Origin of the sequence: Natrialba sp. INN-245 (genome assembly GCF_009807105.1) — an archaeon.
In the GTDB taxonomy this organism is placed as follows: Archaea; Halobacteriota; Halobacteria; order Halobacteriales; family Natrialbaceae; genus Natrarchaeobius; species Natrarchaeobius swarupiae.
Window position 1 is genome coordinate 409211 of record NZ_WUBV01000063.1, and the last position, 57671, is coordinate 466881.

General features: G+C 63.4%; 41 protein-coding genes, 2 tRNA genes and 1 pseudogene (2 of these 44 running past the window's edge). 25 read left to right on the forward strand and 19 right to left on the reverse strand.

Annotated features, from left to right (window positions below; translation table 11 throughout):
* The 3 genes from ileS to alaS all read right to left on the reverse strand — a co-directional run.
* Nucleotides 1-2642: the 5' portion of an isoleucine--tRNA ligase gene (gene ileS, locus GRS80_RS18575; protein WP_160048834.1), read on the reverse strand. 610 nt of this gene lie to the left of the window's left edge; only the first 2642 of its 3252 coding nucleotides appear in the window; its start codon is at nt 2640-2642; its stop codon lies off the left edge, out of view.
* A 121-nt stretch (nt 2643-2763) separates the two neighbouring features.
* Nucleotides 2764-3012 carry a hypothetical protein gene (locus GRS80_RS18580; RefSeq protein WP_160048835.1) on the reverse strand — a complete coding sequence of 83 codons (249 nt, stop codon included), beginning with the start codon at nt 3010-3012 and terminating at the stop codon, nt 2764-2766.
* Between the two features lie 109 nt (nt 3013-3121).
* The gene (gene alaS / locus GRS80_RS18585) at nt 3122-5896 is read right to left on the reverse strand and encodes an alanine--tRNA ligase (protein ID WP_160048836.1); all 2775 of its coding nucleotides are present in this window, start codon (nt 5894-5896) and stop codon (nt 3122-3124) included.
* A 266-nt stretch (nt 5897-6162) separates the two neighbouring features.
* On the opposite strand from alaS, the gene GRS80_RS18590 reads away from it, so the two are divergent.
* Nucleotides 6163-8166, forward strand: a complete 2004-nt coding sequence (locus tag GRS80_RS18590) for a GAF domain-containing protein (protein WP_235019784.1) — start codon at nt 6163-6165, stop codon at nt 8164-8166.
* 186 nt (nt 8167-8352) lie between these two features.
* Nucleotides 8353-9156, forward strand: a complete 804-nt coding sequence (locus GRS80_RS18595) for a hypothetical protein (RefSeq protein ID WP_160048837.1) — start codon at nt 8353-8355, stop codon at nt 9154-9156.
* A 13-nt stretch (nt 9157-9169) separates the two neighbouring features.
* Here GRS80_RS18595 and GRS80_RS18600 read toward each other — a convergent pair whose 3' ends face one another.
* Nucleotides 9170-9481 carry an ASCH domain-containing protein gene (locus GRS80_RS18600; protein WP_160048838.1) on the reverse strand — a complete coding sequence of 104 codons (312 nt, stop codon included), beginning with the start codon at nt 9479-9481 and terminating at the stop codon, nt 9170-9172.
* A gap of 173 nt (nt 9482-9654) precedes the next feature.
* Here GRS80_RS18600 and rpl18a point away from each other — a divergent pair, with 173 nt between their 5' ends.
* The 6 genes from rpl18a to GRS80_RS18630 all read left to right on the forward strand — a co-directional run bounded on the left by rpl18a (nt 9655) and on the right by GRS80_RS18630 (nt 15829).
* A complete protein-coding gene (gene rpl18a / locus GRS80_RS18605; protein WP_149079651.1) occupies nt 9655-9831 on the forward strand; it encodes a 50S ribosomal protein L18Ae in 177 nt (58 codons plus the stop codon).
* Nucleotides 9828-10277, forward strand: a complete 450-nt coding sequence (pfdA, locus tag GRS80_RS18610; protein ID WP_160048839.1) for a prefoldin subunit alpha — start codon at nt 9828-9830, stop codon at nt 10275-10277. Before rpl18a ends, pfdA begins: the two co-directional genes overlap by 4 nt.
* 10 nt (nt 10278-10287) lie before the next feature.
* Nucleotides 10288-11616, forward strand: coding sequence for a signal recognition particle-docking protein FtsY (gene ftsY / locus GRS80_RS18615; protein WP_160048840.1), 1329 nt, complete (start codon nt 10288-10290; stop codon nt 11614-11616).
* Nucleotides 11617-12143: 527 nt separating this feature from the next.
* A complete protein-coding gene (locus tag GRS80_RS18620) occupies nt 12144-13829 on the forward strand; it encodes a ferredoxin--nitrite reductase (RefSeq protein ID WP_343161653.1) in 1686 nt (561 codons plus the stop codon).
* Entirely contained in the window at nt 13819-15660 is a 1842-nt protein-coding gene (locus tag GRS80_RS18625; protein WP_160048841.1) for a Coenzyme F420 hydrogenase/dehydrogenase, beta subunit C-terminal domain, read from the forward strand. The genes GRS80_RS18620 and GRS80_RS18625 overlap by 11 nt, the downstream gene beginning before the upstream one ends.
* Nucleotides 15661-15754: 94 nt before the next feature.
* Nucleotides 15755-15829 (forward strand) — tRNA-Arg (locus GRS80_RS18630).
* A gap of 357 nt (nt 15830-16186) precedes the next feature.
* On the opposite strand, the gene GRS80_RS18635 is transcribed toward GRS80_RS18630, so the two are convergent.
* A complete protein-coding gene (locus GRS80_RS18635; RefSeq protein ID WP_160048842.1) occupies nt 16187-16759 on the reverse strand; it encodes a hypothetical protein in 573 nt (190 codons plus the stop codon).
* Between the two features lie 467 nt (nt 16760-17226).
* Between GRS80_RS18635 and GRS80_RS18640 the strand changes: the two genes are divergently transcribed.
* Complete coding sequence (locus tag GRS80_RS18640; protein WP_160048843.1) at nt 17227-18066, forward strand: hypothetical protein; 840 nt, start codon at nt 17227-17229, stop codon at nt 18064-18066.
* Between the two features lie 406 nt (nt 18067-18472).
* On the opposite strand, the gene GRS80_RS18645 is transcribed toward GRS80_RS18640, so the two are convergent.
* Nucleotides 18473-19003 carry a hypothetical protein gene (locus GRS80_RS18645; protein ID WP_160048844.1) on the reverse strand — a complete coding sequence of 177 codons (531 nt, stop codon included), beginning with the start codon at nt 19001-19003 and terminating at the stop codon, nt 18473-18475.
* Between the two features lie 390 nt (nt 19004-19393).
* Between GRS80_RS18645 and GRS80_RS18650 the strand changes: the two genes are divergently transcribed.
* The 6 genes from GRS80_RS18650 to GRS80_RS18675 all read left to right on the forward strand — a co-directional run bounded on the left by GRS80_RS18650 (nt 19394) and on the right by GRS80_RS18675 (nt 25662).
* Nucleotides 19394-20206: a SipW-dependent-type signal peptide-containing protein gene (locus tag GRS80_RS18650; protein WP_160048845.1), complete on the forward strand. Its 813-nt coding sequence runs from the start codon at nt 19394-19396 to the stop codon at nt 20204-20206.
* Nucleotides 20207-20368: 162 nt separating this feature from the next.
* Entirely contained in the window at nt 20369-21907 is a 1539-nt protein-coding gene (locus tag GRS80_RS20530; protein WP_200840423.1) for a SipW-dependent-type signal peptide-containing protein, read from the forward strand.
* A gap of 254 nt (nt 21908-22161) precedes the next feature.
* A complete protein-coding gene (locus tag GRS80_RS18660; RefSeq protein ID WP_160048846.1) occupies nt 22162-22929 on the forward strand; it encodes a hypothetical protein in 768 nt (255 codons plus the stop codon).
* Nucleotides 22926-23927 (forward strand): SipW-dependent-type signal peptide-containing protein, encoded by a 1002-nt coding sequence (locus GRS80_RS18665; RefSeq protein WP_160048847.1) that lies wholly within the window; start codon nt 22926-22928, stop codon nt 23925-23927. The genes GRS80_RS18660 and GRS80_RS18665 overlap by 4 nt, the downstream gene beginning before the upstream one ends.
* Nucleotides 23928-23929: 2 nt before the next feature.
* Nucleotides 23930-24835, forward strand: a complete 906-nt coding sequence (locus GRS80_RS18670) for a signal peptidase I (protein WP_160048848.1) — start codon at nt 23930-23932, stop codon at nt 24833-24835.
* Complete coding sequence (locus GRS80_RS18675; RefSeq protein ID WP_160048849.1) at nt 24832-25662, forward strand: hypothetical protein; 831 nt, start codon at nt 24832-24834, stop codon at nt 25660-25662. Before GRS80_RS18670 ends, GRS80_RS18675 begins: the two co-directional genes overlap by 4 nt.
* A gap of 177 nt (nt 25663-25839) precedes the next feature.
* Here GRS80_RS18675 and GRS80_RS18680 read toward each other — a convergent pair whose 3' ends face one another.
* The 3 genes from GRS80_RS18680 to rimI form a co-directional block, all read right to left on the reverse strand.
* On the reverse strand, nt 25840-26127 hold the full coding sequence (locus tag GRS80_RS18680; protein WP_235019785.1) for a HalOD1 output domain-containing protein: 288 nt from the start codon (nt 26125-26127) through the stop codon (nt 25840-25842).
* 207 nt (nt 26128-26334) lie between these two features.
* On the reverse strand, nt 26335-27324 hold the full coding sequence (locus tag GRS80_RS18685; protein WP_160048851.1) for an aldo/keto reductase: 990 nt from the start codon (nt 27322-27324) through the stop codon (nt 26335-26337).
* Between the two features lie 182 nt (nt 27325-27506).
* Nucleotides 27507-27977, reverse strand: a complete 471-nt coding sequence (gene rimI, locus GRS80_RS18690) for a ribosomal protein S18-alanine N-acetyltransferase (protein ID WP_343161674.1) — start codon at nt 27975-27977, stop codon at nt 27507-27509.
* Nucleotides 27978-28649: 672 nt separating this feature from the next.
* Between rimI and GRS80_RS20535 the strand changes: the two genes are divergently transcribed.
* The 3 genes from GRS80_RS20535 (at nt 28650) to GRS80_RS18700 (ending at nt 29682) form a co-directional block, all read left to right on the forward strand.
* Entirely contained in the window at nt 28650-28802 is a 153-nt protein-coding gene (locus tag GRS80_RS20535) for a hypothetical protein (protein ID WP_200840424.1), read from the forward strand.
* Between the two features lie 35 nt (nt 28803-28837).
* The gene (locus GRS80_RS18695) at nt 28838-29527 is read left to right on the forward strand and encodes a hypothetical protein (protein WP_160048852.1); all 690 of its coding nucleotides are present in this window, start codon (nt 28838-28840) and stop codon (nt 29525-29527) included.
* A gap of 81 nt (nt 29528-29608) precedes the next feature.
* Nucleotides 29609-29682 (forward strand) — tRNA-Lys (locus GRS80_RS18700).
* A 556-nt stretch (nt 29683-30238) separates the two neighbouring features.
* Here GRS80_RS18700 and GRS80_RS18705 read toward each other — a convergent pair.
* The 3 genes from GRS80_RS18705 to GRS80_RS18715 all read right to left on the reverse strand — a co-directional run bounded on the left by GRS80_RS18705 (nt 30239) and on the right by GRS80_RS18715 (nt 44703).
* Complete coding sequence (locus GRS80_RS18705) at nt 30239-32245, reverse strand: histidine kinase N-terminal 7TM domain-containing protein (protein WP_160048853.1); 2007 nt, start codon at nt 32243-32245, stop codon at nt 30239-30241.
* Between the two features lie 273 nt (nt 32246-32518).
* On the reverse strand, nt 32519-32902 hold the full coding sequence (locus GRS80_RS18710) for a response regulator (protein ID WP_160048854.1): 384 nt from the start codon (nt 32900-32902) through the stop codon (nt 32519-32521).
* Between the two features lie 65 nt (nt 32903-32967).
* On the reverse strand, nt 32968-44703 hold the full coding sequence (locus GRS80_RS18715) for a PQQ-binding-like beta-propeller repeat protein (RefSeq protein ID WP_160048855.1): 11736 nt from the start codon (nt 44701-44703) through the stop codon (nt 32968-32970).
* A 362-nt stretch (nt 44704-45065) separates the two neighbouring features.
* On the opposite strand from GRS80_RS18715, the gene GRS80_RS18720 reads away from it, so the two are divergent.
* The 3 genes and pseudogenes from GRS80_RS18720 to GRS80_RS18730 all read left to right on the forward strand — a co-directional run bounded on the left by GRS80_RS18720 (nt 45066) and on the right by GRS80_RS18730 (nt 46983).
* Nucleotides 45066-45431 carry a cupin domain-containing protein gene (locus GRS80_RS18720; RefSeq protein WP_160048856.1) on the forward strand — a complete coding sequence of 122 codons (366 nt, stop codon included), beginning with the start codon at nt 45066-45068 and terminating at the stop codon, nt 45429-45431.
* Between the two features lie 179 nt (nt 45432-45610).
* Nucleotides 45611-45882: pseudogene (locus tag GRS80_RS18725) on the forward strand (hypothetical protein).
* A 357-nt stretch (nt 45883-46239) separates the two neighbouring features.
* Nucleotides 46240-46983: a DNA polymerase sliding clamp gene (locus tag GRS80_RS18730; protein WP_160048857.1), complete on the forward strand. Its 744-nt coding sequence runs from the start codon at nt 46240-46242 to the stop codon at nt 46981-46983.
* A 46-nt stretch (nt 46984-47029) separates the two neighbouring features.
* On the opposite strand, the gene GRS80_RS18735 is transcribed toward GRS80_RS18730, so the two are convergent.
* Nucleotides 47030-48376: a metallophosphoesterase gene (locus GRS80_RS18735; RefSeq protein WP_160048858.1), complete on the reverse strand. Its 1347-nt coding sequence runs from the start codon at nt 48374-48376 to the stop codon at nt 47030-47032.
* A 286-nt stretch (nt 48377-48662) separates the two neighbouring features.
* Between GRS80_RS18735 and GRS80_RS18745 the strand changes: the two genes are divergently transcribed.
* Nucleotides 48663-48974 carry a HalOD1 output domain-containing protein gene (locus GRS80_RS18745; protein ID WP_160048860.1) on the forward strand — a complete coding sequence of 104 codons (312 nt, stop codon included), beginning with the start codon at nt 48663-48665 and terminating at the stop codon, nt 48972-48974.
* 218 nt (nt 48975-49192) lie between these two features.
* Here GRS80_RS18745 and GRS80_RS18750 read toward each other — a convergent pair whose 3' ends face one another.
* Entirely contained in the window at nt 49193-50062 is an 870-nt protein-coding gene (locus GRS80_RS18750; protein ID WP_160048861.1) for an alpha/beta fold hydrolase, read from the reverse strand.
* A gap of 217 nt (nt 50063-50279) precedes the next feature.
* On the opposite strand from GRS80_RS18750, the gene priL reads away from it, so the two are divergent.
* Nucleotides 50280-51365 carry a DNA primase regulatory subunit PriL gene (gene priL, locus GRS80_RS18755; protein ID WP_160048862.1) on the forward strand — a complete coding sequence of 362 codons (1086 nt, stop codon included), beginning with the start codon at nt 50280-50282 and terminating at the stop codon, nt 51363-51365.
* A 25-nt stretch (nt 51366-51390) separates the two neighbouring features.
* Here priL and GRS80_RS18760 read toward each other — a convergent pair whose 3' ends face one another.
* The 3 genes from GRS80_RS18760 to htpX all read right to left on the reverse strand — a co-directional run bounded on the left by GRS80_RS18760 (nt 51391) and on the right by htpX (nt 53064).
* Nucleotides 51391-51786 (reverse strand): hypothetical protein, encoded by a 396-nt coding sequence (locus GRS80_RS18760; protein ID WP_160048863.1) that lies wholly within the window; start codon nt 51784-51786, stop codon nt 51391-51393.
* A gap of 42 nt (nt 51787-51828) precedes the next feature.
* A complete protein-coding gene (locus tag GRS80_RS18765) occupies nt 51829-52089 on the reverse strand; it encodes a hypothetical protein (protein ID WP_160048864.1) in 261 nt (86 codons plus the stop codon).
* Between the two features lie 90 nt (nt 52090-52179).
* The gene (gene htpX, locus GRS80_RS18770) at nt 52180-53064 is read right to left on the reverse strand and encodes a zinc metalloprotease HtpX (RefSeq protein WP_160048865.1); all 885 of its coding nucleotides are present in this window, start codon (nt 53062-53064) and stop codon (nt 52180-52182) included.
* A 613-nt stretch (nt 53065-53677) separates the two neighbouring features.
* On the opposite strand from htpX, the gene GRS80_RS18775 reads away from it, so the two are divergent.
* Both GRS80_RS18775 and GRS80_RS18780 read left to right on the forward strand, forming a co-directional pair.
* Complete coding sequence (locus tag GRS80_RS18775) at nt 53678-54910, forward strand: 60S ribosomal export protein NMD3 (protein WP_160048866.1); 1233 nt, start codon at nt 53678-53680, stop codon at nt 54908-54910.
* The gene (locus GRS80_RS18780; RefSeq protein WP_160048867.1) at nt 54903-56045 is read left to right on the forward strand and encodes a class I SAM-dependent methyltransferase family protein; all 1143 of its coding nucleotides are present in this window, start codon (nt 54903-54905) and stop codon (nt 56043-56045) included. Before GRS80_RS18775 ends, GRS80_RS18780 begins: the two co-directional genes overlap by 8 nt.
* Nucleotides 56046-56699: 654 nt before the next feature.
* On the opposite strand, the gene GRS80_RS18785 is transcribed toward GRS80_RS18780, so the two are convergent.
* Both GRS80_RS18785 and GRS80_RS18790 read right to left on the reverse strand, forming a co-directional pair.
* Entirely contained in the window at nt 56700-57491 is a 792-nt protein-coding gene (locus GRS80_RS18785) for a nucleotidyl transferase AbiEii/AbiGii toxin family protein (RefSeq protein WP_160048868.1), read from the reverse strand.
* Nucleotides 57488-57671, reverse strand: the final stretch of a protein-coding gene (locus GRS80_RS18790) for a type IV toxin-antitoxin system AbiEi family antitoxin domain-containing protein (RefSeq protein ID WP_160048869.1). It continues 650 nt past the right edge of the window; 184 of the gene's 834 nt are visible here — the last part of the coding sequence; its start codon lies off the right edge, out of view; it ends in the stop codon at nt 57488-57490. The genes GRS80_RS18785 and GRS80_RS18790 overlap by 4 nt, the downstream gene beginning before the upstream one ends.

Here is a 57671-nt window from a genome sequence, read left to right on the forward strand (position 1 = left end):
TCCGCAAGCAGATCGGTGTGGCGCTCGACGGCCTCGACAACGCGGTCGTCGTCGGCAGCGACGACGATCCGTGAGACGGGCCACCGGAGCTTCCGGCCAGCCTGCTGGCGGGCGTTCGCACCCGCCTCCTCGATCGCGCGCAGGTGCTCGACGTCCACCTCGAGCCGGTCGTCCTCCCAGTACTCCTCGACGTCGGGCCAGTCTTCCATGTGGACGGTGTCGTGGCTGCCGTCGTCGGTGAGCGTTCCGTAGATCTCCTCGCTGACGAACGGCGCGTACGGCGCGAGCAAGACGACCGACTCCCGGAGAACGCGGTAGATCGTCGCGTAGGCGGCCCGTTTCGAGGCGCTGTCCTCTTCGTCCCACATGCGCTCGCGGACCGCCTGGATATAAAATCGCGAGACGTCCTCGACGACGAACTCGAGTAGCGCCTCGAGCGCGCGGTCCTGGCGGAACTCCTCGAGTTCGGCGGTCATCTCGGCTTTCGTCGACTGGAGCCGGGCGAGGACCCACTCGTCTAAGGGCTCGAGATCGGAATCGACCTCCTCGAGGGTCGTCCGCTCCGGATCGAACTCGTCCAACCGCATGTACGGCAGCGGGAACCGGAAGACGTTCCACAGCGTCCGGAGGTGGTTCTCCATCGTCTGCATGCCATCCCACGAGAAGCGCATGTCGTCGCCCTGGGGGTTGTTCGACAGCAAGAACAGTCGCATGACGTCCCGGCCGTGACGGTCGATCGCTTCGTGTGGATCGATCAGAATGTCCCTGGACTTGCTCATCGCGCGGCCGTCGGGCATGAGCGCGTGGCCGTGCATCAACACCTGCTCGTAGGGGCTCTCATCCAGCGCCGCGGTGCCCATCCCGAGCTGGGACCAGAACCAGCCACGGGTCTGGTCGTGGGCCTCAAGGATGAGGTCGGCGGGCCAGAGTTCGTCGAACTTCCCGTCGTCTTCGGGGAAGTTCAGGGTGCCCCACGACGCCACGGAGGAGTCGAGCCAGACGTCGAAAACGTCCGGAACGCGGGTGTAGGTGGTGCCGTCCTCGGTGATCGTGAGACCATCGACGGTGTCCTTGTGGAGGTCGACCGCCTCGGGATCGATATCCTGATCCACCCGCTCTGCGAGCTCCTCGCGGTCACCGATGACGATCCGATCTTCGTCCGCGCGCCCGCTGGCGCGCTCTGAATTGGCGGCAGGAGCCGCCCCATCGTCGTCACGGTCCTCGGGCGTCCAGACGGGGAGCGGAATCCCCCAGTAGCGCTGACGGGAGACGTTCCAGTCCGGCGCGTCCTCGACGAAGTCCCGGAAGCGGTTGTCGCGGGCCCAGTCGGGGTGCCACTCGCTGTCCTCGATATTGTCGAGCAGTTCGTCTTTGACGTCCGTGATCGTGATGAACCACTGATCGGTGACGACCTGAATGATACCCGTGTCACACCGCCAGCAGTGGCCGTAGCTGTGCTGGGTCGCCCCCGAGGCGAGCATCGCACCCTCGCTCTCGAGGTCGGCGATGATCCCCTCGTTTGCGTCTTTGACGAACTGGCCGGCGTACGTTCCGCCCTCCTCGGTGTAGGTGCCGTCTTCCCCGACGGGACAGAACGGCTCGAAGCCAAGCTCGCGGCCGCGCTCGAAGTCCTCCTCACCGTGGCCGGGTGCGGAGTGGACCAGTCCAGTACCGTCGCCGTGGGTGTCGACGTAGTCGGCGGCGTAGACCTCGAGGGTCCCATCGCCGTCGACGTGGTCGGGGACGTGTTCGGCGAGTGGATGTTCGTAGGACCAGCCGATCAGCTCCTCGCCGGTCAGCTCTTCGACTACCTCGAAGCGCTCGTAACGGCCCTCCTTCAGGACCTCCTCGTGTTTGGCCTCGGCGACGTAGAGTAGTTCCTCCTCGCCGTCTTTTTCCGCGCGGACGCCGACGTACTCGCCCTCAGGGTCGACCGCGACGAAGGTGTTCGCCGGGATCGTCCACGGCGTGGTCGTCCAGATGACGACCGATCCATCGCGGTCGGCGAGGTCGAACGTGACGTAGATCGAGGGGTCCTCGACGTCGTCGTACTCGACTTCGTTGTTCGCCAGCCCGGTCTCACACCGGGGACACCACGAGATCGATCGCTTCCCTTTTTCGACGAGACCGCGCTCGGCGGCCTTCGAAAAGCCCCACCAAGCGGCCTCCATGTACTCCGGCGAGACCGTCTTGTAGGGATCGTTCCAGTCCATCCAGACGCCGAAGTCCTGGAAGTCCGCCTGCAGGCCCTCGAGTTGCTCGTCGGCGTACTCCTTGCACTCCTGGATGAAATTCTCCTCGCCGAACTCCTCGATGTCCTTCTTGTTCTCGAAGCCAAGCCGTTCTTCGACGCGGGTCTCGATCGGGAGCCCGTGCATGTCGTAACCCGGCCGGTCGGTGACGTCGTATCCCTGCATCCGAAGAAACCGGAGGTAGACGTCCTTGAGGGACTTGTTCCATGTCGTCCCCATGTGCGCGGAGCCGGAGGTGTACGGCGGGCCGTCGACGAAGAAGTAGGTTTCACCGTCCGATCGGTGCTCGACCGTCTGCTCGTAAGCGTCGACGTCGTCCCAGTAGTCGAAGATCCGCCCCTCGAGTTCGTGCGGATCGTACTGGTCGTCGACCTCGGCGAACCTGTCCATACGTGAGGTGATTCGCTCCGAGAGTAAAGGGGAATCGGTCCTGTGCTAGACCGTTACGTCCGGTGCGAACTCGAGAGCGGTGGTGCTCGCGGTACAGCAGCCGATCGCCGATGCGAATCGGTTACTGGCGCCCGCTCGAGATGAGCACTCGAGCGAGGACTTTCTTGTACGCCAGGCCGTAGACGCCGGCGTAGAGCATGACTGCACCGATGGCGGCGAGCCAGAGGGCACTCATGAGTTCTCCGCTTCCGAGGTGCTGGACGCTTGCGTACTCCGCGGCGATTCCGCCAGCGGTCAGGACGCCTGCGAGAATCGTATAGACGAGCAACGGGAACAGTTCTGCGAGTAGTTCGGGCGCGGCCGATGCCATTACTGTCGAGAAGCCACCCGAACAACGTAAACTTGTCCCTCCAACGATCGATTCGAACTGCGCCATCTCCCTCGCTCGAGATCCAACCGCGGTTCGTATCCCCGTCCGATCAGGCGTCCTGGACCTGGCGCAACACGTCGGGTGCGTCCTCGAGTGCGTCGTCTAAGGCGTCGACGTCGGGGCCACCACCCTGTGCAAAATCTGGCGGCCCGCCACCGCCGCCGCCGACTTTGGCGGCGAGTTCGCCGACGACTTCGCCGGCGTTGACCCCAATACCGTCGGGCACGGAGACGACGAACTGCGCGCCGCTCGCCCCGCTACCGAGGACAGCGATGGTACCTTCCTCGCTGATCGCGTTTGCGGTCGCACGCAGTTCGTCCATGTCGGCGTCGATCCGGTCGACGACCGCCGACGCGTCGCCGACGTCGACCTCCTCGGCGTCGCCACCGCCGCCGGCGCGGGCCGCGGCGAGTTGTTCTTTCAGCTCCTCGATGCGCTTGCCGCGGTCTTTCCACTCCTCGAAGAACCGTTCCGCGGTCGCGGGAACGTCCTCCGGCGAGACGTCGAGGATCTCGGCTGCCTCGTAGAGGGCGTCCTCGTTCTCCTGGGTACCCTCGAGGGCGGCTTCGCCGGCGGCGAACGTGATGCGCTCGACGCCGTCCTGGACGCGCTCCGTGTTCAGAACCTTGATCGCGCCGATGTCGCCGGTCCGGGCGACGTGGGTGCCGCCACAGGCCTGGACGTCCTCGGCGACGTGGATGAGCCGAATCTGTTCGCCCGGCGGGATCCCGCCCTGGTAGAGCCCGAAGCCGTGTTCGGCCTCGGCTTCGTGGCGGTCCGGCCACTCCTGGGTGACCGACGTGTTCTCCATGACGATCTCGTTGGCGACGCGTTCGATCGTTTTGATCGTCTCCCGGTCGATCCGGTCGTAGTGGCGGAGGTCGATCCGCGAAGAGTCGACGCCCTTCTGTGCGCCGGCCTGGCGGACGTGGTCGCCGAGCACCTCGCGGGCGGCGTGGATGACGATGTGGGTCGCCGTGTGGTGGCGCATCAGCTGTCTGCGACGGGCGGTGTCGACCCGTCCGTTGACGAAGTCGCCTTTGCCCGGATCCTCGTCGGTTCGGTGGAGGACGACGCCGTCTTCGATCTGGACGTCCCTCACCTCGACGGAGGTGTCGTCGGTCGAGAGCGTCCCCGTGTCCGCAGGCTGACCACCGCCTTCGGGATAGAACATCGTCTGATCGAGGACGACATCGTACCCCTCCTCGCGCTCGAAGACGTCCAGAACGACCGCTTCGAACTGCGTTCGCTGCTGGTCGTCATAGTAGAGTTTCTCCGTCTTGGGGAGGTCCTCGAACCGTTCGTCGGCCTCGTCGGCCGTCTCCTCACCGGTGTCGGGGGTGTCGTGGCGCTGGGCGACGAGGCTGTAGAAATCGTCGGGAACGGCGACGTCTGCGCCTGCTTCGGCAGCGATCTCCTCGACCATATCGGGCTGGATGCCGTGGGAGTCGTAGAGTTCGATGAGTTCGTCGGTCGGAATCGGCTCGTCTCTCTCGGCGTACTCCTCGGCCAGCTGTTCGACGCGACGGCCGCCCCGTTCCAAGGTCTCGCGGTACTTTTCGACCTCGGTACGGACGATGTCGCGGATCGTATCGCGGTTCTCGTAGCCCAGCCGTTCGGCCTGCATGTCGACGAGTTCGTCCAGCGGCGCGTCGACGCCGACGTTGTCACAGAGTCGTTTCGTTCGACGAAGAACCATCCGGGCGAGATAGCCCGTCCCGACGTTCGAGGGGACGATACCGTCACCGAGCATGTACGCGAGGGTGCGACAGTGGTCGGCGATGGCGTAAACGTCCTCTAAGGGCTCGACGAGGTCGCGCAGTTCGTCGACGGAGACGCCCAGCTGATCGGCGATGTCGCCGCGGGCAGCCTCGACATCGTCGACGTCGTCGATGTCCAGATTGCCAGAGAGGCGGGCGGCGCGGCCGACGAGTTCCGACTCCTCGTCGGTGTGGGAGATTCCCGCGTTGTCCCGCAGGAACGCGATCATCTCGGGGTAGATCGCCTCGTACACCGTCGGCGTCCCCTGGCTCATCCAGGTCCAGCGCTCTAACCCGTAGCCCGTGTCGACGATGTACGTGTCCATGAACGAGTAGGTGTTCCCGTCTTTGAGTTCGTACTCGCCGTCGGGGTCCTGCTCCATGCACATGAAGACCAGCGTCGCGAGCTCGAGCCCGCGGTAGATAACCTCGATCGCGGGGCCGGCGTTGCCGCCGCCGACCCACGGGTCCTCGATGTAGGTGACGCCGGTGATGTCCGCGCCAAGCGACTCGAGCAGTTCGTCACAGAGTTCGACGGTTCGGCTCTTCCAGTAGACTTCGCCCTCGTAGGCGTAGGCGTCGCCGACCTCCTCCTGGGCGTTGAACGCGTGGTGGGCCATCATCTCGAAGGCCATCGTGTGCCGTCCCGTCTTACCGACGTTGTCGATGTCCTGCATCCGGATGCAGGGCTGAGAGACCGTCAGCGGGTTCGCCGGTGGCGGCGTCTCGCCGCTGGTCACGAGCGGCTGGAAATCGTAGATCGACGCCTGCGTGAGCAAGACGTCGTCGCGCCAGCGGTTGGCCGCAACGGGGTAGGGCTCGATGCGCTCGTGGTCGTGGTCCTCGAAAAAGGAGAGAAACTCCTCACGCATCTCCTCGAGACTGTACTCCTCGTCGAATCCCGGGTTGTCGATGAAGTCGTACTCTTCACACGGGGGCTCGCCGCAGGTCACCCGGTCCTCGTCGCGCGTCCAGAAGTGATTCCCACACTCGGGACACTCCTTTCGCACGAAACCTTCCTCCTCGAAGTACTCGAGTCGGTATTCGTCCGCCAGTTCGCTCATTGTACGTCTATTGACCAGCCAGCGCCTAAAACAGTTCCGTAACGTTCAGCCGTCGAGGATCGGCCGACGGCGTGCGGGTCGGGCGTCGGCCCGATGTGACCGATCCGGAGGGTGTCGTCGCTCGACCACATATAAGACATTCGTCGAAATTAAAGTCGTCAAGGGACGAATTTTCCCGGCAATCGGTCGGCCTCACGACTCGAAACGCCCAGCAGAATTTTATCGTGGTCATCCGGACAGTACGTACAGACGAACGAGTGGATCCGATGACATCGATGGTACACCCGACACCGCGGTCGCGGCCGCTTTTGATCCTCTACGTAGCCGCGACAGAAGCAGACGCCCGCGACGGAGCGGATGCGATCGAGTCGATTCGCGAAGGGCCGGAGCGGACGGTCCACCCGACGGCGTCGGTCGATCGCATCCGTGAGTGGACGCCGGAAGTCGACTGCGTCGTCTACGCGGGCTCGGTCGATCCGGACGACACCCGACTCTCCGAAGCTGTCGACGCCAGCGGGTCTACGCCGTTCATCCTCTACGCCGACGGACAGACGGCGTCCCGCTCGAGCGCCGGCGTCGATGGCTACGTTCGCCGGGGGACGGCGGACGCACCTGTGCACCTGGTCGACGAGATCAGCTGGCACTGTCACGGCGACGGCCGGTCGAGAAACTCCCAGCTTCGCGACCGAGGGAGAGAGACGGGAACGGCTATCCTCGAGACGACGGCGGCCATCGCGACGTGTCGGGAACGCGACCGGCTGTTCGATCGGCTCGTCGACGGCACGGTCGACGTGCTCGGCTTCGAGTACTGCTGGGTCGCGACGATCAACTTCGGTGAACTCGTATCGCGTGCAGTCTCGTCGGCCGTCCCCGACGACCAACTCGGGTCGACGCCGCTCGACGATCCGCTCAGTGCGGCGTTCCGAGCACGCCAGTCCATCCGAATCGCAGACGTCGACGAGCTCGAGGCGGTCGACCCCCCGTTCGAGCACGCCCGATCGCTGTGTTGCGTTCCGGTCGGCGACGTCGGCGTACTCTACGTCGCCTCGGAGCTTCCCGACGCCTTCGACGCGACGGATCTCGAGTTGCTCGAGGGGCTGTGTGAAACCGCCGAGTCGATCCTCGAGCGCAACTGGACCGAGACGGGGATCAGCAACGACCGAGATCGGTTACAACGCGAACGCGACCGGATCGTCGAGCAGTACAACCGACTCGTCAACGACCGAAACCGACTCGAGGCCGACCGGAACGACCTCGTCTCGGTGGTCGCGAGCCTCTCCGAGCCGACGATCCGGTACGAACTCGAGGACGAACGGCCGGTCGTCGCCGACGTCAACGATCCACACGAGGCAGTCTTCGGTGACGACGCCGAGGCGATCACGGGCGTTCCCGTCGCCGAGTACGCGGTCCCGAACGGCCTCATAGAGGAGCGAACCTCGTTGCTCGAAGCGATCCGTGCGAACGAACAGCACAGACTCCCGTGTCGACGTGAGACCGTCGACGGCGTTCGCGAGTTCGTCCTGACAGTCGTCCCCCTCGAGACGGGTGACGAAGACGGGACGGGCGACGGACTGTTGGTCTACGAGGACGTCACCGAATCGCGTCGTCGAAGACGGGAGTTAGCGGCCGTCTCGGATCGACTCGAGACGATCGCCGAACTGGTCGAAGACGAGACGCGGACGCCGCTGAACGCCGCTCGAGGGTACCTCGAACTCGCGGAGAAGACCGGCAGCCGCGAACACTTCGAGATGGTCGAGAACGCCCACGAGCAACTCTCTGAGTTCTTCGAGGCGCTGACCGACGTCGCCGGGACCGACCTCGAGAGGGAGCCGGTCGGGATCCGGGAGATGGCACACCGCGCATGGATCGGCGCCGACACCGCGGACGCCAGACTCGTCACCGAAGACGACCTCCTCGTTGCGGCCGACCGCGAGCAGATGCGAGAGCTGTTCGAGCACGTCCTGCAGGCGGCGATCGAGATCGAACACGCGAACACGCCGTCGTGGGTGAGCGCGGACGCCGCCGGCCCCGTCACGGTCACCGTCGGCGCGACGGACGACGGCTTCTACGTCGCCGGACACCGGCCTAGCTCCGACGAGCACGGTCGAACCGACCCCAATGCCGAGTTGCTGGTCGACGCCGACGACACGGGCACCCAGCTCGAGGTCGTCGAACGCGTCGCCGACGCCCACGACTGGGACCTCGGCGTCGCCGAAGACGAGGACGGGACGGCGTTCGCGTTCCGCGGCGTCGACACGATCGAGACGTGATCCCGCGGCTGATACGGACTCATACGGATTACTGTAACGATGTACCGGCGCAACCGCCGGACGGGTCGCGGTTGTGACGGTAATGACTGACAGTAAACCGTATCACTCCGTTGAAAGCCAGTAACTCAAAACCGGCTTTGAGTCTACGTGAGGGCTTTTTCAGTCGGTAACGTATCGCCGAACGCAATGGCAGTGATCCCCGCGTTCCGAGACGGTTGGACAGTCCTCCGGGAGAACCCCGTGATACTACTTGGCGGATTCCTCCTCGCGATCGCCGGACAGCTGGCGGCCACAGGAGAGATCGTCGACTCGCTGGCCGTAATCGCCGTCGGCTTCGTCGCCGCACTCTTGCTGTCGCCGTTTCTGCTCGGCGGCATCATCGGCATGGCCCTCGAGGCCCTCGAGGGATCGACGACGACGCTCGAGCGCCTCGCCGAGTCGGGGAGAGCGTGTTACCTATCGCTGCTCGGCGCGTCGATCCTGTTCGGAATGCTCATGTTCGGCGTCACGTTCGCGGCGATGTTCATCGGCGTGTTCGGCGTCGCGCTCGGGTTCGGCGTTGCGGGAGTCGAGGGCGGGACGGCAGGACTCATCGGCGTCGGGATCTCGATTCTCGTCACGATCGTGGTGCTCTTGCTGGTCTTCCTGTTGTTCCTGTTCTTGCAGTTTTACAACACGGCGATCGTCGTCGAGAACGAACGTGCGTTCTCCTCGTTCTCGAGAAGCATCAGCGTCGTCCGGTCGAACTTGTTGAGCGTCGTCGGCTACTCGATCCTCTGGATCGGAATCGGGATGATCGCGTTCGCCCCGATCGTCGGCCTCGAGTTGGCGCTGGTCGAACCCGGCCTCGCCGACGGGATCGGCGAGACGGTCGGCTACGCGATCACGGCCCTCGCGGGAATCGTCGTTACGGGTCTGCTCTACTCGTATCTCTACACCGTTCACACGGCGTACTACCGGCGGTTGATTCCCACCGTCGCGAACAGCTGACGGCGTCACACCGTTATCGGCGTTCGAATCGGTGACGGACGACCTCGCTGTCGTCGTCCCACTCGAAGTTCTCGTGGGCGCGCTCGAGCAGGCGTTCGTACGCTTCGAGGCTCTCCATCCCCTCCGCCCGTGCGTCGTCGTCGGTCAGGTCGCCGAGCGTACGCTCGGTCACGTCGGTTACCTCGAACGTTTCGTCGTCGATCACGAACGTCTCGCCCACCTCGGCGTACTGGTGGCCCCGATGGATCTGCGTAACGTCTCCCTCGAGGACGCCCTCACGCATCCGCGGACTCGGCAACAGGTCGTCTGGATCGATCTCGCCCATATCGCGGACGTCGGTGGCGGCGAACAAAACCGTTTGGCCAACGTCAGGTGCGAACGCCCCGCCAACCGTCGACGAGAACCGACGGACCACCCGTCCGAGGGAATCGACGAGACCACCGATCAGCGCTCCGACGGAAGGGAAGATTCTTCCGACTGCCTGCCGGAGTGAGAGCCATGAGTCAATTTACGGTCACCGGTCGGTTCAAGAACCGCGACGACTTCGCCGAGTTCGAGACGACGATCGACGCCGAAAACGAGGACGTCGCCCGCGAGCACGCCCTCTCACAGCTTGGCAGTCGACACGGACTCAAACGAACCCAGATCGACCTCGAGGAGGTCGAGCAGCGATGAGCCAACAGCAACTCCAGCAGCTCTCCCAGGAGCTCCAGGAAATCCAGGAGCAGATCGAAGCCCTACAGAACAACGTCGAGGGTCTCCAGACCGAGAAGTCCGAAGTCGACGAGGCGATCGACGCCCTCGAGACGCTCGAGACCGGCTCCACTGTCCAGGTGCCGATCGGCGGCGGCGCCTACCTCCGCGCGACGGTCGAGGACATCGACGAGGCGATCGTCGAACTCGGCGCCGACTACGCGGCCGAGTTCGAACAAGACGGCGCAGTCGAGGCCCTCGAGAGCAAGAAGGAGAACCTCGACGGGCAGATCAGCGAGGTAAACGAGCAGATAGCCGAACTCGAGTCCGAGAGCGCCGAACTCGAACAGCAGGCACAACAGCTCCAACAGCAGGCGATGCAACAGCAGATGCAGCAACTGGGTCAAGAGCAGGGCCTCGACGAGTGAGGCGACCCCCATGTTCGACAACCTGAAGGAGAAACTCGGGAGCTTCCGCAAGGACGCCGAGGAAGCCGCGGAGGAAAACGTCGAGGACGTCGACGAAGACAGCCTTGAGGATGTCGACGAAGACGAACTCGAGGGGAAAAGCGAAGGAGAGACGGACGTTCCCGAGGACGAATCACCCGCCGACGACGGAGCCGATTCCGACACGGGGAGAGCGCCGACCGCGGACACGCCAGCAGGGGAGGGTTCCACAACCGACGCCGAGTCCGGAGCCGTCCTCGAGGCGGACGCCGACCGACGAGAGGCAGACGCCCCAGACCTCGAGTCCGATTCGACCCACGAGACCGACGCTATCGACGCCGCAGTCGGTGAGCCGGATACGGCCGACGCCGCCGAGGCGGACGAGCCGGTCGAGGACGACGACTCGAACGAAGACGACGCCAACGGCTCGACCGGCTTCGGCCGGAAGGCGAAGTCGCTCGTCAAAGGGAAGTTCGTCATCGAAGAGGACGATCTCGAGGGCCCCTTACAGGAACTCGAACTGGCGCTTCTCTCGAGTGACGTCGAGATGGGCGTCGCCGAGGAGATCCTCGATAACATCCGCGCCGAACTCGTCGGCGAGACGCGGACGTTTACGACCTCGACGGGCGATGTCGTCGAAGACGCGCTTCGCGACGCGATCTACGACGTCATCAGCGTCGGGCAGTTCGACTTCGACGAGCACGTTGCCGTCGAGGACACGCCCGTCACGATCGTCTTCACCGGCGTCAACGGCGTCGGGAAGACTACGTCGATCGCGAAGCTGAGTCGCTACTTCGAGCAGCGGGGATACTCGACCGTGATGGCAAACGGGGACACCTACCGCGCCGGCGCGAACGAGCAGATCCAGGAACACGCCGACGCACTCGAGACGAAGTGCATCAGCCACGAGCAAGGTGGCGACCCCGCTGCCGTCCTCTACGACGCCGTCGAGTACGCCGAGGCAAACGACATTGACGTCGTGCTCGGCGACACCGCGGGACGGCTACACACCGACGAGGGGTTGATGGACCAACTCGAGAAGATCGACCGCGTCGTCGACCCGGACATGACGCTGTTCGTCGACGAGGCGGTCGCCGGCCAGGACGCCGTCAACCGCGCCCGAGAGTTCGACGAGGCCGCCGAAATCGACGGCGCAGTTTTGACGAAAGCGGATGCCGACTCCAACGGCGGCGCGGCGATTTCGGTCGCCCACGTCACCGGAAAGCCGATCCTGTTTCTCGGTGTGGGCCAGGGCTACGACGATCTCGAGCGGTTCGACCCCGACGAGATGGTCGACCGCCTGCTCGCCGGCGAAGAGTAGCGTCGGTTCACACGTTTCTCGTTAACGGCAGGAGATCACCCCGAGTGAGACGGACAGTCGATCGGACGAGAAATCGATACTCTCCGGAACGAACGTCGACCCGAACGGATCGACCGTAACGGGGACGTGACGGAGCCGAGTGAAATCGATCTCATCGCCTCGAGGGCACGAATGAGAGTGGTCCACAGGGAGCCTCGCCGGAGATACTTGCCGATACCAGTGACAGTTACGAATCGGCCGTGGTGAAAACCGACGCATGTGAGGATCTATGTACCGATCTCAGCACAGCCACGGCCGAGGTGGGGGACGTCTCGAGGCAATATTTTCCGTATGGAGGGACCGACGTCAGCTTTCGCCACATTACGGGGAGGTATACCGCCGAGGTGTGTTTAGCCGCTAAACGATGGGCTCTGAAGAGACCGGTACGATCGACGGCCGATATCGCGACACTTCCCGGCGGTGGGACGAATGAACAACGAGCGAACGAGTTCACTCGGGTTCACACTCGATCACAGGGGTGGTCTCGCGTGAACACGACCGAACAGTACAAGCAGAACAAACACCCCCTCGACGTCATCGACGATGTCTACGAGTACGCCGAGGACGGCCTGACCTTCGAACAGATCGAAGACCGCGCCGGTGACGGCGAGTGGGAGCGCCTGAAGTGGGCCGGTATGTACGCCCAGAAGCAGGAGGGCTACTTCATGATCCGGACCAAGGTCCCGGGCGGAAAGCTCACACCCGAGCAAGCCGAGGTCATCGGCGAGTGTGCCCAGGAGTACGCCGTCGCACCGGAGGAGTACGGCGGCGAAGAGCAGAACGAACTCTGGGGCGACGCCTACGTCGACATCACGACCCGACAGGACATCCAGAAACACTGGATTCGCGTCGAGGACGTCCCCGAGATGTGGGAACGGTACGACGAGGTTGGGCTGACGACGGTCCAGGGCTGTGGCGACTCCGCCCGAAACGTGCTGGGCTGTCCGGCGGCCGGGCTGGACGACCACGAGTGTTTCAACGCACAGCCGGTCATCGACGCCGTCTCCGAGTACTTCACCGGCAATCGTGAGTACGCGAACCTGCCGCGGAAGTTCAAGCTGACGATCACCGGCTGCAAGCACGACTGTGCCCAGTCCCAGATCAACGACATCGGACTTGTCCCGGCGAAGAAGGAGCTAGACGGCGAGTCCCTCTACGGCTTCCACGCCCGCGTCGGCGGCGGCCTCTCCGACGGGCCACGGATGGCCTCGGAGCTCGACGTCTTCATAGAGCCCGAAGACGCCATCGAGTTCTGTCGCGCCGTCGCCCAGACGTTCAAGGAACTCGGCGATCGCAACAACCGCGGCGTCTGCCGCATGCGCTACCTCGTCGAGCAGATGGGCCCCGAGACGTTCGAAGAAGCGATCCGCGACCGGTGTGCGATCGATCTTCCGAGTGCGGGCGACGGCCTCACCGAAGGCTACCGTGGCGACCACGTCGGCGTCCACGACCAAAAACAGGACGGGCTCACATACGTCGGTTTCAACGTCATCGCCGGCCGGATGGGCGGCGACGAGTTCGCCGAGGCCGCTCGCGCGGCGAAGAAGTACGGCGCCGAGGACGCCTCCGTGCGCCTCGCGACGGATCAGAACTTCCTCATCAGCCACATCCCCGAGGAGAACGTCGACGATCTGCTGGCTGAACCCTTCGCCCAGGAGTATCAGCCCGATCCGGGGCCGTTCTCGCGGGGCGCCGTCGGCTGTACGGGCAACGAGTTCTGTAACTACGCGATCATCGAGACGAAAAAGCGCACCAAGCGCTGGGCGCGCGAACTTGACGAACGCATCGACGTCCCCGAGGACATCGAAGCGATCCGGATGCACATGTCCGGCTGTTCGGCCTCCTGCGCCCAGCCACAGATCGCAGACATCGGCTTCCGCGGCGAGACGGTCAAGCTGGACGACGAGGACGGATCGGACATCGTCGAAGGGATGGACTTCGGTCTCGGCGGCTCGCTCGGCACCGACAACGAGTTCTTAGATTGGATCGAAAGCGCCGTTCCGGCCGACGCCGTTATCCCCGCCCTCGAGCAGCTGTTCGAGGCCTACAACGCAGACCGTGAGGACGGCGAGGCGTTCTACGCCTGGTGTCGCCGAGTCGACAACGCGCGACTGCGGACGATCATGCAAGGGGCCGACGCGCCGGTCGCTCGAGGTGTTGCCCATGGGGATTGAGGGTGAAGACGAACGCAGTGAGTCTTCGGAACTGCGAGCGGGAGCAGCGGGATCCGAGCACGGCGAGGATCCCGGGAATGCGAGCGGTGGAACCGCGAGCGAAAAGCGACACGCGAGCCGCGAGGCCGACCGACGGGAGGCCTCGGATCAAGCGAGTAGCGCGGAGCGAAGCTCAGCGGACCGTTCGAGCGGGCGAAGCCCGCGAGAAGACGGCGACGCCGCGAGCCGCGAGGACGAGCCAGTCTTCCCTGGCGTCCCCGACTCGAGCACGGACGACGACGAAGCCGTGATGGTTCCCGAAGGCGGAAGCACCCCGCCCCGACCCCGCGAGGGAGCGGACCAGACTCGAGACGGCGCGATCCGGACGGATGGCGTAGGCCCTGTGGACGACGAGGAAGCCTGCTCGCCGTCGACCTGTACCTGTGGCGAGAAGACCGCCGACCCCGCGCCAGCGGCCGACGACAGGCGCGTCGTCACGGACGGCGCGGGCGTGAGCAACGTCGACAGCGAGGGCAACCTCGGCGACCTCGAGTTCACCGAACCCGCGGAAGGCGTCAGTCAGGACGTCTACGACGACTCACCGGACGTCCGCGTCGGGATTCCGGACGGTCTCGACCTCGAAACGCCCGAGTACTCGATTCGCTCGGAGATGAACGACATCGAGACGCCTGACGAGAAGACCTGGTTCATGGAACTCGACGAGGCGGTCATCGACGAGGGTCGCTGTATCCAGTGTGGGACCTGTGTCGCCGCCTGTCCCTCGGACTCGATCGGCGTCGGCGAGGACGACCTGCCGAAACTCGTCAAGATGTGTACCGGCTGTTCGCTCTGTTGGGACTTCTGTCCTCGGGGCGGCCTGCGCTACGAGCGCCAGTGGAAGATCACCGGCGGCGAGGACAACGTCAAAGGCGCGGGCGACCCGATCACGGAGTTCTCCGCGAAAGTCGACGATGACTGGACCGACGGCGCTCAGGACGGCGGCGTCGTCACCGGCATCCTCGCGACGCTGCTCGAGGAAGGCGAGATCGACGGCGCGCTGATTGCGACGGAGTCCGAGGACGAACCCTGGAAGGCCGAGAGCTTCCTCGCGACCACGGAAGAAGAACTCATCGCGAACGCCGGGACCGTCTACAACCAGACGCTGGCACTCGGCAACCTCGACCTGAAGCAGTGGGAGCACAAACTCCCCGAGAAGGACTGGGAGGACCTCTCGCTCGCGCTCGTCGGTACGCCCTGTGAGATCGAGGGGGTCCGCGCCCTGCAGGATTTCGACTGGGACTACCAGAAACAGAACGAGGGAATCCGCGCGGTCGATTACACGATCTCGCTGATGTGTACGAAGAACTTCAACTACTACAGCCTCATCGGCGAGCAGTTGGAGGAAAAACGCGACATCTCGCCCGAGGAGATCGGCAAGATGGACGTCCTCCACGGCAAGATGATGGTCTACGACCACGACGGCGAGATGATCGTCGAAGAGGACGTCGAGAACTTCCACGACGCCGCGCTGAAAGGCTGTGACGAGTGTGCCGACTTCACCGGCTTCTGTTCGGACGTCACCGTCGGCTCCGTCGGCTCTTCGGACGAGTACTCGAGCGTCATCATCCGGACCGACCAGGGGATGAAGGCGTGGGAGCTCACCGAGCCGAAACTCGACTATCACGACCTAGAAGACAAGTCGGCGGTCGGCAAGCTCCAGGGCTGGGACAAAAAGAAGGCTTTCGAGAGCTTAGAGCGGCCGTTCGATCCCGACGCGCCCCGATTCATCGACTACACCGACCACGCCGAGAACTACGGCACGGCGCTGAACCCCCACGACCAGGGCCACTAACGGACGAATTCCGACCTGTCCATCGTCGTTTCGGCGTCTCGAGCGGACGGAAATCCACACTGCTTATGCCGATCCGTCGTTCAATCGTACTCGAGGGCGCGTAGCTCAGTCCGGAAAGAGCGTCGGACTTCTAATCCGACGGTCGTGGGTTCAAATCCCATCGCGCCCGTGCAACGAGTCGCGTAGCGACGAGTGAACCGGCGCGTGGGATTTGAATTAGACCGAGGTTCTGCGCGGAGCGCAGGTTCTCGGGCGTAGTTCAAAATCCCATCGCGCCCGTGATTTTGCGACGAGAAATATCCCATCGCGCCCACGACCGCTCGAGTGAAAACGCTTCGAACTCGGGACGAATACCGTCGTCTGTAACCGGTTCGGGACTCACCACGGCGTACGGAGTCGGGTGGAACTCGCCGATAGTACCGTAACGACGACCCGTCCGCGAACAGACCGTTGATCTCGAGCCTCCGTCACTCTCGGACCGGCCACCGACGGCGCGATTGACGACTGTCGACAGTCTCGACGCCGCTTACTCCCCGTCGTCGCTGGTGATGATAAAGGCGACAGCGAGTACGAGTACCGTAACTGCAAGCGCTATCGAAAGCAGGTGACCGAGGCTGGTGAGAAACGGAGAGACGTCGAGCCAGGCGGCGATACTGACCGTCGCCGCGACGAGTCCGAAGCCGAGCCAGTAGCGCGTCCAGGGGAGCGCCGTCTCGGAGGGAGGCTCGAGGTAGACGTCGAAGGCGCTGGCGGTGGGCGTGAGTTTGATCGTTCCGCGGGCCTGATTGTATTCGACGATCCCATCGCGGTGTAACGTCGGCAGGTGTGACTGGTAGAGCGAGGTGTAGACTCGCTTCCGTTGTTTGTAACTCACTTCGGCGATCGGGACTCCGTTTTCCTCGGCGGCGATCCTCTCCGAAAGATCACGTAACCTGACCGTGCGGTCGGGATGGCGGCCCAGATACGTCAAAACGAGTCGCCGCCGGCGGTTCGAGAGTGTCTGGAAGACGGTGTCTCTCGACAGTTCGTCTCGTTCGAGCGATTCGGTGTCGACCCCCCGGTCGGTACCCTGCTCGATCGCTGACTGCGGCCCCCCCATAGAGATGTATTCTCGGCTAGTAATATCATAACTCTTTGCATCACCTGCAGTTCGTCGATGCTATTCCGACCAACTGTAAAAAGATCGGACGACAACCGAGATGATCATGGATAATTACCTCGACTCGAGGATACTGCGTTCACGGATAGCCACCGTTGATGGTGTTCTCTCTCGGTGACGTCGGTGGTAGTGATGTCTGACTGAGATATCAGCGGGAGAGTGTCACGTTCCCGTCTGATCTATCCCGCCTGTATCGTCGACCATGTCTGAGCGACGGTGGTCCAAATTTCCGAGGGGATCGACTGCCGACAGGGTACCTTCGTCGGTGGGGGAAATTCGTCCGGTATCGAGTCCTGATGCGGACTGTCGTAAGTCAGTATCGGCGAAGGCAGTCTGTATCGACCGAATCGTCGGAACGGAAACGGTAGGGTGCGTACAACTACCCGACTCAACGGCCGATCGGTCGTATGCACCTGGTACCGAGACTCCGGTCGTCTCTGGCAGTGATGAAGAACCCGACGTACACCGGCGAGAACAGATGCGTCCCCTGTACCCTACTCAACGTCGTCCTCGCAGCCGTCCTCTCGACCGCAGTGGTGGCCGTCCTCGTCGGGATCGACACCTCCGTTGCGATCCCCGCCGGCGTCGCGACGTTCGTGGTGGCCATCGCGCTGATCTACTTTCGTGGTTACCTGATCCCCGGCACGCCGACGGTTACGAAGCGCTACCTCCCCGAAGGGGTGCTCGCGGCGTTCGATAAGACCCCCGAGCCGACCGGGTGGGTGGAGACTGACCCTCGAGAACTGCTCTTTACCCTCGGCGTCGTCGTCGACGATCCGACGATGGACGATCTGGTGCTCGATCCCGCGTTCGTCGACGCCTGGAACCGCTCGATCGCGATCCACCGGACGGACGAGTCGGAGCTCCGCCGTTCGCTCGCTCGGCTGTCAGGCGTGGAGTCGACGGATCTCGAGTTTCGGGACGGGCCGCACGTCTTCGCGGTAGAAACGAGCGACGCGCACCTCGCGAACTGGCCGTCTCGGGCCGCCTGTATCGCGGACGCCGCGGGTGCGGTCGTCCTCCCGGAGTGGGATCCCGACTGGGACCGGCGGCCGGTCGCAGTACGGGCGGATCTGCTCGGCGTGCTCCGGCTCTTTCTCGAGCGCTGTCCGACCTGTGATGGGCACGTATCGCTCTCCCAGGACGTCGTCGAGTCGTGCTGTCGGCGACGGGACGTCGCCGCGGCGACCTGCGGAGACTGTGACGTGAGACTGTTCGAGATGGACATCGATCCCGCGATGGGGTAGTGGCGACTGCATCGACGGACGCGGTGATGGCACGACCGCTGTGTGAGCGGATATACAGTGACGTGCAGTGGCTCCGATAGTCGAACGGTCTTCGAGACCGGCGTCGACACGATGCGTTGTCGTCGAGCCGTGACGAGCGGATTGGTCGGATCGATCTCGTCGCAGTAGTGACGGCGCTCATCGGTTCGCGAACGGCTGTCGGCGGCCTCGACCTCGAGAAACGCACTCGCGCCTGCGGGAGTGTTCGATCGGAACCCCGGTTGCGCTCGACGAGCCATCGCGGCGCGGAAAACTGTTCGTTCGATCGCTACCGGGATCGTTTTTCGTCGTTCACTCGAGCGCGTGCGGAAAGAATCGTTTCAACGACGACGGGAGATCACGTTTACAATCAGCGTAGCAGTGAGGCTCAGGACCGGCGAAGCGCCCGAAGCATGTCCAGACGGTTCGGCCAGAGCTGTGCGGCGGCCGCGGCGGCGAACATCGCGAGCGAAACGCTGACGGCGAGTATCGGATCGGCCGAACCGACGAACGGGGCCTCGAGCAACACTGCGAGGACGGCCAGCAGCGAGCCGATGCCGAGGCCGCGGTAGAGTTCACTCCAGGAGAGGCCGTTCCAGGCGAAGATTTCCATGTGAGTGTAGATTTCCCGTGCCTGGTCACACAGCGTGACGATTCCGGAGTCGCTGTCGTACCTGACGACACCGAGTTCGTCGAGTTTCGGCAGATGAGTCTGGTGGAGCGAACTCCAGACGCTCTCGCGGACCCGCGGTGGTGGCGGCGATTGCCCACTTTCGGCGGTCGCGATGGCAATCGCGAGGCTACTGAGCGTTACAGCACCGTCACGTGTCTCCGTCAGGTGGCGAAGCGTCTCGCGGCGTCGGCCGTTCGCGAGAATCTCGAAAATCTCCCCCTCGGAGAGTGGATTCGGTCGGGACATTGCTGGTGAGGTGACGCCGATCGTTCGAACGTCAAACCGACGGTTCGGATCGCGGACACGTCAGCATGGAGGGCGTACCGCCACCGGTCGACCCACCGTGCCGGACGGCAAGCCCGGCGATCCGGTGAGGATTCGGGCGGTACGACGAGCCAACCGGCGTCCAAACGGGACGTTCGACCGGTTGGAATTCAATCGATCCGACTCGAGAACACCGGTGTGGATACCGTACAACCGCCGAACGGCCGGTTTGGCCGAGTCCGTTAGAGCCGATGGTTCCGTTCGACACCGACGTGTTCGTTCGTAACTACGTGGGTCGCCAGCCCCGGGAGTAGATAACTGAGTGATCGACGCCAGCCCGTGGCCGACCTCGATCGTTCAGGAGAAATCAACATGACTGACGACAACACGAACATCGGACTGTCGCGACGACGCGTCCTCGGGGGACTCGGCGCGATCGGGATCGCCTCAGCGGGCGCAGGCCTGGGGACGACGGCGTACTTCAGCGACCAGGAGAGTTTCGAGGGGAACTCGCTTACGGCGGGCACGCTCGCGGTGAACGTCACCCAGCAGATTACCCACATCGACCAGGACGGCATCGGCCCCGACCAGCTCGCCTGGTCCGACGCCGGCGACGGCGAGGCCGGCGTCACGACCGACCCGATCGTCATCGAGGACGCGAAACCCGGCGACGAGTACGAGTTCTGCTGGGAGGTCGAACTCGAGGGGAATCCCGGTTTCGCGATGGTCGCCGTCGGCGACGTCTCGGAGCAGACCGGTGCCGAGGTGGGGACCGTCTCCGCCGACGATCTCTACGACGTCGACACCGACGCCGATATGGTGACGATCGGGGAGGCGGCGACCGCCGTCGCGACGCTGACGCTGTGTCCCGAAGAGGACGAGGAGGTCGGCGCACAGGTCGAGGTCTTCGAGGGAAGCCTCGAGGACCTGCTGGCCGCGCTCTCGGAGGGGCTCGTCGTCCCCTCGAGCGAGGAACTCGAGGGTGAGGCGACGTTCTGTCACGAGATCGAGTGTCCGGTCACGCTCTGTCTCGAGATCTCGATTCCGACGTCCGTCGGCAACGAGTTACAGGGTGCAGAATCCAGCTTCGACCTCTCGGTCTACGCCGAGCAGTGTCGCCACAACGACGTCGAGCAGTTCGGCAACGCGACCGTGGTGGCCCCCGACGGACCCGGTCCGGCGTAATCGGTTGGTCACAGACTGGGGCGGTGAGGGGGGACGCCGGACTCGCGTTCTCCGTCTTGCGCGGCGGGCACAGGGGGTGTCCAGTTTCCATCCGGAGCCAGCGTGGCGGCCGGCTCGGCGGTTCGATGCCGCCGGTGGGACTCCCCGGAGGGGGAACACATCATGACTGACAACAACGAACCGTTCGGCCTCTCGCGGCGAAAGATCCTCGGCGGCATCGGGGCGATCGGCGTCGCCTCCGTGGGCGCGGGTCTGGGAACGACGGCGTACTTCAGCGACCAGGAGGAGTTCGCGGGCAACACGCTCACCGCGGGCACGCTCGCGATCAAAGTCGACTGGCAACAGCGCTACTGGGGGGCGCCACCGGAGGTGCGACCGCAGGACTACGCGACCACGACGAACGAAGCGGGGGAGACGGTGTCGAACTACCCGCACGTCAACGCGTTCCCGGACGACTCCGGCGACGGCGAACAGGACCTCGGCGGGGTCGTCTACGCCGGCGAAAATGCGGTGTTCAACGCCGCGGAGATCCCGGCGTGCTGTGACTGTGCGGACGGCGAGTACTACGTCACCTACGCGGGAGACTCACACTGTATCGAGCCGATCGTCGACGAGCGGACGGCCGAGGAGTTCTACGACGACAGTCGAGACGACGTCTCCTCGATGTTCCTCGACATCCAGCGCGAGAACGGCGCCGTGCTTTTTCTCTACCGCCAGGACCTCGGCGGCGGCGAACTCGGCGAACCGCGCCTGTTCTTCGTCCTCGACACATTCGGCAACGACGACGGCGGCGGCTACGCCACGTTTACCGTCGAAGGCGACCTCACGGACGTCGTCTGGGAGGACCTCGAGTGGGAGATCGAAGACGATCCAGGTTCAGACAGCGCAGACGAGTACTCGATCACTCCGACCGAGGCGACGGCGAGTTGGATCTGGGGAGACAACCGGACCGACGGCGGCGTGCTCGGCTCGCTCACCGAGGAGTTCGCCCTTCGCATCAACCCTGACCTGAACGGAGCAGCCGCCCTGAGCGGCGGTACGTCGACGTTCGACCCGGACGTCGACGTCGGCGTCACCAGCCTGGTCGTCCTGAGCGGCGATCCGGGGACCGAGATCGTCCTCGAGAACGACCTGGGCGGACCGATGGCCGACGACGACCTCGGCGACGTCGTCATCCACAGCGAGTGTGGGCTCGAGATGGGCGAGGAGACGGCCGCGTTCGGCCCGAACGCCGAGAGCCTCATCGAACTCGACGACGTCAAACCCGGCGACAGCGGCGAGGTGACGTTCTCGCTGCACGTTTGTGACAACCCGGCGTACATCTGGATGGGGGCGACCGGCTTCGACGCCGAGAGCGTCCTCGGGGAGTTCGTCCGCGCACGCGCTCGTCTCGTCCCCGGCTGTCTGAACGAGGTTGACGGGTTCGACGACGTCGACGGCTACGACGGCGACGTCGTCGTGGAGGGAACCTTGAACGAGGTTCTCGCCGCGCTCGCCGACGCCTCCTACCAGGGCGTTGCGCTCACGACCGAGGACGGCGACGGCTGCTTCGATCCGGTCGCGGACTCGACGTGTGTCGCCTTCGAGTGGTGGTTCCCGATCGGTCAGGAAGACGTCAACGACGCACAAGGTGAAAGCGTCTCGTTCGACGTCGGCTTCTACGCCGAACAGTGTCGCCACAACGATCAGAACGGCGCCTGAGGCCGTGATCCGTTGACGATAGCATTCACCCGGTCCGAAAGATTCCGGATCGGCGTCTCCTGGCAACGAACGATGGTAGCGTCTACCTGCCGCGACGGTTCGGGCGGCAGTATCGTCCTACCACGATCGTTCACCGACGGTATGGCGATCATCCATATCCTCGCTGGGGACCGACTGGCGGCCAGCGACGACGAACGCCGCGGCGAGTTCTCCGTAGAGACCGCGGGCGTACGACCCCACGCGGAGGAACGAACGTGACACAACGAATTCCCGATATCACCCGACGGCGACTGCTCGCGAGCGCCGGCACCGCCGGAATCGCCGGAATCGTCGGCATGAGCTTCAGGCCGGCCACCGTCTCCGGCGACTCACCGCCGTATACGGACACCACGTACGCGCTGACGGACGACGATGGGCTGTCGCTGCGGGTCGCCTGGCACAGTACGTACAACGATCGAACGGTCTCCGAGAGTCCCGACTCGAGCGATGGTCGGCCAGTTCCCGAGCGCACCGAACCGAACGAAGCCGGTCCAGATCCCTCGGACGGCTTCGTCGACGGCGACGACGTAGAAATGTACGGGCCGCTGGTCGCAGCCTCGAACGTCCTGCCGGGCGACTCCGGAACGATCGCCATCGGGCTGTTGGCAGAACGGATGGACGCTCGAGTCCGGTTGATCCCGACCGTCTCCGGCCGACTGAGCGAGGTCGTCGACGTCGCGCTCTGGTACGACACCGGCTTCCTCGGTATCGGCGGCTGTCGCGGGAGCGAAACGATCCCGGACGATCCCGCCCTCGAGTCGACGCTCGCCGCGTTCGGCGAGACGTACGGCCAGGGTATCGATGGGACGATCGCCGACGGGTTCGCGATTCGAAATGGCGTCCGGAGCTGTCTCCCGGAGGGAGAGCACCTCTGTGTGGGACTCGGCTGGGGGATCGACGAATCGGTCGGCAACGAGTGGCAAGGAGAGTCCCTCGAGTTCGGACTCACGTTCGCCGCCGAGAGCTGTGGAGGGTCCCTATGAGCCGCGATTCGCTCGAGCTGAGTCGCAGGCGACTGCTGGCGACCGTCGGCGGGATCGGAGCCGTCGGCGCGACGGCGGGCGTCGGTACCGGCGCGTACTTCACCGATCGGAAACGGTTCACGAACGCGATCACCGCGGGGGCGGTCGAGATCGACTTCGACTGTGACTCCTGTTCGGTCGTCGACGACCGACTGACGTTCGCGTTCGACGGAATCGACCGCGGAACGACCGACTCGATCGCGGTCGACCTCGCCGTCGGGACGAATCCCGCGCGGCTGTGGCTTCGGACCGACTGTCCACCCGCGTTCGATCCGCTCGGCGATGCACTCACCGTCGAGTTCGACGTCGCCGGCGAGACGGTCGCCGACGGGAGCCTCTCGTCGGTAGCGCGCTCGGTCGCGAGCGGCATCCGACTCGACGACGGCTGTCTCGAGCCGGAAACGCCGGTGGAGATCGAACTCGCGTGGGAGCTGTCGGAGACCGCCCCGGAGCATCTGGCGGGCGAGACGGCGGCGTTTTCCGCCGAACTCGTCGCCGAGCAGTGTCGCCACGTCGACGAGGCGGACGTCTCGAACCCGTTTGCGGGGCAGGGGTCGTGTGAAGATGCGCCTGGCTGTCCGGCGTGTGTCCCCCTCGGAAAAGCGGACGACTTAGACGAACGGATGCCGATCGAGCCGAGCACGGCCGACCCCGCGACCTGGCTCCCGATCGACGAGGGGCCCGGAAGCGGGGAGTACTTCCTGTTCGTCCAGGACGCCGAGATCAAAGACGGCGCGGAGACGACGGCGATTCAGTTCGAACTCGTCGACGGCGACGGCAATCCGGGACCACAGCTCTGTGCGGTCCGGATCAAAGGCGGGCCGAACACGAACGAAATCGAGTTCGAGCCGCCGAGGGCGTCGACCGGAGCGCTGCTCTCGACGCTCGAGAATCCGGGCGGCCGGCTGCCGGCGATCAGTAACGTCGAAGTCGACGTCTGTGCGGACGAGGTGAGGTGACGATGAACTACAGAAAAACTGCGAACGTCCTCGGATTGCTCGTCCTGATCGCCATCGTACTTCCGTTCGTGATCTACGCCGTTCCCGGCGTGATCGGGGCGGAGTACAGCTTCGTCGTCCTCACCGGGAGCATGGCGCCGGCGATCGACCCCGGTGACGTGGTCGTCGTCGACGAGACGGATCCGGCGACGATCGAGTCGGGCGACGTCATCACGTTCGCCCGAGACGGGACCAATACACCGGTGACTCATCGGGTCGTCGGGGTAGCCGACGCTGGCGGTGGCCTCGCCTTCGAGACGAAAGGCGACGCCAACAGCGAAGTCGACGCCGGGCTGGTTCCGGCGGAGAACGTCCTCGGTGTCGTCGTCCTCACGATACCGTACATCGGCTACGTGATCCAGATGACGAACTCGACCGCCGGCTTCCTCCTGTTGGTCGTCGTTCCGATCGTGCTCTTTGCCGCCTCGGAGCTGTGGGCCCTGTTCCGATCGGCGCGGGAGGACGGGGAGAGAACACCCCCCACGGCCGATTCGGACGCCGGCGAGGGCGATGCGATCACGCTGTCGGCGTCGGATCTGACGCTCTCGAGTGCAATGTTAGTCCTCGTCGTACCGTACGTCGCGTACGTCGCGTTCGAACTCCGAACGGCGCTGTCGATCGCGGTGGCCGTCGCCGCCACGCTCTCGTTGCTCGCCGTCGGCGGGTTGTGGTTCGGTACACGTCGAGACGCGATGGATTCTACGGGCCGGTCCAGATCGGGGGCGGACTCGAGTCGTACGGAGGAGGGAAATCTCGGAGACGACGACGCGAACGCGGGCACCGAAGAGGCGTTCGAAACGTTCGTGCCGGCGACGACGGAGCTACCCGCCACAACTGACGGCGGGGATCTCGAGGAGGGGAGCCGATGAACCGGGCTCTCGCCGTCGGAGTGGTCTGTCTCCTCGTCGGGGCGAGTAGCTTCGCCGGCGGTGTGGGGACGGTCGCCATCTTCTCCGATACGGGATCGATCGAGGGAACGTTCTCGACGACGGGGTCGTTCTCCGAGATGGATCTCGGGTTCGAACAGTCGGCGGAAAACGGCTCGGACGTGATCGGACCCGACGGCTCACCGGCGCTCGCCGATTCGGAGTCCGGGAACGAACCTGCCGAGAACGGGACGACGGCTCCGCCGGAGAACGTCAGTACGGGCCCAGGAGACGGGGAGCCACCGACCGAGAACAACTCCGAAACGGGCGGTAGCGAGGGCAACGAGACGGAGTCGGACCACGGTACCGACGGCGATAGCGAGGACGAGGGGGATGAAACGGACGAACTCGGAGCGGACGGGACCGACGACTCGAGCGTCGACGAAGCTGACGACGGGACTGTCGGAGACGGTTCGAGCGACGGGGGTGTCGATGGAAAAAGCGGACCGGAACTCGGCGACGATGAGTGGAGTGGCGAGGGCGACGACCCGGCGGCCGACGCCGATGACGGGACGGAAACCGCCGGCGACCACGGTTCGGGCGGCCAGATCGACGACGATGGTGTCGACGGGAAAAACGACGGAACCGACGGAGAAAACGACTCGAGCGACGATGGTTCGCGAGACGAATTCGACGACTCGAGCGGCGATCGCGACGAATCGCTCCGATACGGTTCACTGTCGGTCAGTTCCGGTGAGACCGCGACCCGGGCGGCGGTCCCACCGGTACATCGCGACAGTAATCCGTTCGAGTGGGCGGGACGGTCGTAGCGACGGTTTGAGAGTCCCACGATCGGTCGGTGGGACGAAAACATCCGCGCAACGACGGGCGGTCGCTCATACTGCCGGACAGAACTATTTGAAGATCGGTCGCTCTACTGCGGCCGTCACCCGTGGGGACGGCCGCGAGTTCGCGACCGACTTCTCACTGACTTCTGTCCGGCAGTATCAACAGTACGGAACGTCGTTCGGTCGCGGATCGGTTCGGTTCGCGTCCTTCCCGTCGACGGCCTCGAGCGATACCCCCCCGGACCCCTCGACACTGACGACGTAGCCGTTGTACGTGAACTCGAGACTCGCGGGCAGTCGGTCGGAGTCGACGGGGTCGAACAGGGCGTCGAGTGCGTCGGTCTGGATCGCGTCGTGAAGCGGGGGCTCGAGTTTTTCGGCGGGTATTCCCTCACGTTCCGCGACGGCTTCGACGACGGCGAGACTGACTGGCTGTTCTCGGTTCATGCTCGCTCCTGCCATATTCGCATATATAAAAACCGGTGTTTCTTCGCTGACGCACGGACGACGAGCGTCAGACACATCTCTATAATCGGATGATAATCGGCGTTAGTACAACAGATGCGTTCAGAATGTATGTCATTCGAGCGGGTCGACGACTCGCTCGCGGCCGACCGGCCGACACCGTCATCGATCGTTCGAGGTCGTCACCGATCAGTCGTGGCCGTTGATCGGGACCGGTTCGTACGGCTCCTCGAGGTACTCGAGGTCGCTATCCGAGAGGTCGATCTCGAGAGCTTCGACGGCGTCCTCGAGGTGGTCGATACTCGTCGTGCCGACGATCGGGGCGTCGACGACGTCTTTGTGAAGCACCCAGGCGAGGGCGATCTGGGCCATCGTGACGCCGTGTTCCGCGGCGAGTTCCTCGACGCGGGCGTTGATCTCCGTCCCCCCGTTCGCGCGGTAGATGTCGATCCGGTCGGCGGCCCAGCTATCGTCCATGTACTCGCCGCGAACCGTCTCGAGGAACTCGTCGTGGGGGCGGGTGAGATAGCCGCGTGCGAGCGGGCTCCAGGGAACGACGCCGACACCTTCTTTCGCACAGAGTGGAAGCATCTCACGTTCCTCCTCGCGGTAGACCAGGTTGTAGTGGTTTTGCATGGAGACGAACCGCTCGAGGCCGAGGCGGTCGCTCGCGTAGAGCGCGTCGGCGAACTGGTGGGCCCACTGCGAGGAGGTGCCGATGTACCGAACCTTCTCGTGACGGACGGCGTCGTCTAGGGCACGAAGCGTCTCCTCGATCGGGGTGTCGTAATCCCAGCGGTGAGTCTGGTAGAGGTCGATCGTCTCCATTCCCAGCCGGTCGAGACTTGCCTCGAGTTCCTGGTCGATCGTCTTTCGCGAGAGCCCACTCGAGTTGGGATCGTCCTCGTCCATCCGATGATACACTTTCGTCGCCACAACCTGCTCGTCGCGGTCGTACTCCGCGAGGACGTTCCCCAGCACCCGCTCGGATTCCCCGTAGGAGTAGACGTTCGCCGTGTCGAAGAAGTTGATCCCGAGATCGATCGCCCGCTCGATAATCGGACGACTCTCCTCCTCGTCTAACACCCACTCGCGCCAGTCGCTCGAGCCGAAGCTCATACAGCCCAGGCAGATTCGACTGACGGTCATTCCCGTGTCACCGAGTGTCGTATACTCCATGCAAGACGGAATCGAGGAGTGGCTACTAAAACGTAGTGTCCGGTTCGCGACGGTCGTCCCCGCGTCGGACGCCGGAGAACTCATAGGGACTATCGTAGCCAACTGGAGGTTTCGAAGCTCATCCTTTGACGCTGTGTCTTGGATCTTCCTGTGAAAACTATGAACTCCTACGATAATCCCTATCACTCGAGTTTGCGGATCATCACGATGGCGTCCTCGCCGTCCTCGTAGTAGCCGGGGACGCGTCGAAGCGGCTCGAAGCCGAAGTTCCGATAGAGCCGTTTCGCCCCGTCGTTCGACTGCCTGACCTCGAGTTTGACGGTGTCAGCGCCCTGGGCAACGAGTACGGCCAGAACACGGGTGAGCAACGCGGAGCCGACACCGAACCCGCGCCGTTCGGGGTGGACGGCGACGTCCTTGACGTGGCCGAGTTGACGGCCGAAATTCCGCGAGACGTCGGCGACGACGTAGCCGACGACGTCGCCATCGTGTTCGGCGATCAGAAATCCGGATTCGTCGAGAAACCCCTCGAAAGCGTCGTACGGCCAGGGCTGTGAGAACGACGCGTTTTCGATGTGTACGACCGCAAGGAGATCAGCACGCTCTGCGGGCCGGATCGATACGTTTCCGTCGTCCCCGGCCGAGACCCGAATCGTCACGCGACGAGATTGGATCTCCAGTACCAAAAGCAATCGCGTCGACCGTGAAACGGAGATCCTGCTTACCGACGGCGATACGACCTGCTACCGGTTGGTTCCGATACGGCTTCGAGCCGTCGTGCGGTCTTCGGGAAATCGGGACAGCAATCCGTATGATTGCCGATCGATCGTTCACCGTTCTGCGGTCGGCCGGAACGGGCCCATAGCGGTCCGTATGCTCCCAACCGCCGAACCATCACCGAGTTCGATAGCGAGAGATCACGAACCGACGGCCGATCGGAAACTCGAGAGCGGTCGAACGAAACTGTCGGAGACCGACGATGCGTTCGTCGCGGGCGGTCGATAGCGTCGTGGTGACCGTGCCATCTACCGGCCGTTTTTGCGACACCGTCTCGTCCCCGTCGGAGCGGCAAATAACGGTCGGCGATCGGAGAGACGGCAATCGACGCGGAGGAGGGGGCGCGTCGTGGATTCGCCGACACGCCAGCGCGATTGATCGCCGTAATTCGAGCTGTGACGGACGGCCGAACCGAAACCACGAGAGTGCTCCGGGGTCCCGACGAATTATCCGTCAGAGATAGCGGCAGCAGTATCCGATACGGCAGAGCACGGGTATCGTTTGCGGCCGAAGAGACGTTTATGCAAGTCGAATTCGAACGAAGGGTAATGACCGACTCGGCCGAGTGCAAAGCCAAGCGGAGTGAGCAGGGCGACGAACGCGACGACGCCCACCTCGAGGACGTCGAAGAGGGAGCAGGGTGTACGGAGATCTGGGAGCACCTCGCCGAGAAACGTGAAAAGGAAAACGACAGCAGGTAGCGATCTTTTTCACACCGAAGTTCGTACTGAAACACATGACCGACAATCGACCCGGTGGCCACGGCGAACGTGGTCGATCGATCCCGACTGACCGCGAATCGCCGGTCGGCGCGCCGGTTATCCGAGGCGACGAATCGGTCACCGGGACGCGGGCTCGCCAGGCCGTCCAGTTCGATCCCGACGATCCCGACAGTCTCGAGGAGGCCGCGAAGATGGTCGCCGAGTTCGCAAGCGGTGCGAGCGACGACGATCACCTCTACATGCTGCGCGGCGCGGCAGCCTGTGCCGCACTCGTTCGCGGAGAAGGATCGTACAAGGCCGCTGCCGAGCGTGCAGGAGACGACGCGACAGTCTCGTTCATCCGCAAATGGGCGCGCGTACACGATCTTCCGCGGTCGGTCCGCAAGCAGGTCGCGCTCGGGAAAATCGCGCCCACAGCGGCGAAACACATCGCCCGCGTCGGCGGCGAGGAACGACTGTTGCTCGCGTGGGCTTCGATCGACGGCGATCTCACCGTTCGGGAGGTCCGAAGCATCGCGAGTTCGCTCAACGACGACACACCGATCCACGAGGCGCTGGCCGAGTACGACGCCAGACTGGGGGAACTCGAGCTCACTCTCTCACCGCCGACCTACCGTGACCTCCGTCGCCGGGCGTCGATCGAGGACGTCGAACCCGGCGAAATCGTCACGGAGGCGCTCGAAACGTACTTCGAGGACGACTAGTCTGCTCGAGGGGGCACCCGGAACGTCCGCGGAGAGAGAAAGAAAACGTTTAACCACCGCTCACCGATACGTCACAGTACAGGGCCGGTAGCTCAGTCCGGCAGAGCGTCTGGCTTTTAACCAGACGGTCGCGTGTTCAAATCGCGCCCGGCCCGTGCAGCGAACCGATGAGCGGAGCGAATCGGTAAGCGAACCGGCAGGCACGATTTGAACGCAGGGAGGTCGCGCGCAACGGAGTGAGCACGTCCGACTGTGTGTTCAAATCGCGCCCGGCCCGCTTTTGCGACGAACACGTTCGTGAGGAGCAAAACCGCCAGAGCGATTTGAAGTAGACCAGAAAGGCGCAGCGAAGCGAGCATTTCTGGGCGTAGGTCATAATCGCGCCCGGCCCGCTTTTGCGACGAACAACTCCGCAAGCGACAGGTGACGGAACCGGCACGGCTCGAAAGAGGGAGATAGCCCCGGAAGCGAGTGATCCGAAACGGCTTCGCGTGGTTCACATCGCGCCCAACACACGCTGCATCGCAAACGATGTCGTGAAACTCGAGGGAAAGCCGAGACGGACGAGACTGCTGGCGGGACTGTACTCGAGACGAGTGGAGCAACGTGGAGCGAACGGCCGAAATAGACGACATCGACCTCGAGAGTTCGCAAGTGGACTGGGGAAATACAGGTAGTCGAGTCGACGGCGACGGCCAAACCCGGACAGCCTCACGAGGGATCCGACCGCGAATTCAGATCGACTTCGAATCGAGCACCGCCGTCGGGGCGATCACGTACGGCGATCTGCCACCCGTGGGCCTTGACCACGTCACGGACGATCGCGAGTCCGAATCCAGCCCCGCCTTCGGTCGTGGAGTGTCCGCGGTTGAACACGATCTCTCGGTTCTCGGGGGAGACCCCTCGCCCGTCGTCTTCGACGAGAAACCCCTGGTTGGGATCGTCGTCGATGTGTGCGACTCGAACGGTTATGGGTGAGTCGTTGTGTTCGACGGCGTTCCGAAAGAGGTTCTCGAACACGTGGAGCAACTGGTCGTGATCGCCGGGGACCGTCCAGCCGTCCTCGAGATCGCACTCGAGGGTGGCCTCGCGAGCCCAGATCCCACTCCAGGCCTCCTCCGCAACCGACTGAATCGAGACCGGGGATGGTTCCTCGAGCGTCGTCCCGGTCCTGGCCATCGTCAGAAGGTTCGTGATCATCGTCTCCATTCGTTCGTGTGCGTCGTGGAGCGTCTGAAAGTCGTCCTCGCTCGAGGAGCGTTCGGCGAACTGTGCGTAGGTCTGTGCGATCCCGAGCGGCGTTTGCAGGTCGTGGCTGATCACGCCCGCGAACTCGTCTAAGCGCTGGTTGGTCCGCTCGAGTTCCCGTTCGCGAGCGATGCGGTCGGTCACGTCGCGGGAGTTGATGACGACCCCGTCGATGATGCCGTTGTCGAGCAAGTCGACGGCAATCCCCTCGAAGACGAGCCAGCTGCCGTCCCGATGACGGACGCGATACTCGAACCGGGCTTCGGTGTTGGAGTAGGTGACGAGCCCGGCAAACTCGTCGATTGCGTCGGCGCGGTCGTCCGCGTGAACGAGTTCGAACAGCGATTCACCGACGAGGTCGGACGGGTCGTAGCCGAGAACGGACCGCACGGACGGACTGACGTACGTAACGGTCCCGTCCTCGTCGACGACGGTGACGACGTCGGAGACGTTCTCGATGAGCGCCTGAAAGCGCTTCTCTGCTCGACGCTGGTCGGTAACGTCCCTGAGCATCAGAACGACGCCTTCGGTTCTCTCGTCGCGGACGGTGGAGATTGTTGCGTCGACCGTCGTCCCGTCTCTGGTGATCGTCAGCTCCGGGGTGGTTCCCGCCAGGAGTCGTCGACTCTCCGGGAGGACGCCGGTGACCGACTGCCCGACGATCTTCTCGTCACCGAGGAGTGCTCGAGCGGCCGGGTTCCGGTCGACGATCCGCCGTTCGTCGTCGACGACGAGGTAGCCGTCGCGCATTCCCTCGATGACGTTATCTCGTGCGATCGGAACGAGGTCGAGCCACCGATACCGGTAGAGGGCGACCGCGATCAAGATGCCCGTCGCGCCGAACCCCCAGACGGAGTAGTTGATCTCGGTCGTTCCGTTGTGAGCGAGGACGTTGGTGACTCCCGGGATCAACGGTGCGAGTACGACCAGTCTTGCTTGCTTGTGGTAGACACCGCTTCCCCTGGAGTCGAGATACTCGAGGAAGAAAACGTAGATTCCGCCACCGGAGAGCCCCCAGTTGTAGAGAACGTAGAACCAGTAGATCGGGTTCTGGTAGGCCTCTACGGGGAGAAGCACCGCCGTGAACTGCATCGGTTCGTGCATCAGGAAGTGGGCGGGGTTCGTCCAGGTCAGGACGATCCACGTACCGGTTACGGCGTAGATGACCGCCAGCTGTCGGTTTCGGAGTTCGCGGCCGGCGTAGGCCATCGCGAACTGGAACAGTCCGGTCGACATGATGACCGCCCCCGAGTCGACGGTCTTCGCGAGGACGAACCCGACCGAGGGATCGGTTTCGACGAGGAGGAGTCCCTGTGGAATCGTCCACAGCGCGATGCCGAAGAGAAAGACGGCCAGCGGAAGAACGTCCGTTTTCGGTCGCGTCCGCGGAACGAGCACGGCGAGAACGAGGTTTAAGACCCCAATGAGCACGAGAGAGACGGCGTGTATCGCGGTAAACTCCTGAGCCACGTCCGTTCGATTGCACAGCGACCTCAAATACGTTCGGTCCGGCAGTTGGCGCTACGGGTCGATGCCGGGATTGAATCGATGACGAGGATGATAGGGATTATCGTAGCCAACCACCGGTTTCGAATCCTCTCTTTCGGCACTGTCTCTCGGTTCTTCACTGGGAAACGGTGAACTCCTACGATAATCCCTATGAATCGGTTCCGGGGCTGGATCGATGGCTGGGGAGGACTGATGCCGGCGGCGTAACCGTTCGAATACCGTCGGGCGAGATTCCTACTCGAGGATCCGCTCGAGACAGTCAGTGAGTTGGCGCTTCGAGACGGGCTTGGTGAGGTAGCCGTCGGTCTCCACCTCGAGGGCATCCGTGGACGGGTCGATGGCGGAAACCACGATCGTTCGACACGTCGCGCCACGCTCTGCGAGGGTCTCGAGCAGTTCGTCGCCCGAGAGGCTAGGCATCCGTCGGTCGACGAGGAGGACGTCGACCGAATCGTCGACGGCCTCGAGGGCCGCCGCTCCGCTGTAGACCGTTTTCACGTCGTACCGATCGGCGAGCATTCGCGAGTGCGCGTCGGCGTACAGCGGCTCGTCGTCGGCGACTACGATCGTCCGCTGGTGTGTGCCCGTCACGATATGGGTTCTCTCGTCATCCGCCATCTGTTTATTTCATCCACCTGCTGGGTAATATACTCGAGCATCGGGGATATAGACCGGAACGGCCGTCAGGGAAGCCGATCACCGGCGTGCTCACGAAAGCGGACGGCCACGAGGAGTATCACGCCGATCGTGATCAGGACGCCGAAGCCAGGTACGCCGTCGTCGGGAGATGCGTCCGAACGATCGTCACTGGTCTCGTCGGCGTCACCAGACGTTCCGTCGTCCGTGGACCAGTCGTCGTCGCCGGTTACGTCGTCAGTCGGCTCGGAATCCGCGTCGTCCGCGGGAGCATCCGTCGACTCGGAATCCGTCGTCTCACTGTCGTCCGCCGATCCGACGCCACCGCTTCCGCCGCCCCCGCCTCCGGCCCCACCGCTGCCTCCGCCGGAGCCCGAAGAGCCCCCGTCATCGGTGGAACGTGATTCGGCGACTTCGAACTGTAGTTCGTCGGTCAGCTCGTTGCCCGCTTCGTCGGCGACGACGACCGTCACCTCGTAGGACGCCCCGTCGGCGACCTCGAGGGTGTGCTCGGCCGCCGTAGACGTGATCGACGTCCCCGCGTCGGCGGTAACGTCGACGCCGTCGATCGCGACCGAGACCGATCCGACGTCGATCCCGGAGAGCTCGTCGTCGTAGGCGAATCGGACCGTCGCTTCGTCCGTCCCCGCGGGGAGGACGCTCCCGTCGGCCGGCGAGCGCTCCGTGATCACCGGCGGTTCGTTGTCGGTCACGAGAGCGCCGTACGTCGAGAAGCCGTCTACCTGGGCGACGACGAACGGATCGCCGCCGACCCTCGAGACGCTCGAGTCGACCGGCGTCCACTCGTCCGCGGGTTGGTCGTAGTGGTGTAAGACGACGTCTTCGGCGTCGACACCGCCGGGGAGTTCGTCCTCGTCGATCGCCATCGTAATCGTCGCGCTCTCGATCGTCCCCTCCGCCAGCTGGTGGTCGATGAAGCTGTCGAGCTCTGCGGTCAGGAAGCCGACACCGGTCTCCCCGCCCTCGTGGTTCGCGTTCACGGTGTTTTCCGAGAGGGCGAGATACAGCTCCTGGGATTTGATCGCCTCATCGGCGTCGTCGGCGACGTCGAACTCGATCGTCGACCCGCTTCCGTCGATTTCGATTACACCGTGGTGGAGGGTGAACCTGGTGTCGACGACGACGGAAGCGGTATCCGCTCCGTCGTTCCCTGCGCGGTCCGTCCCGGTCACGGAGACGGTGTAGTTGCCCGACTCCTCGAACTCGAGCGTGCCGGTAAACACCGTGGCATTTTCGTTGGCGGATTCCATCGACACGGACGCAGGTGCCGTCGAGCCGTCCTCGGGGTCCGTGAACTGTGCCGACACCGCCGGGACGGCCGCGAGCGGTTCGTCACTCTCGACGACGACCGTCGCGTCGTCGCTGTCGACGTCCTCGAGCGTGACCGACGTCGACGGCCCGTCCCGGTCGACAACGAGTATCTCCGGCGCGTCGGTCATACCGGCGTTCTCGCGTTCGTCGACGGCGATCGCCAAGAGTTCGTACCGTCCGTCGTCCGGAATCGCGTCGAACGGAACGTCGACCCGCCAGGTGTCGCCGGCGAGGTAACCCGCGTCCGCAGCGACGACGTAGGTCGTCTCGAGCGAGGAGACGAGCAGCGTCACCTCCTCGACTTCGAGACCGGCTTCGACGTCGATATCGACGGTCGCGTCGTCGCTCGCGTGGACGTGTTCGACCCCCGTCTCGGGATCGACGTGGCTCGAGTGGCCGGAAACGGCGGTGATCGTCGGCTCGACCGTCGGTTCGGAGACGTCGACCCAGCCCGCGTTCTGGCCGCCCAACTCGAGGTCGTACGTTCCCGCTTCCTCGGGGACGTACGTGATGTTGATCGCACCGAGGAGGTAGTAGCCGGGTTCGAGCGTCGCCTCCTGACTGCCGACGACCGTCGTCTCGCCGGTTTCCTGGTTGGTCGCGGTGAGTTCGATCTCCTCCGTTCCCTCGACGTTGCCGGCCTGATAGATGCTACCGATAACGTGGGTTTCCTCACCTTCGGTCAGTTCGACCTCGCTCGTCGAAGCGGCGATCACCTGGATGTCCGATCCAGCAGACTCGACCTCGACCGTGCCCGCGTTTCGCTCGCCCAACTCGAGGTCGTACGTTCCCGCCTCGTCGGGGACGTACGTGATGTTGATCCCTCCGAGGTGGTAGTAGCCGGGCTCGAGCGTCACTTCCTGGCTGCCGACGACCGTCGTCTCGCCGGTCTCCTGGTTGGTCGCGGTGAGTTCGATCTCCTCCGTTCCCTCGACGTTGCCCGACTGGTAGATGCTACCGATAACGTACATCTCCTCGCCTTCGATCAGTTCGACCTCGGATGGTGAAGCCGCGATCACCTGCACGTCGGAGACGGCAGGTTCGACCTCGAGCGTGCCCGCGTTCTGGTCACCCAACTCGAGGTCGTACGTTCCCGCTTCGTCGGGGACGTACGTGATGTTGATTCCCCCGAGGTGGTAGTAGCCGGGCTCGAGCGTCACTTCCTGGCTGCCAACGACGGACGTCTCGCCCGTTTCCTGATTAGTCGCGGTGAGTTCGATCTCCTCCGTTCCCTCGACGTTGCCCGACTGGTAGACGCTACCGATAATGTGGGCCTCCTCGCCTTCGATCAGTTCGACCTCGCTCGTCGAAGCGGCGACCACCTGGATGTCGGAGACGGCAGGTTCGACCTCGAGCGTGCCCGCGTTCTGGTCACCCAACTCGAGGTCGTACGTCCCCGCTTCGTCGGGGACGTACGTGATGTTGATCCCCCCGAGGAGGTAGTAGCCGGGCTCGAGCGTCGCCTCCTGGCTGCCGACGACGGTCGTCTCGCCGGTTTCCTGATTAGTTGCGGTGAGTTCGATCTCCTCCGTCGCCGTGTGACTTCCGTTCTGATAGAGGGACCCAATGACGTGTACCTCTTCGCCCTCGACGAGTTCGACCGCCGAGAGTGAGGCCCCAACCACCCTGATGTCGGTGACGATCTCGTCGACGGTGACGGTCCCGACCTCACGCGTACCCAACTCGAGATCGTAATCGCCCGGTTCGTCGAGTTCGGCGGTGACGTTGATTCCCCCGAGGTGGTAGTAGCCGGGCTCGAGCGTCGCTTCCTGGCTGCCGATGACGGTCGTCTCGCCGGTCTCCTGGTTGGTCGCGGTGAGTTCGATCTCCTCCGTTCCCTCGACGTTGCCCGACTGGTAGATGCTTCCGACGACGTGGAACTCCTCGCCCTCGAGGAGTTCGACGCTGGAAACCGAACTTCCGATCACCTGAATGTCTGTAACTGCTTCCTCGACCTCGATCGTACCGGCGTTTCGCTCGCCTAACTCGAGGTCGTACGTTCCCGCTTCGTCGGGGACGTAGGTGATGTTGATCCCCCCGAGGAGGTAGTAGCCGGGTTCGATCGTCGCCTCCTGACTGCCGACGATGGTCGTCTCGCCCGTTTCCTGATTAGTCGCGGTGAGTTCGATCTCCTCCGTTCCCTCGACGTTGCCTGCCTGATAGATGCTACCGATAACGTGCATCTCCTCGCCTTCGATCAGTTCGACCTCGGATGGTGAAGCCGCGATCACCTGCACGTCGCTTTCGGCCGCCTCGACCTCGATCGTGCCCGCGTTTCGCTCGCCCAACTCGAGGTCGTACGTTCCTGCTTCGTCGGGGACGTACGTGATGTTGATCCCTCCGAGGTGGTAGTAGCCGGGCTCGAGCGTCGCCTCCTGACTGCCGACGACGGTCGTCTCGCCGGTCTCCTGGTTGGTCGCGGTGAGTTCGATCTCCTCCGTTCCCTCGACGTTGCCCGACTGGTAGATGCTACCGATAACGTACATCTCCTCGCCTTCGATCAGTTCGACCTCGGATGGTGAAGCCGCGATCACCTGCACGTCGCTTTCGGCCGCCTCGACCTCGATCGTACCGGCGTTTCGCTCGCCCAACTCGAGGTCGTACGTTCCCGCTTCGTCGGGGACGTAGGTGATGTTGATCCCCCCGAGGTGGTAGTAGCCGGGCTCGAGCGTCACTTCCTGACTGCCGACGACAGTGGTTTCGCCGGTCTCCTGGTTGGTCGCGGTGAGTTCGATCTCCTCCGTTCCCTCGACGTTGCCCGACTGGTAGACGCTACCGATAACGTGGGTTTCCTCGCCTTCGATCAGGTCGACCTCGGTCGTCGAAGCGGCGACCACCTGAATGTCGGTGTCGGCCGGCTCGACGTCGATCGTACCGGCGTTTCGCTCGTCCAACTCGAGGTCGTACGTTCCCGCCTCGTCGGGAACGTAGCTGATATTGATCCCCCCGAGGTGGTAGTAGCCGGGCTCAAGCGTCACTTCCTGGCTGCCGACGACGGTCGTCTCGCCGGTCTCCTGGTTGGTCGCGGTGAGTTCGATCTCCTCCGTTCCCTCGACGTTGCCCGACTGGTAGACGCTACCGATAACGTGGGTTTCCTCGCCTTCGATCAGGTCGACCTCGGTCGTCGAAGCGGCGACCACCTGGATGTCGGTAACCGCTTCCTCGACCTCGAGCGTGCCCGCGTTTCGCTCGCCCAACTCGAGGTCGTAGGTTCCCGCTTCCTCGGGAACGTAGGTGATGTTGATTCCCCCGAGGTGGTAGTAGCCGGGTTCGAGCGTCGCCTCCTGGCTGCCGACGACAGTGGTTTCGCCGGTCTCCTGGTGAGTCGCGGTGAGCTCGATTTCTGTCGTTCCTTCGGCGTTGCCCGCCTGATAGAGACTCCCGATGACGTGGGTTTCCTCGCCCTGGATTAGCTCGGTCTCGGTCGTCGAGGCGGCGATCACCTGAATGTCGGAGTAGCGGTCTTCGACCGTCACCGTGTCGACGACCAAACCGTTCACGGTGAGTTCGACCGACACGCTGTCCGTTCCCTCCGGAATGTCGTCGGCTGTCGGCGTCCACGTCAGTTCGACGCCGCCGCGAGCGATACCCGGCTCGAGGGTCACGCTCGCCTGGTCGACGACCTCGCCGTCGACCTCGAGTGCGATCGTGTCAGTTTCGTTGACGTTTCCGGCGTTGTAGAGGTCGCCGGTCACGGTGACGGTCTCGCCGGGCGACGTGTCCGTTCGATCCACGTCCGCGCCGTAGACGATGATCTCGGCCTCGTCGTCGGCTTCCTCGACCGAAACCGTCGTCGTCGACTCGTCGTCTTCGCTTCGCACCGCAACGGGAATCGCGTCGCCGACGTCGCTTTCGTCGGTTGTCCAGGTGAGGCTGATCGTCTCCGTCGCGCCAGCCTCGAGATCGAGTTCGCTCGAGTCGACGACCGCTCCGTCGACGACGAGTTCGATCGTCTGCGTGCCCGCCTCCCCGCCGGCGTTCTCGACCGTGGCGCTCACCTCGAGAGCGCTCCCAGCGATCACCGGAGACGAGGTGTTCTCGATCGTCACGTCGAACGCCGGTGATTCGGGTTCGGGCTCCGGTTCGGGTCCGGGATCTTGGTCTGGATCGGAGTCCGTCTCCTCGACGGTCACGGTACCGGCCATCTCGCCGCCGACGCTCACGTCGTACTCGCCCGCGTGGGCGAACGAATGGACGAACTCGATCGTCGCGGTCTGCTGTGGATCGAGCGACACCGTTTGGACGTCTTCGATCGAGCCGTCGATCTCGAGGCCGATCTGTGCGTCGCCGGCGTCCGGTCCGACGTTCGTGACGTCTGCGGTCACGATCGCGTCCTCACCGACCTCGAGTTGCGTCGGACTCACCGAGGCATCCGTCACCTCGAACGCGGCGTCGGTTTCCTCGCCGAAGACGCCGAACGTGGAGAACGAACTGACGTCGGCCGTGACGACCCGTTCGTCGGTGTCGACCGTCGAACCGGGGACGGGAGACCACTCGTTCTCGGTATCGTCGTAGGCCCAGATCGAGAGCGTTTCCGTGTCGACGGCTTGGACGTCCTCTAATTCGTAGTGGAACGATAGCGGGCTCACCTGTCCGCCACTCTCCGGGACGATTTCGACGTACTGGTCGATGCCCGCCATCCCGGAACTCGCAGACGGCGGCTCTTCGACTGCGAACAGTTCGATCATCTGTCCCTCGAAGGAAGTAAGCGTGTGGTTCCCGATCGACAACCGTTCGAACTCGTTTCCGACGCTGGGGGAGGGAGTGGAGAAGTCCCCGTCGTCGGTTAGCATCACCGAGTCCTGGTCGTTGTCGTGTACCGAGACATCTGTGAAGGTGTTGTAGTTCGAATCTCCATCGCTCGTTATCATGTCGGCACCGACGAGAATCCCTCGTGAGTTGCCCTCGATTTTCACGTCTTCAACAGTATTCCAGGAAGAACCCAGCAGGTTCAGGCCGATGTTATCGTTGTTACGGATGGTGATCTCTTCGAATTGATTCTGATCAGACTGAACGATATTGATTCCCGACCATCCGTTCTCTTCGCTGGTTACGTTCGTCAATTCCGTTCGATCGGCACCGTTGGACGATCCCACAGGATTCGGCTCGAGGCTGACACCGTGGCGGTTGTTCGCACGCAATTCGGTGTGGTACACCTCCGTATCAGCGGAGTCGGCGATTCGCAGCCCCATCTGCCCGTTGTGTTCGCTCGTGACGTGTTGGAGGACGTTATCGTTGGAGTGTCTAATGGCGACGCCATCGCGTGCATTCGATTCGGTCGAGACGTTCGAAATCGTGTTCTGGTTCGAGTCCTCGAGCAAGATTCCGTGCCAGCCACCACTTTCGTGGGTCGTTACGTGATCGAGAACGTTGTTGGAAGATTCATCGAGGTGGATGCCGTACCCAAAGTTATCGATCGAATGTACGTTCGTCACGGACACGTCGGTGGAATCACGCAACCAGATACCCGCCTGATCCTGTCCGACCGTCGTAACGTCCTCGATCACGCCGTCGTCGACGTTCTCGAACTCGAGGCCGTACTGCCAGTCCCGGATTTGGAGGTCACGGACCGTCACGTTCTCGACGTCGGTCGCATCGATCGCCGTCCCGCTTCCGGTGCCCTCGAGAGTGTAGCCGTTGCCCTCGAAGACGACGTCGTCGGCCTCGATGACGACGAACGCGTCACTGGTGTCTCTCGAGAGGTCCTGCTCGAGCGAGTAGACGCCCGGCTGGTCGATAACGATCTGGTCGGGAATTGGATCGGTGTCGTCTTCGACCAATAGCGAGCCCGCGTGTTCACCGTTGACCGTAATCGGATCCGGCCCCATCGCCTCGTTGAATGTCAGCTCCGTCTCGACCACTTTCACGTCTTCAGCGTTGACCGTCACCGAGATCGGACCCTCGGCAGCCGGTCCCTCGACGTCGAGGCCCATCCGATCGTCGTAGAATGGAAGCTGGCCGAACCCGATGTCGAGATCGATCGTTTCGCTCGAGCCGCCGGTATTTTGGATCACCGCGGTGACGGTCACGTTCTCGCCGACCGCGATCTCGTCGTCGCTCAGGTACTGATCGACGATCTCGAGGTCGCTCCCGGGTTCCGTGATGAGCACCGTCTCGGTCGTCTCGTCCGTCCGACCCTCGTCGTCTTCGACCGTGAGAGTTGGCTCGTGCGTCCCGACCGCGCCGTACGTCCAGTTCGCGACGGGCTCGGTCGTCGTCTCGTCGATAGCGCTGTCACCGTTGAAGTCCCAGCGGTACTCGACGATCTCGCCGTCGGCCACACTCGAGGCGCTTGCGTCGAACGTCACCTCTTCGCCGACGACCGGGTCAGCGGGGGCGTACCCGAACGACGCGATCGGCCCGTCGCCCGGTTCGACGGTGACCGGTCCGCCCTCGAGTGTCTCGCCGTTGACGCTCACCTCGTACTCCCCGGATTCGTCGAACGTCCAGTCCAGTTCGTGCGACTCGGACACCGCGCCCGCCTGGACGACGACCTTCTTGGTCTTTACGACCTCGCCGTCGACCTCGAGTGCGAGCGTGTACCGCCCATCGTCGATTCCGTGACCGTTTTCGAGCTCGGTGACGATCGTCGTCGGTTCGCCAGCGACGACATTCGTCTCGCCTGAAACAGTCTGAACCGAGATAGAGACGTCCCCGACAATAACGGTCTCCGGATCGCCCCAAACGGCGGCGGTATCGTCCCCGTCGGACGGCTCGACGACGTACTGCCCCGCGTCGGCGAACGTCTCGGTGAAGACGTGGTCGAAGTACTCGTCCGGCTTCGCGTACACGGTCTCGGACTGGACGACCTCGTGGTCGACGACCAGCTCGAGTGTGACGTTCTCGCCGACGTTTCCGTCATTGTATCCCTCGACGGTAACCGAGACGCTCTCACCGGGATCGATCTCGGTTTCGTCCAGATCCTGCCAGATCTCGAGGTCGAGATCGAGGACGTCGACCGTCCCCACCGGCAGGTCGTTGAGCGTTACCTCGAGGCCATCGCGCGCTTGCTCGGCTTCGAATCCGATCTCGACAGATACGTTGTCGCCGGCGGGAATCGTCACCGTCTTCTCGGCCGGGTCTACCCAGGATCGGTCCCCATCTGCGACCAGCGTAAACGTCTCCGCCTCGTCGCCGAGGTTCGCCAGTTCGGTCGTAACGGTCACGTTCTCGCCGACCCAGACCTCCTCGGAGTCGAATTGTGGATCGACGATTACGACGCCCTCGAGGGCTGTCGGTTCGGTCGGCTTCCCGTAGACAGTCGCCGTCTGCGATGCAGTCGTATGATACGTATAGTAGTCGTCCACAGCCCAGGAGCTGCTCATCGTGGTGACGTACACCTCCGCGTGAATCGAGTGATCGCCGGTTCGTGGCGTTTCAGAGAACGTGATCGTCTCTGACTCGCCTGGCCCCAGCGTTGTGGTGTACTGATGGAAGTCGTCTTTCTCCAGCCGTGGCAACGCGCCGGGCATCTCAACGCGAACCTCCTGATCGTGTGCCGTGGGATTCGTCACCTCGACCGTCGCCTCGAGACTCTCACCGTGTGCTACGTCGGTCGCCGAGAGCTCCAGGTCGGAGACTGAAATCGGGTCAACCTCCTGAAAAGCGGCGACATCGCTTCCAGAGAGCCCGAGGACGGTCCCGTCGGAGACCGCAACGGCGAAGCCATCGGGCGAGGTACCCAGATGTTCGCCGGTCACGGCGTCGTACGCCTGCGGTCCGGCGTAGAAGAGGCCGTCAGCAGCGACGATCGGACTCTGAAAGTTCTCGCGGGTATCGGGGCCCCTCTCGGTGTATTCGAACCACTCGATCTCGCCCGCATCGGTGTCGATTCCATAATGGCCGAGGGCCCAATCACCGCTCGAGCCGGCACCCCTCGTCGCAGTGATCAGCGTGCCGTCGGTCACCGCGAGTCCGCGATGTTTATCGTACGGGTTGGGCGTAGCAGGACCGGTTCGCTCGAGGAACTTCTCGGGTGCGAGCTGCCACTCCGTCGTGAGACCATCGGGGTCGAGTGCGAGCAACTGGTCGACGCCCCCGTCGTCGGGGTCGAGTGAGAGATAGATCGTCTCACCGTCGGTGATCATTGTTCGGATCCCGTCGTCGCCGAACGTTCGCGAGTCGGTCGGTTCGAGCGTCGAGCGATCGAAGATGCGGACCTCCGATGGCGAGAGGCGGGAGTCGCCGTCCGCGATGACGAGCCGGTCCCCGGCCACGAGAACCTGACTGCGGTCTTTGAGCGCACCGTCGTCGCCGAGATACTGCATCCGTTGCTCGCCGAAGTCGTGGCGGTCGACGGCCCAAAGGTAACGGTCACCGTCGTTATCATCACTCGAGTCGTCGATACGCATCGTGAAGAACAGGGAATCGCCGTCGGTCGACAACGACTGGAGATTGATCCGTCGGTCGTCGAAGTGGCGATCGCCGAGGTGTGTGCCGTCCTCGAGATCGACCGCGTACAGCCGCGATCGCTGATCGGCGCCGGACCATCCCTCGTGGTAGGACACCCCGAAGTAGACGACGCCGTCGACAACGACGTGAGTACCGATCTCCTCCGTATCATCGGCATCGTCGGGAACCGAGATCCGGTACTCCCAGAGCTCGTCGCCGGTCTCGAGGTCGAGTCCCCAGACCGTCGTCCTGTTGTGGACGACGACCGTGTCGTCCTCGACGAGGACGGGATTGCCCCCAAGATCGGCGCTTCCACCGGTCGCCTCAAACTGCCACGTCGGCATAAGCGGCTTAGCTGGCGCGGCGGTGTTCGGGTTCCAGTGTGAACCGGCCGCGTCGTAGCCAGTCTGGGTCCAGTTGTCGTCCGGGCTCGCGTGATCGACGACGACCGAGGCGGGGTTAACGCGCGGATCCGACGCTAGCCCACCCGTGCCACGCTCGAAGGCGGTGACCTCGTAGCTGCCCGAACTGGTCACCGTCAGCTCGAGCGTGGCCGTCGTCGTTTCGCCGGGGTCGACCGTGACGTCGACCGTTTCGTGGTCAGGGTACGTTGGCGTTAGCGGCGAATCGATCTCGAACGTGACTGCGCTGGTCTCGGTTTCCTCGCCGTGGTTGCTCACGGTTGCTTCGACCGTGATCGTCTCGCCGACAGTGGCGCTGTCCTCGAGAATCGTCGTGTCGTCGACGGTGAGCGCTGTTGGCGCGAACTGATAGAGTGATCGATCACTCGATGCGAAGTCGATCCCGTCTGTGAATCCAACGACGTACAAGGAGTCGCCAACTGACACGAGACTCGTTGGATAGGCGAGAGCATCGGGGTCGTCGAGGGTCGTCGGAATCGACGAGGCCCACGCGACCGAAAGGTCTCCTTCGAGGGCTGTGACGGTCTGTCCCGGACCGACGTTGTTACGCTGGTCTTCACTCGCGACGTACAGATACTGACCAGAGACAATGTCCTGTATCTCTCCGGACGTCACATAGCTCGACTCCGTTACACCGGTGTCCGTCTCGAACGCATAGACGCTCGCCCCACTCGCGATGTATACCGTCTCATCCGCGACGACGGGTTCGAGGTCAACGTCGTCGGGGACTGGTGTCCGCCACTGTGGTACTCCGTCATCCGAATCGAAAGCGTAGACAGCACGGAAATTACCGCCGGCAACGGTGACGTACAGCGTCCCATCCACGACCGTTGGTGTGGCTGACACGGAATCACTGAGTTCCCAGTCACCTCGGTCCCACACAACTTCACCAGTCGACCCATTCATCGCAAAGACATGGTCATCGTCGACGACGTAGAGTGTGTCGTCGTCTGCAGCGAGTCGAACTGTCGTACTATCCGTGAGGTACTCCTCCCAGACGACCGTACCGGTATCGGGATCTAACGCGTAGACGGTGGTGTCGTCCCCAGCGTCCTGCACGTAGACGTATTCTCCGACCACGATCGGTGTGTTTCTATTGATGGTATCAACAGTCGTATCTGACGTGTTCCAGCGTTCACTACCATCAGTCGCGTTGAACGCACGTATTTCGGTGTCGGAGAAACGATCAGTCACGTAGACGACATCATCACCGACTGTGGGTTCGCTTCGGATCGAATCGAGCGTCGTCGACCATACTCGGTCGCCGTTCGTATCGATCGCCTCGAGTCGATCGGTTCCGTTCGTCACGAAGACGAGCTCCTCGGAAGACGCTATGCCTCCGTCACCGAAGTTATCGGTGTCCGAACCCAGAATTCGATCGAGCCGAGCCGGGAAGCCGTCTTCGCCCCCACCGTCGTCGGTCGTGGCCGTCGTCGTGACGCTCGAGTCCTGCTCCTCCTCGAGCGCGGTCTGGACCGACGGTTCGACCGTCGGCGTGAAATCACCGCCGTCCTGGGTCTGGTGGGAATCGAGTCCGTCCTGTGTCGTCCCCACACCTGGTTCAGCCGCCGCAAACGGTGCGACGAGCGAACCGAGCAACAGTATCGAAAACGCGATCGCAAACAATCGCGGCCACACCCCAGTCCCTCCGCCGGACGAATACATAAGATTTGGAGAGAGTTAGGCATAAATAAGCACACACTAACCAACCAGTAACTACCCAGATTACGCCGGAGTTCGTTACTATAGCAGTTTTCAAGGCCTGTAGACACTTTCCGAAGAGGTAATCTCATAGACACCAATGTTATTAGTCAGCTGTTTGTTATGGATGAGGGCGCCGTTCGACAGGGGCAATGTTCGGCAGGGAGAGTCGCTGACGGGTTAACACAGTGGTGACTGCCGACGGACCACCGCCGTGTAGTGAACCGTCCCGTCGTCGACTGTCCATCCAAGACACACCACCGAAGCGTTCACCACGTTCTGCCGACGACCGAGCTAGTATGGGATATCACGTCGTCGATCCGACGGACCTCGAGCCGGAGCCGGATCGCCCGTCGGAGATGCGCTACGTTAGCGAAGCCGCTGGGATGGAGCAGATGGGTCTCCGCGTGTACGACGTCGCACCCGGCGAGGAGATTCCGCTGTCGGGACTGCACTACCATGACGAACAGGAGGAAGCGTTCTACGTCCTCGAGGGAGAGTTGAGCGTGGAGACGCCGGATCAGGTCTACCGCGTCGACCAGGACGAGTTCTTCGTCGCCGACGCCGAGAGTCCACACCGGGCACACAACGACTCCGAAGCTCGAACGAAAGTGATCGGAATGGGGGCACCACCGATCAGCGACGGACACGTCTACGAGGAGTAACCGCCGCCGCGACGACAGGGGAGATTTCGCGAACGATCGCCGGCGCTCGTGCTGGGCGCTCGAGTTCGAACGAGGAGAATCGGTGCAACCTCTGCGATATGCCACAGGGAGTGAACACCCACGGGGGTCCGACAATCGCAGGGCACACCGTTAGGTCCGACGGAAGTGCCACGACGACTATGGCCGACGTTCCCGAGGTCCAGCTAGTCGAATCGGAAGACGAGCACATCCACGTCAGGTTTCGCGATCCAGATCGGTACGACGAGATCCGAACGCCCGACTGGGCGGAGAACCCCGCCCGTTCGGTCTCGGAGGGAAGCGAGGTGCGAACCGGCCAACTCGAGGGCGAGGACGACTGGGAGGTGACCAGCGTGCTGATCAAAAAGAGCGTCGGCGAAAAAAAAAGGCCGAGGAACAGGCACGCGAGATCCTCGAGAAGATCGAATCGTAGGCTCGAGCCGTCCGGACGTGCGTCGATTCAAACTCGTGCCGAGCGATCGGCGAGTTGCGAAGCACGGGTCAGCAGTTCTCCGGCCGAGAGACGGAGATCCGACCACGGGCGTAGAACTCACGACGGGACGGCCTACGTCGAGCCGAACCAGGAGATCGGCGGCGAACTCAAGTCTCGACTCGGCTGGGGACGGGACGCCCAGAGCCGGTACCCGCTCCGACTCGACGCGATCGACGAGATAACCGACGGGGAGATCCGCCTGCGCAAGAAGTACTGATCCACGCTCGAGCGGCCGGAAGGGGGTCTCCCGCGCGTAAAGGGTGGCTTTTTATGGCGACCGTTCGTATCCCGACGCATATGTTCAAGGCCATCGTGAGCGCGGAAACGCTCACCAGCGCGCTCGATTCGGTAAGCGTGCTGGTCGACGAGTGTAAGATCCACCTCGAGGAAGACGGGCTCGAAATCCGGGCTGTCGACCCCGCGAACGTCGGGATGGTCGACCTCTCGCTCGACGCGGCCGCGTTCGAATCCTACGAGGCCGACGGCGGGCTGATCGGGGTCGACCTCTCCCGACTCGAGGACATCGCGGGGATGGCCGAGTCCGGCCAGCTCATCCAGCTCGAACTCGACGAGGAGACCCGAAAGCTGCACATCCAGATCGACGGGCTCGAGTACACCCTCGCGTTGATCGATCCCGACTCGATCCGCCAGGAGCCCGATATTCCGGACCTGGATCTCCCCGCGGAGGTCATCCTCGAAGGGAAAGACGTCAACCGCTCCGTCACGGCGGCGGATATGGTCTCCGATCACATCGCACTCGGCGTCGACGAAGGCGAGGAGTTCTTCTACGTCGACGCGGAGGGCGACACCGACGACGTCCACCTCGAACTCACCGAGGAGGATCTGATCGACCTCCAGCTTGGCCCTGCCCACTCGCTGTTCTCACTCGACTATCTCAAAGATATGAACAAGGCGATTCCTTCGGATACGGAGGTCACACTCGATCTCGGTGAGGAGTTCCCCGTCAAGATCTACTTCGGCTTTGGTGAGGGACAGGGACAGGTCACCTACATGCTCGCGCCGCGCATCCAGAGCGACTGACCGGCGTCCGACTGCGAGCGAAAAATCGGCGCTATCTCGAGCGCCGTCACGACTCTATCCCCGGCTCCGGAGTCACCGCTTTCGCTTCCGGCTCCGTCTCCAGGAGATATCTGTCGGGGAACTCGGGTTCGGGCTCCCTCCCGGCGGTGAAAAAGCGTTCCGTCCACGTGAGTTCTTCCGTCGCCGGACTCGGTTTCTTGATCTGTTCGAACTCGACGGCGACGCCCTCGGGTTCGGCGGCGATTCGAACCGACGCGAGCTGATACGACGGGTAAAATACCGGTGGCAGGATGCCGATGATGCCGTCCCGACGGTGAAGCCGTTTGAGCCAGGTGCCGGTGTTGACCATGATTCCGCCGTCGACTTCGCGGAGCGTCGGGCGGTGCGTGTGGCCGTAACAGAAGATCGACGTCGCCGGCTGGTCGGCGAAGATTTCGGTCGCCGCACCCTCGTACGGAGCTTCGGGATCGACGGTCAGTTCGGTCTCGAACACGCCAAAGCGGTCGACCGTCTTGCGAATATCCCGGCGGATGAAGTGCAGTGGAACGGCGACGAGGAGCAACAGACCGGCGAGGGAGACGTTGAACACGAGCAGGAACCAGGCCGCCGTTCCGGCCATCCCGAACTGACCGAGAAACGCCTCCGTCCGGTCGATCGGCATCGACCAGACGCCGAGGAGATCGAGCCCCGCGAGGATCGCGACGATCGCACTGATGTTGAACAACAACAGAAACGGGACCAGCGAGTACCGCAACACCGGATTCATCTCCCGGTAGAAGTACTTCGAGAAGAGCCAGATCGGCATCCGTTCGGTCGGTGTCACCGCCTGCACGTCTTTCAGCCAGTTGTACCGCCCGCGGTCGGAGAGTTGACCCGCGCGGCTCGTGACGAGCGTGTTGTAGTAGTAGCCAAGCGGCGTCGAGTGGGGGTTGCCCCAGTCCTCGATTCGGTTGTTTTGATCCCGCTGGTGGCCGTGTTCGAAGTGGACCACGTGGTCGCCGACGGCTCTGTCGATCGATTGCTCCGAAACGAGGTCGACGTTGTACGCATCAAAGCGCTCGGCGTACTCGTCGTACGCGGCGAGCTCGTGGTCGTGGTTCCCCGGTAACAGCGTGATCTGAACGGTTTCGCCGGTTTCCCGCAACGCCTCGAACAGCGTCGGATACGTCTCCTCGAGCACCTCGAACTTCTCGATCCCCTCGACCGTCGTAAACTCCCAGAGTCCGAACGCGTCGCCGTTGATGATCAACTCCACGTCCTCGTCGCTCTCGCGAAGCTCCTCGAGGAACGCGAGTAGTTCCGGGAGGTAGTCGACCTCCTCGAGCTGTTCGTCGCCGCCGATGTGGAGGTCGCTAATTACGTAGTAGACCCGATCGTCGGAGTCGTCGGCCATCGACATCACTCTGTTTTGCCACCGAAAAAGGTGTTCCGTTCTTCTATAGTAGCCACTGAAAGTCATTGTACACCCGATCGCCCGACAGATCGGCGATCGGTGTGTAAATCGGTTCAGTTGTTACTATCGCCCGAACGAGAGTGCCGTCGCTTTCGTCCGATTGCTGTTCCTTGTTACCGGCGTCCTCCGTGGATCGGGCATCCGGCGTCGTTCGTCGGCGACTGATATTTAATGGTGCGACATAGTAAGGATCGAACATACCAGTCCGACCGCAGTACAGCAGTGTATGCCCTCCGCGAACGATCCGACGGATGCCGAGGACGCGAACTACGTCACGACCGTCGATCCGGCCGACGGCGAGCGACCGAGCGCGGCGATCGTGACGGCCGTCGCGTCGGTTCTCGAGCAGGATCCACTGGAACTGACGCCGCTTTACGAGACGGTCGATCCGGACGCCCTCGATTCGCTCCTCCAGCACGCCCACCGTAGAGACGACACCGGAACCCACGAGGTGTGGTTCACCTACGAAGGAGTCGACGTCGGGGTACGAAGCGACGGCGAAATCCGGATCGACGTCGCTGCGAGCTCGCCTTCCTGATTCGATTTCGCACCCGACTCGAGCATCGCCGGCTCGATCGTCGACGAGTGGCTACGAGCGCCGTCGTCAGTGACCAACGACTGATACGGATTACTGTCGCGATGTACCGGTGCAACCGCCGTCCGGGTCGCGGTCGCACCGGAACTGATCGACAGGAAACCGTATGAAGCCGTGGGCTTTCTCCGTGGACCGGCGGACGGGCCGTCGACACCGGACGCCTACGCCTCGAGACGTCTCGCGAGAAACGAGCGCAACAGCTCGTTCGTCCGCTCGGCTTCTTCGACGAAAAAACAGTGCGAGCCGTCCTCGATCAGTTCGAGTCGTGCGTCGGGAATCGCTTCCTCGAGTAACCGTGCATTACCTGGCGGGACCACGCGATCGTTCGTCCCGTGAATGACGAGCGTCGGGACGCGAATTCGTTCGAGTCGATCGCTCACGTCGAAGTTCGTGATCGCGGCGGCCTGGGCCTCCCGGGCCGGTTCGTCCGCGTTCTGCTCGAGGCCCCACTCGATGATCCGGTCCAGCAGGTGGGGGTTGCGGTTGACGAACCGCTCGGAGAATGCCGGGCGAAGCCGACGGCGGAGCGCATCGCGTTCGTTCGTGCCCGACTCGCCGACGATCTGTGCCCGCACGTCGTCGGGAACCGCGACCGCATCCAGTCCACCGTGGCTCGTCGAACACAGCGTCAGCGACTCGGCGCGTGAGTACTCGATGGCGTACTGCTGGGCGACCATCCCACCGAGGCCCGCGCCGACGAGGTGCGCCCGACGCGTTCCGACGGCGGAAAGCACCGCCTCGAGGTCCGCGGCGAGGCCCTCGGCCGAGTAGCCGGCGGGGCCCGACAGGAGGGAGGAGCGAAGTCGCCGGGGGAGTCGCGACACGAGCGGCGGGTGGCCGGCCGTCGAGCGGCCGGTTCCGCGCGTGTCGGGTGCGATCACGTCGCGTTCCGGGGCGAGTGCTTCCCGTTGCCAGCGCCACATCCACCGGCCGTATCCCAGTTCCTGAACGAAGACGACCGGTTCGCCATCGCCACCCCGGTCGTCGTACTCGTAGTGGATCGACGCGCCGTCACCCGAAACCCGTGGCATACTCGAACCGACGTGTCGGACCCCCTTGAAATCGACCCTCGAGGCGGATCCCGCCGCCGGCGCAATCTCGTCGATCGTGGACGGGGGTAACACAGTATTACTCGCGGTGAACCGTTCGAAAAGCCGAGGGCGGCCGTTCGGGACAGTCCTGACGGGTTCGGGGGACCGAACGGAGCAACCACCGTGTTTATCCCGACGGAGTAACATCCCATTACCGATGCAGCGACTGCACGCCCGGTACCCGTTCCTCGAGGCGGCCCGCGAGACCGTCGCGACGGAGGCGGTCGATCTCGCGACCGTCGTCGAGCGGGAGGAGGCGGTCGTCGACCGCGCCACACAACGCGTGATTACCGCACTCGAGGACGGCGACACCGGCGAACCCCATCGCGATCACCGCGTCGAGTTGCTCTCCTATCCCGTCGCGCGCGTCCTCGTTTCGATGGTCGGTGAGAACGTGCTCGTCAGGAAGTACGCCCGCGCGGAGGCCGCGACGGCGTACGACCGGTTCGTCGAAGATATCGAAGACACGACGGAACTGAAGAGCGTGGAGACGGCGGGGCTCGACCTCGAGGCGTTGTTCGCGGAGTTCGACCTTCGGGAGGCGATCCACGGCCCGGTCGACGGCGAGTACCGCATCGACGTCGGCACCTACCTCCCGCTTGCCGCCGATCTGTGGGACGACGAGTGGCGGCTCGTCAACCAGCCACTCGAACGGGGCGAGGTGCCGGTCGACGAGGGCGAGCTCCTCGCGCTCCTTCGAGAGGCGATCCGCGAACGAATCGAGGACGGTTTACCGTTCGACGTCCCCGAGTCGATCGCGACCGACCTCGAGGAGGAGGCCGCGGAGGTCCGGGAGATACTGGCCGACCTCGATCTGACCCGCGAGATCGACACCGTCGTCCCCGACCTGTTCCCGCCGTGTATGAAGGCGCTCCTGGATCGGATCCAGAAGGGCGAACACCTCCCACATCACTCCCGGTTTGCCATCACCGCCTTCCTGGCGAGCATCGGGATGACCACCGACGAGATCGTCGATCTCTACCGGGTGAACTCGTCGTTCGGCGAGGAGATGACCCGCTACCAGACCGACCACATCCGCGGCGACACCTCGCCGACGGAGTACTCGCCGCCCTCGTGTGCGACGATGCAATCGTACGGCGACTGCGTGAACAAAGACGACCTCTGTGAACGGATTCCCCACCCGATGGCTTACTACGAGGAGCGCATCGACGACGCCGAAGACGAGGAACTCGAGGACTGGCGCGAAGGGGAGGCGGACGAGGCCGAGTCAGCAGGCGACTAAGCCGTTTGGTCGGCTCGAGATCGGCTTATTTCCGATCCGGATCGTCAGAGAGTTCGTCCGCCTGTCGCTGGATGTCCGCGAGCGCCTGCTCCTGTTCGCCGCGGGCGAGTCCGCCCGACTCGACGTGGCGACCCTCGTACTGCCAGCGCGGAATCGCGTTCCAGACGCCCGAGTCGCTGGCGTCATCGTCGCTCGAGTCTGTCCCGGCGGAGTCGACGCCAGCACCCGGTCCGGGACGTCGCCACAGCAACACCGCGACGAGACCGGCGAGAACCGCTACCACACCGACCGCAGTCGTCGGGGAGACCAGTGACGGCGTACGCAACAGGGCCGAGGAGCCGAGCAGAACGAAGACGACGGCGACGTCGAGGAGGTACCAACGAGAGGTGTCGTCACTCACACTCGAGTCAGCACTGCTCATGTGTCACATTGTACACAGAACGTAAAAAAGGTGGCGCAGGCGTCAGGCCGCACTCTGTGTGTCGGCGTCGTCGTCCTCGAGTCCGTCTTCGGGATCGTTGAGGACGAACGCGAGAGCGATTCCAACGGCAGTAAGCAGGAAGATGAAGCCGACGATGGTCCAAACGAGCAGCTCGGCTCCGTCGGGCTGGAGGACACCGGTGTCGGTGCCGTACTCCGTCCCGATGTAGATCATCGCCCCGAGCATCACGACGATAGACGAGACGGATACGACGATTTCGATGAGTTGCTCACGGTCGAGCATTACAAAGACGGTTTCGTCGGTCAGGTCAAAAGCGCTTCGAAGGGCGGGCGAGAGACGGGGAGCGTCCAGAGCGGATCTCGAGCCGGCCGATCAGATCGCCGTCATCTCGCGCTCGAGGTCCCGGAGTTGTTCGACGCGTTTTTCGGTCGGCGGGTGGGTGCTAAACAGTTGGCCGACGACGCCGGACTTGATCGGGATGATGAAGAAGGCGTTCATCTCGGCTTCCTCGCGCATGTCGTCTTTCGGGACGCGATCCATCTCGCCGGAGATCTTCAGCAGGGCCGAAGCCAGCGCCGAGGGGTTGCCGGTGATCGCCGCCGCACCGCGATCGGCGGAGTACTCGCGGTACCGTGAGAGCGCTCGAATGAGCAGGTAGCTGACGATCCAGACGAGCAGCGAGACGAGGATAGCGACGATAACCCCGCCACCGCCGCGATTCCCTCCACGGCCACCCCCGCCGAAGAACGCGCCCCAGCGGACGATCATGAACGCGATCGTCGAGAGGAACGAGGCGATGGTCATCACCATCATGTCCCGGTTTTTGACGTGTGCGAGTTCGTGGGCGACGACGCCATCGAGTTCGTCCTGATTCAGGGTTCGAATGAGTCCGGTCGTCACCGCCACGGCGGCGTTTTTCTGGTTACGTCCGGTCGCGAACGCGTTCGGAACGTTCGAGTCGATGACCGCGACCTTCGGTTTCGGGAGGTCGGCCTGCTGGGAGAGTCGTTCGACCGACGCGTGAAGCTGTGGATACTCCTCGGCCGAGACCTCCTTGGCCCCCATGCTCTTGAGCGTGAGCGTGTCGCTGAAGTAGTACTGGACGAGCGAGAAGCCGCCGAAGATGAGCGCGAAAGCGACCATTCCACCACCCATATAGAGCGTAATCGCGCTCGCAAAGACGATGTACAACGCGAACAACAGAAACATCGTCAGGAACATCCGGAACCGAAGACCCCAGTCCGCCTGCCAGTTCATACCTTCGCGTATGGTCTGAACGGAGATAAGTGACGTGACGACGCGCCGTGGGTCGACCCATTTTGACATACTTTTGAAGGTTCTCTCGAGGTCGTGGTCGAACCCCTTCATTTCGCATGGAGACCACGGCACGTGGGGGCGTCTGACATAGTCACGAAATCGGTCGTCTGACGAGCGTCTGACAAACGTCGTTCGCGGGGATCGACGCAGTGGAAGCGGAGGGGGCCCAGCCGAGATGACACTCGCCCACGAAGGGAATCGCATGACTCGACCGTGGCGGTTCGACCGGACTGGGAACGGGTCGGGTCACACACACCCGATCGAACCCCCTCGTTTCGCCTGGAATTGTCAATTTCTGAAAAACACCGATACGAGCGATGGGATACTGATACGGTCTGTTGTCCGTCTGAACCGATCCGATGCGGATTACTGTCCCGATCTCTCGGCGGACCCGCGACCCCCAGGACGGATGCGTCGGAAACAGCAGACAGCAATCCGGAGATACGGTCGAGCGCCAGCGATCTGTTTCGCGGGTGACCGGCGGACGCAATCGGCCTCGAGTCCGTCCCCACAGCGAACAGTATAACACGTCCAAACCCCAAGCGGAGGTATCATGAACGAGTCTCGTGCGTTCTGTCCCCGGTGTGGGGAACCGATGCCCGATCGGTCGGCGAGCGATGACGACGAGGCCGATTCGGACGGTTCCGACGACGGCGGGTCGGATCCACTCCGACCGAGTTCGGAGGTCGAAATCTGCGATGCGTGTTACTTCGACGACTTCGATTTCGTGGACGCACCGGAGCAGATCGACGTCCGCGTCTGCGCCCAGTGTGGGGCCGTCCACCGGGGCAACCGGTGGGTCGACGTCGGCGCAGAAGATTACACCGACGTCGCGATCGAGGAGGTAAGCGAGGCCCTCGGCGTCCACGTCGACGTCGAGGACGTCGCCTGGCAGGTCGAACCCGAGCAGGTCGACCAGAACACGATCCGGATGCACTGTTATTTCACGGGCGTCGCCCGCGGGACGCCAGTCGAAGAACAGGTGACGGTCCCGGTCAGGATCGCACGCCAGACCTGTACCCGCTGTGGCCGGATCGCCGGCGACTACTACGCAAGCATCGTCCAGATTCGCGCCGACGAACGGACGCCAACGACCGAGGAGATCGATCGCGCAAAGGAGATCGCGAACACGACCGTCGCCGAGATGGAGGCAACCGGCGACCGAAACGCGTTCGTCACCGAGATGGGCGAGGTCGACGACGGGCTGAACATCAAGGTTTCGACCAACAAGATCGGGAAGAAGATCTCGAACAAGATGGTCGAGGAGTTCGGCGGCACCGTCAACGACGCCGAGACGCTCGTCACCGAGGACGAGGACGGCAACGAGGTGTACCGGGTCACGTTCGCCGTTCGCCTCCCGCCGTATCGACCCGGCGACGTCATCGACCTCGCGGACGACGACCAGGGCCCGGTTCTCGTCCGCAGCGCCCGCGGGAACCTCAAAGGTACTCGAGTGCGCACCGGCGAACGGTACGAGGCGAGCTACGAGGAGGGGAACGCACCCGACGCGCGAAAGCTCGGCGAACGCGAGGATGGCGTCGAGACCACGGTCGTCACGGTCGAGGACGAAAACGCCGTTCAGGTACTCGACCCCGAGACGTATCAGGCGAAGACGGTCGCCCGACCGGAGTACTTCGATCCCGACGCGGAGACGGTTCCCGTCCTGAAGAGTCGCGTCGGACTGCACGTCCTCCCGGATTCGGATCCGGATGTGGGCGACGATGCCGACGCGAACGCGCCGTACGACCCGTACGCGAACCGCGAGGGTGGCGAGACCGATGCGTGAGGGAGTAGAGGACGAGACCGCACTCGAGCCGTCATCGAACGCCACCGGCGAGGACACCGACACCCCGCTCGCGGTCATCGTCGACAAACCCCGCACCGAGGCGGCGATCGAGTCGCTTCGCGTCGAAGGAGTCTACGACGACTCGAGGCGCGTGCGCGAGGACGGCCCCGACCGAGTCGCGCTCCCGGTGACGGAGCCGCCGTCGGCAACCGAGGTGCTCGAGGTCGTCCGGCAGGTCGATCCCGAGCCCCGAAGTTCGGATCTCGAGGACATACTCGCCGAGCGGGGCTGGGACGAGGACGCCCTGGCCGCCGCGCCGGGATCGTGGGCCGTGATCGGCTCCGTCGTGGTCGTCTCGGTTCCCGATGGCTGTCCGGACGAGACGGAACTCGCGGCGGCGTTGCTCGAACTCCACGGCGAGGCCGACAGCGTGCTGGCCGACGAGGGGATCGAAAACGACGGGACCGCGGGCACCTACCGCGAGCCTCGGACGCGCTTGCTCGCCGGCGAGTCGGACACAGAGACGATCCACACCGAACACGGCACGCGCTACGGGCTCGATCCCGCGAAAGTGATGTTCTCGCCCGGAAATCAGGCCGAACGCGCCCGGATGGGCGAACTGGTCGAGGCCGACGAGCGGGTGTTCGACATGTTCGCCGGCATCGGTTACTTCACGCTCCCGATGGCTCGAGCCGGCGCACGGGTCACGGCGACCGAGCTGAACCCGACGGCGTTTCGCTACCTTCTCGAGAACGCGATGTTGAACGACGTTCCCGACCGGGTCGACGCCTACATGACCGACTGTCGGGACCTCGCGGGGCGGCTCGAGGCCGACCGTGTCGTCATGGGCTACTACGGTAGCGCGGACGGGACGGACGAACGCGGCCACGGCGAACGCGCGGAGGAGGCTCACGAGTATCTCCCCCACGCACTCGAGGCGCTTTCCCCCGGCGGGGTCGTTCACTACCACGAGGCGACCCCCGAGTCACGACTCTGGGAGCGTCCGCTCGAGCGCCTCGAACGCGCGGTCGCCGACACCGGGTCGGGTCGGACGCTCGAGGTGCTCGAGAAGCGCCGGGTGAAGAGCCACAGCGCTGGCGTGGCCCACTGCGTGATCGACGCGCGACTCGAGTGATTGCGACGGGAAGACGTGGAGTTCGACGGAAGACGCAGGATTCGACGGGTGGATTCGGAGTTGTTCGAGGGAAACGGGCCCCACCGCGACAGGCCGGCGGTCGTGAGATTCATGCTCCCGGAGACACAAGCGGTTCGTATGAACAGACGTAACAAGTTCATCGCGGTGATGTTCGCCGTCCTCATGGCGACGTCCATGATCGCGATGCCCGCGATGCACCTCTTCTAGCCGGGTTCACGCTCGTCGGCGTAGCGCGTGGCCCTCACGAGTGTACTCTCCAGCCCGCGTTGACGGGCATACTCGAGGTCACGAATCGGCTACCCAACAGTCATATGGATTCCGATTCGGGCAGTAGAGCAACCTCTTTTACCGGGGGCATCGGCTGGTCCCTTCGGCACCAGCCTCAACCCCCGACAAAACCCGTTGATGCCAAAAGGCCGCCGTCGCAGGGTTTCACCCGGCTCCGGCGGTGGATCGCTCACTCCGTTCGCGGATATGTACACGGCGGGGAGCGGTCAGTAAGTACGTGTAATGAAGGTAGTTCAGCTCAGGTTAGATGAAAGATCTACACGAAACGCGGCTTTTACCCTGTTCGAATTGATCTCACTGGGGAGCAATCAACGCACTCGAGCAGACGGATTCGATCTAGCGGATTTACGTCAGTGATTCAATATAGTCCTCGAGTATTTCGTAGACGGAATCGAACTCGGAGAGATCAGCAACGAGATCGGGGAGTGTATTCTGCCAGCCATCACGAATCTCAGCACGCTTCTCGCTCGGAAGCCCTTCCTCGAGGTTGATTTCCAAGCCGTCGTGTTCACACTTCCTCGTGAAGGCTGGCACGATAACAGAGTCATCAACGTCGGCTTCTGTAATCATCCGATAGAAGTCGTAGTAGTCACGCGCTTGTGACCGCTGGTAGAGCGCTCGCAGTTTCTCTGCAAAGATCTCCTCGAGGCTGTACGCAGTCAACGTGAACTCACGCGTGTCCTCATACTGGTGCGTGTGCTCGACGGAATCGAACGCTACGTACTCGTCAATCATGACGTCCAAACTCGTCGTATTCCTGTGACCAAGAACGGCGTTGTACTGGATGTCGATGTCGACGTAATGGGTCGGATAGCCCTCGTTCCGCAACTCGCGATGTTGGGTGACCTCGAAGTCGATCCCGGATCGCCTTGCTGCGTCGTCCAATGCAAGTGCCAGCTCCTCCTCGCTACCTCGATAGTCACCTTCGACACCGAGATCGAGGTCTTCTGAATATCGCCACGTCTCCGGGAAGTAGAGCTTGCTGAGAGCTGTGCCGCCCTTGAACAGCAAATTATCGCCATACGAACTGGTATAGATCGCCCACAGGATCCACGAGTTGACGTAATTCTTCTCCGCGTAACCCAGACGAACGTCTAGCTCTCTGGCTAACTGTCTCAGTCGTGTATCAGTGATCATGCAAAGTCGTCTGGAAGGAACGCTTCAGGTTCTACATTCAGCCGCAGCTGGTACTTGCTGTCTCGGGTACCCGTCGCTTCTCGAGTCGGGTCGAGAAGCGGGTATCCAGTCGTGAAATTCTCGACGAGATCCCGGTACTCCGGGAGCTCGATATCGAGTTGGTCAGCGAGATAGACGATG

Coding starts and splice junctions, on each gene's coding strand:
- GRS80_RS18670 (WP_160048848.1), top strand. CDS start 23,930: ATGAACTACAGAAAAACTGCGAACGTCCTCGGATTGCTCGTCCTGATC.
- GRS80_RS18650 (WP_160048845.1), top strand. CDS start 19,394: ATGACTGACGACAACACGAACATCGGACTGTCGCGACGACGCGTCCTC.
- GRS80_RS18635 (WP_160048842.1), bottom strand. CDS start 16,759: ATGGGGGGGCCGCAGTCAGCGATCGAGCAGGGTACCGACCGGGGGGTC.
- GRS80_RS18760 (WP_160048863.1), bottom strand. CDS start 51,786: ATGAGCAGTGCTGACTCGAGTGTGAGTGACGACACCTCTCGTTGGTAC.
- GRS80_RS18695 (WP_160048852.1), top strand. CDS start 28,838: ATGACCGACAATCGACCCGGTGGCCACGGCGAACGTGGTCGATCGATC.
- alaS (WP_160048836.1), bottom strand. CDS start 5,896: ATGAGCGAACTGGCGGACGAATACCGACTCGAGTACTTCGAGGAGGAA.
- GRS80_RS18580 (WP_160048835.1), bottom strand. CDS start 3,012: ATGGCATCGGCCGCGCCCGAACTACTCGCAGAACTGTTCCCGTTGCTC.
- GRS80_RS18675 (WP_160048849.1), top strand. CDS start 24,832: ATGAACCGGGCTCTCGCCGTCGGAGTGGTCTGTCTCCTCGTCGGGGCG.
- pfdA (WP_160048839.1), top strand. CDS start 9,828: ATGAGCCAACAGCAACTCCAGCAGCTCTCCCAGGAGCTCCAGGAAATC.
- priL (WP_160048862.1), top strand. CDS start 50,280: ATGCAGCGACTGCACGCCCGGTACCCGTTCCTCGAGGCGGCCCGCGAG.
- GRS80_RS18595 (WP_160048837.1), top strand. CDS start 8,353: ATGGCAGTGATCCCCGCGTTCCGAGACGGTTGGACAGTCCTCCGGGAG.
- GRS80_RS18765 (WP_160048864.1), bottom strand. CDS start 52,089: ATGCTCGACCGTGAGCAACTCATCGAAATCGTCGTATCCGTCTCGTCT.
- ftsY (WP_160048840.1), top strand. CDS start 10,288: ATGTTCGACAACCTGAAGGAGAAACTCGGGAGCTTCCGCAAGGACGCC.
- rpl18a (WP_149079651.1), top strand. CDS start 9,655: ATGAGTCAATTTACGGTCACCGGTCGGTTCAAGAACCGCGACGACTTC.
- GRS80_RS18720 (WP_160048856.1), top strand. CDS start 45,066: ATGGGATATCACGTCGTCGATCCGACGGACCTCGAGCCGGAGCCGGAT.
- GRS80_RS18680 (WP_235019785.1), bottom strand. CDS start 26,127: ATGAACCGAGAACAGCCAGTCAGTCTCGCCGTCGTCGAAGCCGTCGCG.
- GRS80_RS18590 (WP_235019784.1), top strand. CDS start 6,163: ATGACATCGATGGTACACCCGACACCGCGGTCGCGGCCGCTTTTGATC.
- GRS80_RS18625 (WP_160048841.1), top strand. CDS start 13,819: ATGGGGATTGAGGGTGAAGACGAACGCAGTGAGTCTTCGGAACTGCGA.
- GRS80_RS18785 (WP_160048868.1), bottom strand. CDS start 57,491: ATGATCACTGATACACGACTGAGACAGTTAGCCAGAGAGCTAGACGTT.
- GRS80_RS18600 (WP_160048838.1), bottom strand. CDS start 9,481: ATGGGCGAGATCGATCCAGACGACCTGTTGCCGAGTCCGCGGATGCGT.
- GRS80_RS20530 (WP_200840423.1), top strand. CDS start 20,369: ATGACTGACAACAACGAACCGTTCGGCCTCTCGCGGCGAAAGATCCTC.
- GRS80_RS20535 (WP_200840424.1), top strand. CDS start 28,650: ATGACCGACTCGGCCGAGTGCAAAGCCAAGCGGAGTGAGCAGGGCGAC.
- htpX (WP_160048865.1), bottom strand. CDS start 53,064: ATGAACTGGCAGGCGGACTGGGGTCTTCGGTTCCGGATGTTCCTGACG.
- GRS80_RS18745 (WP_160048860.1), top strand. CDS start 48,663: ATGCCCTCCGCGAACGATCCGACGGATGCCGAGGACGCGAACTACGTC.
- GRS80_RS18775 (WP_160048866.1), top strand. CDS start 53,678: ATGAACGAGTCTCGTGCGTTCTGTCCCCGGTGTGGGGAACCGATGCCC.
- GRS80_RS18735 (WP_160048858.1), bottom strand. CDS start 48,376: ATGGCCGACGACTCCGACGATCGGGTCTACTACGTAATTAGCGACCTC.
- GRS80_RS18730 (WP_160048857.1), top strand. CDS start 46,240: ATGTTCAAGGCCATCGTGAGCGCGGAAACGCTCACCAGCGCGCTCGAT.
- GRS80_RS18780 (WP_160048867.1), top strand. CDS start 54,903: ATGCGTGAGGGAGTAGAGGACGAGACCGCACTCGAGCCGTCATCGAAC.
- GRS80_RS18750 (WP_160048861.1), bottom strand. CDS start 50,062: ATGCCACGGGTTTCGGGTGACGGCGCGTCGATCCACTACGAGTACGAC.
- GRS80_RS18640 (WP_160048843.1), top strand. CDS start 17,227: ATGCACCTGGTACCGAGACTCCGGTCGTCTCTGGCAGTGATGAAGAAC.
- GRS80_RS18710 (WP_160048854.1), bottom strand. CDS start 32,902: ATGGCGGATGACGAGAGAACCCATATCGTGACGGGCACACACCAGCGG.
- GRS80_RS18685 (WP_160048851.1), bottom strand. CDS start 27,324: ATGGAGTATACGACACTCGGTGACACGGGAATGACCGTCAGTCGAATC.
- GRS80_RS18665 (WP_160048847.1), top strand. CDS start 22,926: ATGAGCCGCGATTCGCTCGAGCTGAGTCGCAGGCGACTGCTGGCGACC.
- GRS80_RS18645 (WP_160048844.1), bottom strand. CDS start 19,003: ATGTCCCGACCGAATCCACTCTCCGAGGGGGAGATTTTCGAGATTCTC.